Raw genomic sequence first — 51772 nt, 5'->3', positions numbered from 1 at the left:
CGAGCGTCACTTTGGCCCATTCTCACGACAACAATATCGCAGCTCCCTTGGGTGCTCGATTCGGGCTCAGGGCGTTGGGAGATTCGGATAGACCCAGTTTTTCTTGCGACCGAGATAAGCTCGCGCAATGTGGATTGCACTTGTGTCCTTCATGTAACCAATCACTTGAGCAACTGAATATTTCGGTGGAATGGCGATCAATATAGGAATATGATTGAGCTGTAGATGCCCCTCCAAAACCTTGCTCTCTTTTTGACGAGCAAGATCATGGAATACCTTTCTCAAATGTTGCCGAAGTTGGCCATAGAGAACTTTTCCCCGACATTTTGGGATCCAGACAACATGGTACCTGCATTCCCACTTTGAATGACTTAAGCTATTTACGTTGTTCCTTGAAGCCTCCTTCTCGTGACTTTGAGCGGTCCACGAGTTTGGAGGCTTCTTTATTTTTCTGGAACCGTCAAACTGTTGTTGCCCCCGGCAAAGCCGGGGGGTTACCTGAAAGGAATTAAGGCGTTGCGGCCATAACGGGAACTGCTGACCTTATCGCCTCCTTAATAAATCCCCCCTGATTATAGAAGGGCATAACTATACTGACCCGGGGCCAACCATCTCTTTTTTCCCTCCACCTGCCAACCCAATCAGCGATACCCTCCACATTCCACGGCCAATCATTAGTATTCGAAGACGGAAATGGAACCCCATCAGCTTCTTTTTGATTTACAATGCAACTCTTCAAAACGGCCATGTTGTTTTTTTCCATCTATTATATTCTTATATAGGTCATGAAACTTCCTCACCTGAGAGGGTAGATGGAAATCACTCAACGCTTTTGCACGACATGCAGAACGCATTGACTTAGCCCTCCTCGCTCCGTCCTTCACCAACTCTTTGATAGCGTGAGAAAGCTCTTTAATGTCTCCCCTAGGTACAAGCTCACCAGTGCCGCCTGAAGTAACAATATCTGAAATCCCACCAGAATCAAAGCCAACGACGGGTGTACCACAGGCAATTGATTCGATAGCAGTATTAGGCAAATTATCTTGCAGGGAGGGCAAAACAAACAAGTTGGCAGTATTATATACGGCGGTTAATAACAGTTCATTATCTATCTGCCCGAGCCAAATATGCCGCTGATGATTCAATGCTGTTGGCTCGTTATTCCCTACGGACAAGATCCATACCTTGGAATCCAGATTTGCAATGGCTTTAACCAAATAGGAAAAGCCCTTACGTTCGGTATGTGTAGATGTTGCCACAAACAATAACACAGTATCTTCCTCTGCAATCCCCAAACAGGAGCGCAAACCAAATCCTGCAACAGGTTTAAAAATGTCTGTATCGACCCCGTTAGCAATCACGGTAACTGGAAAATGGCCTACGAGCGGACTCATTTTCATTTTCCCAGCCATCCAATTACTTTGTGCAACAAAATGCAGATTACCGACCGAATGCTTCTTAAAAGCCTCTTGTTTTCTCAACCAAATACCAGAGGAGATATCCTCATTCACCTTGCTTCCGAGTTGTGGACAACGATAACATCTCTCCAGATACTTTCCACAGCCGGCATCATAATGACACCCGCCGGTTATAGGATTGAGGTCAGAGAATCGCCACACCACTGAAGTATCACGATTATTTACAAAAAATGTGTTGAAATCAACAAACCCGGCAACCCAGTGCAAATTGACAATATCATAAGACGCAAGCGAAGGGATGCCACAGTCTGTTCGGTCTACAGAAAATGGTCCTGAAGCACCTGGAGGTACCTTGGTCTGAGTTGCTAACTGCCGTTTCAGCCAATATAATCGAAAACACCTTGCAAGCCTTTTCGAAAAGTTATCATTATTAGAGAATGCTGTCACTCTTGCATTCTTACTCCATTTACTCCGGACGAGCATACTCGAATCCAAACCAATTTTGCACATCCCTCTATGGAGTCGATAAGCACTCCTGGCAGCACCACCTCGAATATCGAATGTACTCAAATGCAGAATTTTCAATTTAACACCAAAAAAACCAGAAAAAAATAATCTAATACTGAGGACAAGCAAAAAGCTTATATTTACGAATACACGTTAACGACAAGACCATTATCGACAAGTAACCAATTAAGATATTTACAAAACACACTACAGTATTCAAAAACTTTCAAAACCCCATGAAGCAAAACAGGAGGTACATTCAGTTGTATTCACGATCCGTACTTGCTATGTTTTTGCCATTGGAGAAACATATATACTGTCCATACAGTTTCCGTAAGCCCTGTTTCGCCTTCAAGAAATTTACGATAGATCGTATCTTGAAAATCCTTTCTAACATAACCACTCTTCGCAAGATGCTGCGGAGAAAAAAGATCCATTGCCTCTTCCTTTAATGGCCCACGGAGCCATCGCGCGACTGGTAAAACAAACCCCTGTTTTCGCCTTTCAGTGAATCCATCAGGCAGCCAGTTCTGAAAAGCCTTTTTCAGCATCTGTTTTGGAAGGTCGACATTTAGCCTTTTATATGGATCAGTACCCAACATCAGGGCCACCATTTCTTTATCCAGAAACGGGGTTCGAGCTTCAATGGAATGCGCCATGGAAAAACGATCTGTCATAAATAAGAACTCATTGGGAAGCTGCCCGCTAAAATCAACAGCAACACACCGGTTACGAACCGACTCCCCTTTATATTTATCAAAAATATCTTGTAAGGCCTGCCTGCCTAAAGATAGTTTTCTATAATCGTTCGGTTCAGCGCAGACTCTCTCGGAGAAGCCTGTGCCATGGCCCGTAGGAAATGTAAGCCCAAAAGGATCGGACCAAAACAGGGCCGCATCCTCTCTCCTGTGAACTTCACGCGTCGGCAACGCTTCCCCTGATGCGCCCATCGCCTTTTTCACTTCAGTCAAACATCTTGACAACCTGGACAACCCTCTAGACACTTGTGGGTAATGTGTCCTTAAAAACAGTGCCGAGGAAAAACATGCTCTGCTTTCAAGCCACCTATACTTGTGATAATTAGAGAAAAGTTCATCGCCTCCGGTGCCCGTCAATGCAACCTTTACATCTTGTGCCATATATTTGAATACATACCACGAAGGAAGCCCCCCACCATACGGTTCATCAAGATGTTGAACCATACTGGGTATCTCCAAAAGCAAATCATCTACATCAAGAAATACTTCGTGGTGATCGGTAGAATACATATCGGCAACTTCGCGTGCATAAGATGTCTCATCGATAGCGGAATCAAAAGGACTCCTGAAACCAAGTGTATAGGTTTTAACATTGATACCACTGCGAGCTAAACAAGCAACTATGGCTGCTGAATCGACCCCACCGGACAAAGAACAGGCAATCGGAACATCTGAAAGACTCCATCGGACCACTGCCTCATAAAACCTGTCTCGGATACAAGAAGAGTCAAGCTCAGTATCCAGGCTAGTGCTCGACAGAGGCAGATTATAATATTTCCTGTGCTTAAAATGACCGTTTTCTAGATGATAGGTGAACTGCCACCCCATCTCTATTTTTTCTACATCTTTGTAAATTGTCTTTGCCCCGGGAACATACTGTAGGCCCAGATACTGGCTAACAGCTATCGAATCGACATCACCCATAAAAGATGGCAGAGCAAAGAATGACTTAATTTCAGATGCCCAGGCAATCCCATCGGAATGCCTGAAGACGTGAAGCGGCTTGATACCGAATGGATCACGCGCCCCAAAGAGCACTCGCCTCTGCCTATCATAAATAACAAAAGCAAACATTCCGTTTAAATGAGTAACACAATCCTCACCAACGGTTTCATACAATTTCAAAATCACTTCTGTGTCAGAGTTAGAAGTGACAAATTCAATACCCTTTGATTGAAGTTCCTTTCTTATAGCAGGCGCATTAAATATTTCCCCATTAAAGGTAATGACAATATTTTTACTGCTATTCATCATTGGCTGATGCCCGCTCTCAAGATCGACAATACTTAACCTCCGCATTGCCATCCCTACTCTTGAAGACGGATCCCAGTACTTCCCATGATCGTCAGGCCCACGATGGATTTGAGCCGAATTCATCCCTTCAAGATAAAAATCCGTTTCAAAACCAGAATACCCTACAATACCACACATTTAAAGATTCCTTCTATTTTACAGGGGTCGCAAGAATCATTATTTGTGGAAGGTGCAGAAATCTCTGTCTCCACTGTTTACGATAACGCAATTTGGCAGCAAAACTATCCACCATTCCCCGCCCTAAATCTTTCCTCCCGAAATGGCAAGTAAATATTGAGTGAACATTAAAACCGCATGAAGATACAAACTGCGCGACTTCGTCACACGACCAAGAACGAACATGTTGCCATTTATGATACGTGCAGCCACATTCCGGACAGATCTGCATCTCCCTTTGCAGGTCTTCCCGGTTAGGTGTTGTCATAATGACAAATCCATCTTTTTTTACACTTCGATGTATCAATGAAAAAATTTCCTGAAGTGTATCATCGTCACAGTGTTCCAAAACTTCTATACAAAAAACTCTATCAAAAAAGTCTTTTGATATATCCTGGACCTTATCAACAGATACCCCTTGGACACTTCTTGTTTCGCCTCTAGCTTTTCCTCTTAATTCTTCCAGTGATTTTGATGAGGAATCAATTCCGGTATAAGTATCCCATCCTTCCATTTTGCTTATGTGATCAAACAAATAGCCAGGACCGCACCCGACATCCAGAACATTGCCTCTCATCCCTATTATCTCTGAAACTTCTGACAGAACATTCTGCCCGCTGTGTTGAGCAAAATACGAATTTTTATACGCAGGGTTATCACTGTAGTAGTTCCAAATATTTTCTACCAGCTCTGGAGTCCAATCTACCTTGTGTGGCTGAAAACTCATATACTCTTCACCTTTTTTTAAATAAAGAATGTCTACTAACTACAGACATGTTCTGGATAAAGGCAATATTCTTTCGACCTCAAAAAATTATCCAAGGTCATTAGAATGTTTTTATGTTTATCATCATTATACTGATCTAAAAACTTTTTATAGCTCATCGACCCCAAATGCCCAACACCTCCGCCTAACTCCTCATCAAGCTGAGAAAAACTATTGTAAAGCCAGTTATCAGGTTCATCTATATAATGGCAATAATAGTATTCACACACTTCTTCATAGTCTATCTCCAACTTTATCCCAGGCAAATTGCAGAGAATTTCTCTGTACTCCTGCTCATCCTTTGGGTGCAAATTAAAACTATAACCAACGGTTGGATTCCATGGCGCTGATGTAACCACAGGAACACCAAGTGCAGCATATTCAAATCCGATTGTACCATATACAGTCAAAACGCAACCTATTCCTTCTTCCACTAGTTGCAGGTGCGACACAGTTGAATCAAGGATATTTATAGCATTATACTTTTTGGTAAATTCGAAGATATGCTCCGTTTCCCAATCATACCTGTCTGGATGCAGTTTGATATACCAGTCATACCCTGTTCTTTCAGAAACTCTCCCTAAAAATTCGAGCCACTCATAGAAATCACTGAAAATATTATTACCGTAGACATGATTATCATCAGAAAAACAGTGCGAAGCAATCAAAACCTTAAACTTATCACTTATAGGCAAAATTCTATCCTTGGTTTTAACTGTTGATAGCGTACTTATTAAATGATGCCCTCCAACATCTTTTTCCCCTCTAAACCTTTTCTCTATATTCTTTTTTGCAAGACAGAGAGCTTTCTTTTTTTCTTCAATAGCCAGAGCTGCAAAACGTTTCGGATAATCAATATATTGATTATATGCTCTTGCATTGTGACTATTATCTATATGATATATCCTATTTGGCTGAACGAGAAAGACTGAAACCTGTTGAAAAACAGCTACGCGGGCTACAATACCATTCCATGGATAAACACAATGACTAACCAAGACAGCTTTAACTTTATGGGCAGAAAAATATCTTTGCCAAAAAAGCAGGTAACACACAGCCTCCTTCAATAACTCTCTTAACTTTTCGCTTTTTATATCAACCGTGGTCTCTTCAAACTTTCTTATATACAAATCATAAACAAGATCGCCGATACAAATCCCTGAAATCTCAAGCCCTTCAAGATCTTTCTTGTTTTTTAAATTCAAACATACCTTTCTACAAAGAACTTCAGCTTCTGATTGAACGATTTCAGATGAATAGGTTAATATGCTATCTACAAATGATTCATAAATCTCTCTATTATACCTACTTATGCCTTTAGTGTATGCGACGATTTTAGCTTTGTGTTCTTTCCCTAAAACAGAAGCAAGATAGCTTTGCCCGACAACACATCCACCCATATTGTTTTCTTCAACGAGAATCTCCCCTTGATCTTTCTCCTTTCTAAACTCTTTCCAGACTCTCTTATTATGCGAAATAAAATCTTTTGCATACCTATCAGGTTTTTCTTTTAAATAGGTATGCACGTTACCAACCAATGAGTTAACACTATTTCTAAGTAACTTTATCATCACAGAATTCTGTATTGTTAATCTATAATTTCAAAGCTCAGCGGAGTTCCCTTGCTAACATCTTCCTTGACCTTCTTTCCAATTACTGAGGGCAAAAATCTTGGCGCCAACCCGTAACCAGGCCTTATGGAACGCACATTTTCAGCTGTAATAACGTCACCGGATTGCATGTCTTTCACCACAAACAAAGACCTTGCAAACATACGCTGCTTTTCAACCCTCTGGGTCAAATCATAACTGACACGTCCCAAAGCCTTTTCAACAACTCTTATATTCGCTACCATGCTTGTAAACTCGCCCGGAGTCATAGAGAATAGCGAGTCAGGTCCTCCAATCGATCGATCCAAAATGAAATGTTTTTCAACTACCTTAGCCCCCAACGCAACCGCAGCGACTGCAACGGCATGCCCCATAGTGTGATCAGAAATACCTACCCTGCAACTAAAAGTTTCGGCAAGATTTGGTATCGTTAACAGATTTGCATCCTCAGGGTCAGCAGGATAGCTTGAGGTGCATTTGAGCAAGGTAACATCTGAGTTCCCAGCCCTTTTACAGGCACAAACAGCCTCTTCAATGTCAGCGAGTGTTGCAATTCCTGTTGAAATCAAGACTGGTTTACCTTTGGAAGCAACATACTCTACCAAAGGAATATCAGTAATTTCAAAAGAAGCAATTTTGTAGATTTCAACCCCCATTTCCTCCAAAAAATCAACAGCGGTCACATCAAATGGAGTTGAAAAAAAATCAAGCCCTTGTCTCAAAGCCTCATTACAGATTTCACCATGCCATTCCCATGGGGTGAAGGCTTCTTTATATAACTCATACAAAGTAGAACCATCCCAAATGGTTCCATGTTTTATTCGAAAAAAATCGTTATCACAATTAATAGTTAAAGTATCTGGTGTATACGTTTGCACTTTAATTGCATCTGCTCCGCATTCCCTTGCTGCTTGTACAGACAATATTGCGTTATCAAGGCTTTGTCCATGATTAGCAGAAAGCTCAGCTACAACGTATACACTATTATTATGAATTCGCTGCTTATATAAATTACTCATTAACGTACTCACAATCCATCCCTTCACATATATTCAGCATAACGATAAATGGTATCAATACGGATAAAATCATACAAAATAATATATTTTTTCCGAAGTTTACACTCAATATTAATTTTGAATTATTTTTCCTCTAGAGGCACTAAAGAGTGATCCAAAAAGTAACACCACCAAGGATTAAGTTACAATACAACTCTTTTCCCGCACAAAGCAATCCCTGTACTTCCGGTGGCATTTACATATAAAAATAAAATAACGCCGGTCACAATAAAATTCAAATCACCTGCTAAAGCCTTCCGAAGCACCAAATTCACACAGGAAAACACACTCGCATTTGAGCGCCCTATAGTAACCCGCACTCGACCCTACAATTTCCTAACAAATGAAGATGTACCTGCACCCTCCCTGTTCACCTACCTATACCAGACAAACTCCAAATCCATTTTAGCACCAATCCCACCGGTATTGACACAACACCAGCATACGGGTGCATCCGCCACACCCTGAAGTGACCATCCAAATAGTTCTATTTTTAAATTACAAAACCTGTTCAACACCTCAATGATTATTCTATAATACAAAAATCTTTCAAAACTTAATTTACGGGTCAAGAGTATCAATTACCAGCAAATGAACATCATCTAGAAAAAACAAACGCAATAACCAGCGCATTACCACCCCATAATCATCCTGAATCAAGCATCTTTTCACTAGCAGTAGCACCAATCACCACATCCCTTCCATTATCAGAAAAGAATATAGTATTGTACAGGTAGAAATTTATCGTTTATTTTTTTAAATCATCTCACGAAATTCACATCCTTACAGGTCGTAAAAAAACAATCTATTTTGATTTTTATCAATTAATCGTTTACATATAAGTAACGTTGAACCTTACACCTAATTAAAAAAAAACAGTAGACTTAAATTTACTTATCTTTCCAAGCAATTGTATCAACCAAACATGACAAAGAAGTATCCCACCCATCAGTCAACAAATAATCATACCCTTCAATATCTTTTTTCCTATGCATACTTCCAACTCCATTTTGCTTTTCTCTTTTACATCTCCCCAACTTAATCTCCGACCAATTTTCAATAAATAATTTCTGTATTTCCAGCTGCAACACCCGATAAGAACTGGCTAATGTTTCAATAGAAAAGTCAAAATCGACTTTTTTTTGAACTATCACATCTCCTGTATCAACACCTTCATCAATATAATGTATTGTTACTCCTTTCGGGGTATCATCTACGAAACTCCAAAAATTTGGATCTGCTCCTCTATTCCAAGGAAGATAAGAAATATGTAAATTTACAGCTCGACTAGGCATCATTTCCAAGACTTCTCTTCTCAAAATATAGCGATACCCATAACTAACTATAAAAAAAACATTATTTTTCAATATGAATTTGGGATTAACAACGTCTGAATATTGCAAAACTCTTTCACCGTTGTTCTTTAACCAGACGAGTAGAGGATTTCCTCTTTCTCCTAAAAACAGAACATTTCCCTTTTCAGACGATATCATTTATAACCACATGTAAAACTTGGTAATATTTTTCAAACTAATGCAACTAAAATCAACAAAATGAATCCTCAAGACAGAAACAAATAGATGATCCCTAAAATCCTGGCGCGAGAACACCTATAAGGAGACTACTTACCTTGCAACCTTAAAAATAAAAAAGAATTTTCTTATAACTATCTAACAAATAGAACTGAAAGACATGATGGGTGTCAAAATTTTCAACTACTTCATCAGGTCATTTATTAAATTTCCACACCCCATGCCTGTGTTTAGTTTTTCCATTCTACTAATACAATCCTTTCTAATTCCTTGATCAGCCATATTATGTATTAATCTATCAACCAACTCCACCGGTTTATTGCCAGGTTTCCAGTAGAAAGCATCACATGCTATACCAGTTTTGACAGCATAGTTTGCAATTTGGACCTGATTCTCAGCAATAGCCACCAATAAACAAGGTAGTCTCATTTGGCAAAGTTCCAAAACCGTGCTGCCAGCAGCACTTAATGCGAAGTCTGCCCAAGTCATAGCTTCGATCATTTGTTGATCATCAGCCCCTACAATGATCTCCAACCAAATATTCTCAGCAGCCAGTTCGAATATTTCGTCTGTATATATGTTGTTACTTCCGACAATAACCTTCACAGCCATTCTGCTGCCCCCTGTCCTCTCCTTCAAGGCCCTTAGTACATTCGAGGTGACGTTATCAGGGTCGCTTCCCCCCATAGAAACGAGCAAACGAGTTGCCAAGTGCGGAGAATTTCGTTCAGGAAGATCACACGTGGCAAAACCTCTTCTGAGCAAACAGTAACCAGGCCCCAAAAAAAATTTCAGGGATGAGTTTATCTGTGACTCCTTATACAGATCCAAAGAGGCATGAAAATTCTGATTTAAAAGGTAGTCGGCATAATAGCTATCCCGATCTGCGTTATCGTCTATAATCATGATATCAAAAGACCTGGTCGCCTGGGAATAAATGTACTTCTGGTATTCCGGAAGGAAGTGGTAGCCGTCAATGACAAGCATTTTGGCCTTGAGTTCACTACAGATCTGGTATGTCACTGCAGCATCTTCACGACTTCCAGGTTCACATGCGACATTTTTAATTTTTACCCCCTCATCAATGATACGATTCCCTAAAGGACCTCCATCAGGGGACATGAGATAAGTTACCCTACCACCTCTATCAATCCATGCCTGGGCGAGCGCCAGGCACCGCATGGCATGACCTGTACCGATTTGCGGATTGGCATCCGCACGAATGAGCAAATGAGGATTGGACAAAAACATCATTGAAAAAAGCAGGTCTTTACTCTTCGGGCAACCGACATGCCGATCACGAACGGACAGGTCCATAGGATGAAGAACCTCCCCACAGATTATCCTTCACCCATTGCCCTTTTTCCTGTCTCCATACGCGTTTGTCGCGAAAACTGTCGGCAATTTGCCAGAAATCACTCTCTTTCATCCCTACATAATCCAACCAGTAATACAAATCACTGGAGACGACATGATCATATTTTCGCACCATATCTATACCCTCTTCCCGTGACATGTAACCCGTGCGAATATCTTTAGATGCATGGTCCGAGGCCCTGCCATAGCCAAACTTTATAAACTTCAACAAGTCGTGAACCCCGTTTTCATACCTATCATCAAGGTTGGACATTTTCCTGTAGGTCCTTTCAAAAGGCTTTTCCGCCTGTTTCCAGCCATATTTATCCTGCATCAGCTTAGTGTGAACATTGGGATCCCATTTAAAAAAATTACCGACATACAGACCTCTGACCCCTACACGCAGTATTTCTTCATCACTGGGGTATTTTGCCCAAAGCAGGTCCTTCGGAGAAAGCGGCTCCTCCGGATCATCCAGCAAGTCATACCACTCAAATCCTCTGAGGGCATGTTCATGACGAGCCCTTGCACTAAACTCCACAAAATCATCCGGTTCATACATCCCGGAAATATCCCAAGCCGTTTCCCCCCATATAATCAGCGGTATGTTAAATTTAACCGCTGCAATAATCGGCACAGTCATAATTCCACAGTGAGCATGCCAATTCATATCCCCCATTTTCTTAAAACATAGACGATTTAGCTTCTTCAACACGTCAACACTTGGACCAAAAACCATGTGATCCGCATCAAATTCATGCCGCATTCGATCTCTGTTATAATCCCCCTCCGGCAGATAATTATTCCCATGGTAGGTTACCAACAAAGGCTTTAGGCCATATTCCCTAGCCATTACATGAGCCTGGTAGTAACTGTCTTTTCCTCCGCTCACCGGAATAACACAATCATAATTATCCGGAGCCCCTTCGGACATGATATCTTCGATGACCTCTTCAAAGCGTTCTTTCCTTCGAGCCCAGAATTCATCATTTAACAATTCAAATTTCTCAAATGTCCTGCAGCTTGAGCAGATACCTTCATCATCAACATTGAGATTGACTGAAATCTCTGGGTAAACACATCTATTACAATAACGCATCGAGTATCTCCGATAGACTAAATTGAAATCAGATCAGGGGGTCTTACATTATATTCCTTTTTAAAAAGGAATTTCTTTGCATGGAAAACTGATTGATCCATATAGTGAAATATATTGGCTGCTGCAACGGCATCTACCTGGGTCTGATCAAACGCTTCAGCAAAATGCTCCCACTTTCCGACCCCTCCACAGGCAATTACAGGAATGGAAACCGCTGATGATATTTTCTGTAATAGCTCAATATCATACCCGTTCTGCATACCATCCCTGTCAACCGAATTGATAAAAAGCTCTCCTGCTCCCCGTTCCTGCGCCTCCAGCGCCCAAGCAACAGGATCCTCGTTCATAACTCTGGTCCCGCCATGTGACAATACCTGGTAATTCCCACTGTCCTGTAACACATCAACGGAAACCACCATGCACTGCGAACCAAATTCTTTAGCTGCCTGTCCAATAAATGGCGGATCCTCGAGCGCCTGGGTGTTGATGGTAATCTTGTCAGCTCCCAGTGAAAGCCTCATTTCTATGTCTTTCAAGGTCCTGATACGCCCACCAACAGTAATCGGCATAAAGGTTTCTTTTGATACATCTTCGATAATCTCAAGAAAGGACTGCCTGTTTGGGTGGCCGATATCATCTCGGCGCAAGTCATGCTTGTCATCTGAAGAGATGTCGATATAAATAAGTTCATCTGACGCCCACTCACTCAGGCGCTTAACCGACCACACTGGATTACCCAAATTTTGATATCGCTGAAACCCTTTGCTCTGCACAAGCCATCCGTTCCTTAACAGGAGGACAGGAATCATTCTATTTTTTTTCATTGTGCAACCTCAAGAAAATTCTGGACAAGGCGCAATCCTGCTTTCTGACTCTTCTCAGGGTGAAATTGGACTCCAAAAATATTGCCCCTGTTCACAACACAGTCAAACTCACCACCGTAATCTGCTGTAGCAAAAACCTGACCTCTTTCTTCGGTTTGCATGGCAAAACTGTGCACAAAATAAAAATCCTTTACAGTATCAAGCCCCTTTAAGAGCGGAGTACTTTTCACTATCTTAATATCATTCCACCCCACATGGGGCAACGGATAACCGGAACATTCAAGACGCTGTACCACACCGGGAATCCAACCAAGCCCTCTGTGTTCTCCAAACTCCATGCCCCTATCAGCAAGCACCTGCATCCCCACACATATGCCCAGAATCGGTTTTCCCTTTTCCAACACCTCGGCTTCCAACTCTTCCACGGGAAGAAGGCTGCGGATTTTCTCCATAGCTGCCCCAAACGCCCCCACACCAGGAAGAACGAGGTGAGTAGCCTCCTGTATGTCAGAAACCTCTCGCGAGACCTTTGCCCCTACTGAAATTTTCTGAAACAGATTAAATACCGACCCTGTATTGCCGGATCCGAAATCAAGTATACAAACCTTTTGAGCCATCTTATTTATCGCTTGTTTCTGTTGGATAATGCCAACTCATTTCAAAAACTCAGTAGTTAAATCAAAAAGATACCAAAGACCCCATACACTGCAAACATGCCTTGGGATATTGTTTTTTAAGCAATAACTTCCGCAACCTATCCATCTCCCCCCCATCCCACATTTCTTTCAATGTCATATCGTAAATGGACCCAAGGTTGAATTTGATACCCGGAAAACCGCAGCAGGGCACGACATGCCCATCCGCATAAATGGCCAGTCTCTTCCAAGGCTGGTTACAACTAAAATCAGAAGAAAACGTGTCCTGCTCCCGATAGTCGGAATAGGTTTGAATATCAACCAGGTCAGCGACGGGCGACCACTTTTCGATAAACTGCTGTTCTTCATGCTTGTTACTCTGCTGCCTGACAAAAGTAACGCGCAGCATAGGAAAGTCACTCCCAGCCTCTTCCCTCTGTTTTAAAAACTCCTTCACATTATCAACAACCCCCTGATACATATCTTTCTTACCTCGCACCAAGGCATACGTTTCAGCACTACACGCATCGATACTGATGGATAAAAAATGAACCTGATTGTCAATCAGCCCCTTGGATATCTCCCTGGTCAATCTCGTTCCATTGCTTATGACCCGCAACTCAAGAATGTCACGCTCCATAATGGCTTCACAGATTTTAAGGAAATCAGGGTGCAGCATGCACTCTCCGCTCCCTCCGATATTTACAGAAGGTAATTTATACTCTTTCCCCTCATCCAGAACTTTCACAATCGATGTATAGTCAAGTACCGACCCCTTGCCAAGATAGTCCTTCCACTGAGGAAGGATGTCCGAACTCCTTAAGCACTGCGGGCACGAGAGGGTACATGCATCAATCAAATCAAGTTCCAGGTTGACCGGAAACTCGAGCTCATTCAATTCCTCTGCACGAGCCCACCTCTCTCGATATTCGGTATACTGCTTGCCATACCTGCGAATCATTTTTTCCTTCATCCTCTGGACACCAAAAGAGTCGAGGTAAGGATTATCACAATATTCTTCTGATTTTTTTTCCATTACTCCATCCTTTCCAACAGTAATATCCAATAATAAAAATACATTACCCTCTTACTGTCAGTTCATTTTGACGCAGCCTTTCGGCACTTTCAATTTATATTGTTCAAGCATTACGGAATACTGCTCATCCCGGGCTGAAGCTATTTCAAAACCGCAATGAAGAAAACTTCCCAGAGAAGGCTTGTTCTCTTTTTTCATTCCCGCTCTCATTATCCCAGCACCGAATTCACGACGGACAAACTCGCACATCATCCACACCAAGACAGCTCCCAAATTCTTTCGCCGCCAATCGTCAAAAAGAAAAATGCCGATAGTGGCATCACCACTCTCGGAAAACTGCCCCCCTGATGTGCCAATCAATTCCCCTCCCCTAAAAAGACCGGCCAGGACGTTGCTGCAGCTATCCACTACATTCCCGACATACTCCCTCTGGCCCTCTTGAGTTATTTTGACGGGTTTGGTCTCCAAATATTTTTTTTCATTATTTAGAGCATTTATATACTGTGAAGTAACATCATCCTGTTTCAGACACCTCATCGCGAACGGGACATTGTCAACAAATGCGTATAAAACCGTATCCACATACATTACATCACCTTTGAATAAGGCTTAACTCAACCGTTTGAACCCACCATGACAAACTGGCCCTTTGAGAAGAGACTGTATGTTTCCGTGCTGTTCCGCCTCAACTATGCAGGAAAAAACCTCATCTGCTGCAGTGAGATAGTTATCAACTACACCTTCTGTATGGGCCAGGGACGAGTAACAGGCTGTTGTCGCCAGATAGCCGCGATCAAGCATTTCCTGGGTAAACAACGTCTTACAGGCTAACGGATCGGAAAAACCAGAAAAGGAAAAGTGTGCAAGAGGCGGTATCCCACCGACTTCCAGGTCCACGCCGTTGACTTTACCCATTTGTCTCCACCCATTCTGAACCTTGCGGCCAATTTCCATGAGGTGTTGAGGGACGTTATTCTCTATAATTTTATTAATAGTTGCCAAAGCTGCCACAGGACCTATGCGTTCAGTCCAATAGGTACTGCTGATAAAAGAATCCTGCGCTGCAGCCATGACCGACTGCCTGCCCAGCACAGCGGCCATAGGGAAACCGTTACTGATTCCTTTGGCAAACACAGCAATATCAGGATCAAAATCAAGAAGGAGGTGTGCTCCCCCTATAGTCTGACGAAAGCCTGCCGACACCTCATCAACGATCAGTACGATGCCCAAATCGCTGCAGACCTGCCTTACCTTTTTAAAAAAACCAGGCTCAGGGTCAAAGTTACGGATTGGCTCCATTACCACTGCTGCAACATCACCTTTATAGCTGTCAACAAGTTGTAAGAATCCATTGACATCATTGTAATTAAAGGGATAGGCGCTATCGAGCAGATGTCTGGGCACTCCTGTTGGCGACAACCCCGGTAACAGGTGACCGTCCAGGGCCGAGTCATCGGACAGATTCGCAGCCAAATACCAGTCATGCCATCCATGATAGCCGCAGAATAAAATCTTGCCCCGGCCCGTAGCAGCCCTGGCGATACGCACAGCAACGGCGGCAGCCTCTCCGCCGGTCCGGGTATATCTCACCATATCTGACCAGGGATGAAGCCCTACAAGCAGTTCTGCCAGTTCGTATTCTTCAGGCACGTTAAGGGTTGTCATTGACCCCTTGTCAACAGCATTTTTAACAGCCCTGTTCACATCCGGATCGGCATACCCAAGGATACAGGCCCCGACCCCCATGTAACTCAAATCCTGAAACACATTACCATCGAGGTCTTGGACCTCACACCCCTGCGCACTTGCGTAGTATGCTGGCCACTGTTCTGGCAGGAACATTTCCGGCCTTTTCGAGAGAAGCTGTGTCCCGCCTGGAATCACCTTCTTTGCCTTTCGATATAACTCCTGTCCCGTTTGCTTTTTCTCACCCATAGTATCCTTTTGCAATGACTTGAGGTACCCCTCATTCCGCACGATCGAACCGTTAATTTCCTGCAGCTGGGGCTGTTCAGCCAATAGTTGCAGCACTTCCTTCATTCCGAAAGAATCATCCCCTGACTTCATCAGTTCATTGTACACAAGGGAGATGAAGGTAAAGTCCTCTTCCTGATCAAGTGTCCAGCGCATCCCTTTAAGCGATGGTTCATGGTCGACCACGTCAAGCTTAAACAGGCTTGGGTTATTATATATAAAGGGTGTAACGTGCTCCCTTTCCGACAAAAGATCAGCGGATTTCCAGGCCTTCTCCAAACTCTTAAATGAAAAGACCTCCACATCCAATCCATCCGGCCATGATTCATTGCCGCAATTGTTTACGTAGTCAAAATCGCCTTCGATAAATCTGGTAATGACCAGATCTATGACTTCCGGATCAATGAATGGACAGTCTGCTGTAATACGGACAATAACATCCAAGCCGGCCAGACGCGCTGTATGATAGAACCTGTCGAGGACATCCTCTTCGGAACCACAATAAACCCGCACGGATTGAGCCGCGCACCATCCAACAACTGGAAGGTCCCCAGGTTCTATGGTTGTCGCCACAAGCACCTCATCAACCAATTTGCTTCTGCTCACACGTTTTACCACATGCTGCAGAACAGGTTCTTTTCCAAGCTCCATCAACACCTTTCCCGGCAATCGGGTGGCACCCATACGCGCTTGAACCAGTGCTCCTGTTTTCATCAGATTTTCCATTTTGAAGGGTTTAATATTTCAGGAGAAGTCACTTTCAACTCTTCGGCTTGTTCTAAAATGGCTGCTGCTGACCATGCTTTTTTCTCCACCTCGAGATTTTGCCTGAGGTTATCCAAGCCATCAACGCCGACAACCACCCGCTCAACCTCATTATGGGCAAGACAAAAGGCTACACACAACTCTGCAACAGTGAGCCCAAGTTCCAGCGCTATTTTTTTTAGCCGCAGCAACTGCCCCTTCACCGGATAGAAAAACGGCGGAACCTTCGCAGCCTCCATAAAAACAAGGCCCTGTAAAAATGCGGACCTGCAATGTACTTCCACCCCCCTTTCCGACAGTTCAAAGAGATAGGGCTCAAACCTTCTATCCAGAATACTCAATGGTAACTGCACCAGTTCAAACGGCAGGTCAAGGTCGAAAATTTCCTCAAGGTCTGCCGGCTCATAAATGGAAAATCCGGTTTTACAGACCCGACCCTCTTGCCTCAGCGCCTGCATTTGATCGACAATACCTGTCCGCTGTCTGAAAGAGTGATAATTATGGAGCAGGTAGCCGTATAGCGGAGTTTGCAAGCGCTTAATACTCGTCTGCAGCACCTCCCTTGGCGAAGAATCTCCAACAGGCGGAAATTTTGTAATGACTTTAAAAGGCATTGCCCCCCGCAGAGCCTCCCCAAGCACCTGTTCACTCTCGCCATATGCCGCTGCAGTATCTAAGGTGTCAACACCGTGCCGGTAAGCTTCTTTGAGTATCTGTTGAACCTCCTGCGGAGGAACCTTTCCACGCAGGTTATTGATTCCGTAATCCAGACCGAATTGAACTGTCCCCAGGGAAATTCTGGAATTCATCTAACCGACAACCTCGCGAACAGACTGGATCACAGTGTTGACATCGGTATCCGTCATTTTCGGATAGAGCGGTAGGCTCAAAGCTCTTTCGTAGTACGCCTCGGCTAACGGATAATCCCCCCAGCGGTATCCATACGTTTCCTGGTACCATGGCTGGGAGTGTACCGGAATATAGTGGACCTGTGTTCCGACACCAAGTTGGTTGAGCTCCTCCATAACCTCGGCACGGCTCTTGCCCATTGCCGCAAAATCCATCTGCAGAACATATAAATGGAAGCAAGGGTCACTCCCTGTCGATTGATTGGGAATTTTCACCTTTTCCACTGCGGAGAAAGACTCATTGTACGTGGCAATAATTTCCCGTCGACGACGCTTAAATGCCTCCAATTTTTCCAACTGCCGTATCCCCAGGGTACATTGAAGATCGGTTATCCTATAGTTGAAGCCCAGTGCCTGCTGCTCATAGTACCAGGGCCCCGGATTGTGCCGCAATAAATCCCGATCCTTGGTAATACCGTGAGATCGCAACAGCTGAAGCCTGTTGTAAAGGCTTCTGCTGTTGGTCGTGACAGCACCTCCCTCGCCCGTAGTAATGGTCTTGACCGGATGAAAGGAAAAAACGGTCATATCCGAGTATTTGCAATTCCCGACCCTGGAACCGTCAGGGTAGTTCGAGCCAATAGCATGGGCAGCATCCTCAATCACTGCAATATTTTTCTCGCTCGCCAGGCTGGCAATAGTGCTCATGTCACAAGGTTGCCCTGCAAAATGCACAGGTATCAATACCTTCACAGTAGGGTCGACCACCTTTTTAATCGAAGAAGCCGTCACATTAAAGGTGACCGGATCGATGTCAGCAAACATGGGCCTCAGCCTGTTCATAGCCAGGCAGTTTGCAGACGCCACAAAGGTATTCGTACTTGTTACGCCTGCACCGCCCTCCGCAATCCCAAGCGCCGCCACTGCACAATGGAGGGCGGCTGTAGCGCTTGAAAAAGCAACGCACCATTGTGCATCTACATAATCGGCAATTTTACGCTCAAAAGCAGAAACCTGGGGACCTTGGGTCAAGTAGCCACTTCGTAATACACGCACAACGGCTTCGATGTCGTTCTCATCAATCCACTGTGTCCCGTAGGGGATATACTTGCTCTCAGTAGCCATTATTGAGAAGTTTATCCTTGTTTTTTTCAATCCATCCACCCAACTCTTCTTGCTCCATCCATTCTTTGTTGTTGTCAGAGGTATAACTGAAACCTTCCGGAACCAGAACACCGTCTTTTATCCTGAGCGGGTCTTTGCTCTGCTCATGAATAGAGGGAAGGATTTTAAAATATTTCGGGTACTCATAGGTGTAGTAGGAGTCTTCCGAACTTATCATTTGTTCGTGGAGCTTCTCACCCGGACGAATCCCGATAATATTCTGCTCTGCCTGCGGGGCTACTGTTGAGGCGATATCGGTCACATTCATGGAAGGCGTCTTCCTCACATATATTTCCCCCCCCTCCATATCTTCAAAAGCATGCCACACCAGGTCCACTCCCTGCTCCAAGGTGATCATGAAGCGCGTCATACGAGGATCAGTTATCGGCAACTCACCCTTCTCTCTGATCGAGAGGAAGAATGGAATTACCGACCCCCTTGATCCCATCACATTTCCGTACCTCACTACAGCAAAGCGCGTCTTATAGTCACTGACGTAGGCATTACCGGCAACAAAGACCTTATCGGATGCCAATTTGGTGGCGCCATAAAGGTTGACAGGACTTGATGCTTTATCCGTGCTTAATGCAACAACTCGTTTAACCCCCTGGTCAATGCATGCATCTATCAGGTTCATCGCCCCATTAATATTAGTCTTGATGCACTCAAAAGGATTATACTCGGCTGTTGGAACAATTTTTGAAGCAGCGGCATGCACAACGAAATCAACCCCGTCCAAGGCCCTGTACAGACGATCTTTGTCCCGCACATCACCAATAAAAAAGCGAACTCGGTTATCTCCGGCAAAGAGCTTTGCCATTTCCCACTGCTTCATCTCATCCCGGGAATAGATGATGACCTTTTTGGGATTGTATTTAGCCAGGGTCATGGGTATGAAAGTATGCCCGAATGAACCGGTGCCCCCAGTTACAAGTATGGTTGAATCACTCAGCATTATGTTACACTCCTGTTGCTGTATCTATCTTCTCGGCCTGCCAAGACATTTTGGGCCACAGAAAAAAATCTAAATTATTGCCGCCATATTGAATTTCCGAATTATATCCGTGAAACTCAATTTCAAATTCGAGGATCTTCTTCAACACATGGTGTTCTTTTTTCGGGCTAACCACGTCTATATTAAGATGGTACTTTTTATTGGCAAAAATATTGGCAGGTAACACACACCGCGCGATATAGTCGCCAGGTTCAATTTCGTAAAATTGTTCAGCTGTTGAATTATCATCGGTATTCTGCGAACCATAAATACTTGTCCCCATCTCATCGGCTACGGCAACTAATATTCTTAAATCGTTAACTTTTTGAAAAACCCTGTATTTAACTTGTACAATAACCGGTTCTGTCGACTCAAATTTAGAAGCTGCCATTCCCTGTTCGTTTTCCATGCGAATCTCAAGGATCCGAAAATGTGGGTACTGTTTTTTGATCACACCCTCGATTCTCTTCTCAATTTCACGCTCTGAAACGATAGGTCCCTCCACGAGGTTGCGATCCAGATAACGTGCAACAACACTTTCCGGGTCTGCATCCATGGTCAAGCACCCCTGGTCAATCAGAATCGCCCTGGTACAAAGATTTTTAATAGCATTCATATTGTGACTGACAAACAACACTGTCCGCCCAGCACTTGACACGTCCTTCATTTTTCCAAGACATTTTCGCTGAAAAACAACATCACCAACAGCAAGGACCTCGTCAACCACAATGATTTCGGTCTCCAGATGAGCTGCCACTGCAAAAGCCAGACGAACATACATGCCACTGGAATATCTTTTTACAGGAGTGTCTATAAAGTGATTCAATTCGGCAAATTCAACAATTTCATCAAATTTCTGCTTAATTTCCTCTTTACTCATCCCCAGGATTGCACCATTGAGAAACACATTCTCACGACCCGTCAATTCAGGATGAAAGCCTGTACCTACTTCAAGTAGACTGGCTATTCTTCCTCTAGTCCTTATGCAACCTCTGGTTGGGCTGGTGACTTTTGACAGAATCTTGAGAAGTGTTGATTTCCCTGCCCCATTCCTCCCGATAATTCCAAGGATTTCCCCCTGATTGATTTCCAGGTTAATATCTCGCAACGCATTAACTTTACCAGCGTTAACCCCACAACTCTCAGCCTCATCTATTGTGATCAGGGAGTTGGGATCTTCTATACCCCGAAGTCGCGCCCACCAGGATTGGAAATCTTTTACTAGCGTTCCATGGTTAATAACTCCAAGACGGTATTCTTTCCAAAGGCTGTCAATTTGAATTGCTTTCATACTGTAATCAAATCAATACTGTTTTATTTTTCATTGTTTACTGGATTGAGTTAATCCAACCGCCTTTACCGGCACCTTAGACAGTATCCATAAAAGTCTTTTCAATTCTGTTAAACAGAGCTACGCCAATAAAAACCACCAGGATTGTTACAGTTACACTAGAGATAACATCAGAAAAACACAAAGCGCTTCTTCCAAGAAATGCAAGCCTGAATCCTTCAACCAAAGACACCATTGGATTAAGAACGTAATAGCTTCTCAGCCAATCCGGTATCTGGCTCAAAGGATAAACAATCGGAGTTGCATACATCCACAGCTGAATGATGAACGCCATGGCAAATCGTAGATCTTTGTATTTTGTGGTTAATGACGAAATCAGGATGCCAAAGCCAAAGCTCAACATCGCCATTTGGATCAACAACAATGGCAAAGTCCATATCCATGATGTTACAAAGACCGGAGCACCGTTAACCATAAAATAAAAATAGAAACCCAAAAACAGACAGAACTGGATTCCAAACTGTAAAAAATTGACAATGATAACAGCTAAAGGAACCGTTAACCTAGGAAAGTACACTTTGCCAAAAATAGCGGCATTTTGATTGAAGGTATTCGACGTCGCTGTAAGTGTTGTAGAAAAATACCCCCACATGACATTTCCTGCCAGGTAAAACAGGAAAGGAGGAATAGAGTCTGTTGGTATCTTTGCAACCTTGCCAAAAATCACCGTGAAAACCAGCGTGGTGAAAAGGGGTTGAATAATATACCACAAAGGCCCTAGCACTGTTTGCTTGTACAGTGCAACAAAATCTCTTTTTACAAATAGCCCTACAAGATCCCTGTACCGCCACAACTCACCCAAATCCAGACCGATCCACCCTGCCTGGGGTTTTATCACCATGTCCCAATCGGAATCATCACCGGTTACATTCTTGTCTGTCATCATTGCTTTCCACCTACAGCCCCTGCCAGAAATTTCACCATCGGGTTGCCCAATATTTTGTCGAGTTTACTTTGCAGAGCTTTGGCCCTGCTGACTCGTTGATGCAAAAAATCCGCGTCGCAACTACTGTTCCCACTATCATGAGATTCAATCAGGGAGAGTGTATCGTCCAGTTCCAGGCCAAACAACTGGACCTTTTGCTGGACAAAAGAAAGGAGCCCCTGTTGCAGAGCGGTACCAATATTTTCCGCACTTTTATAATAATTGCGACGGTCGCCGCTTTTCCACACTTTTTTTATCAGCCCAAGGCTGTCGAGCTGCCGGGCAGCTATGCTGACCGAAGCTTTACTTAGCCCGAGATCGCTCGCTATCTGATCAAGGGACTGCTCATGCTCCTGAAGATAAAGGTAAACAAGCACCTGACCAACGATGCGACCGGCCCCAAGATCCTGCGAGGTACGTCCGCCGATTTCAATCAACCTCATTCTTGCTTCACACAATTCAGTATCTGACCTCATAACTTTTTTAACGTTTAAAATTTTCTAAAAGATAAAGAATATATTCGTCATAACTATATTTGTCGAAAATATAAAGGGAAAAATCTGGCTTTGCTTAAATCAACGCCATTAGGAGCCTGACGTACTGCCCTTAATCATTTCTGCTGAGTCTGTACATTATCAGCTGACTATTTGAAAACACCTTATCAAATCTCTCATCAACACTGATTTCATTGACAAACTCCACCGGATATACTCCAAGGTTGGTAATCTGATCATCAACCGGAGCAACAAGATGTTTTTTAATGACCACCATGCTCACATCATAATCTTCAAGCAGTTGGATACGTTTATCGTTGTCAGCTCGCCAAAAATCGCGGAGATGATAGCCAAGATACCACTCGTGCTGAGCCGGAAAAAATCGATAATTGCCCTCTGGATACATAAAAATACGACCCTCTGGAGGGTGCTTCTTCATAAAATCGATACCCTCCTGGATTGCCGTCGAAAGTGCGCGCAACCGATGGGTTTTGGCAAGGACAAATCCACCTTGCAAAAAAGCAAGCGCTGCAATCACAGAAACAATCACCTTGGGCCTGGGCAAACAGACAACCTTTTCAACGATGGGCAGGAGTAAAAACGGCAGACCGGGAAGAAAGAATCTTGCGTCAGGAGATGTTTTAATAAACCATGCTGCCAGGAGCGTGTATGACCCTCCAACAAAGATCATCCATATATTTGACTCCTGGCATCTGAACCGTCCTTTGGCTTGGAATCTAGAGTACAACATGCCGCCTGCGCCCAATAAAACCAGAAGCCACAACACAACTCCACCATAGATCAAGTAGTTTTGCTTTATCCTCAAGTCTCCGGGATGGTTTGCTATGACCGGAGGTCGTGGTTTATTGTCCGGCTTCACCTTGGAAGGCCGCACGGCAAGATCGGTATGCGCCTGTGAAGGTGCTCTTTTCTCCGCTACCACAGACACATTTGAGATGAGAGCTCTATGCGCTTTTTTTACTAATCTCTCCAGTTGCTCTTGTGGGTAAAAACTCGAATTACCGTAGATTAGGACAGCACGACCGATTGACCAGGTACTGGATAGTACAATCAGGAGGGCACAGGCAACTGTAAGAATCCCTCTGAACCACCCTGTTTTTTTTATCGCCCAGCACGAGAGTAACATGAAGAAAGAGGGGTAAAACAGTACTGCGGTAACTTTAAGACCAATAGCCAATGCCAAAAAAAGTGCAGCCAGATACCATCGCCCCCTACGCAGGAAATAAAAGGCGGTGAGAATCTGGGCTGTCAGCGGTACATCCTGATAAAAGGCTACCGAAAAGATCAGGGAAAGTGGCAGTGACGCCAAGGCGAGGACATACAAGAGGGCTGATCGTGTGGCTACACCTTGCCGGTCACGGGCAATTAAATAGCCAATCGTGAGAAACTGAATCAGAAAAAATGCCTGGTAAAACTGGATCCAGGCAAAAGAGCCGCCGCTAAGGCGGTGGATGATGGCCCCAGCGTAGTGCCAAAAGAACGAATGAGGATACCGCCTCTTTTCTATCTCTCCAGTGGCGACTGGAATTTCTGCATAAAAATTCGGCTTTGACAGATCCTCTGCCTGGTGGGTGAGGATATAATAATGAGTAACCTCATCGCCAACCATTACCTGCGGTGCTGAAAGCCCTGTAGCGAGGACTGCAAGGACACTGAGAATGATAACAAGAGGGGCCCCTATTTTTGTCCCCCTGATTACGCGCCCTGCTGTTTTTTCCGAAAAAATCGTACTCTTGAGACTTTCTCCCAATAATTTTGCCTTAGCATTTGTTTTCATCTCCCTGATCGAAGAATAAACCAAACCTGAAAGCGTAAAAAAAAATAATGCGGAGACAACCATGTTTTGCTCAACCTCAAACAGTTTTTGGCAAAGGCTGGTTGTTAGCTGGTAAAACGTTAAGGCGATAGCGCAGAGCCCTAAAGAAATAAACTCAGAGAGTCGTAGCCTGCGATCCCAAAAGGCATTAATCAAGACGATACAAAAAAAAATACCGCTCAACGAAATGAGAACACCGGCCAGTCCTCCGAGCCACCGCTCAATAAAGCTCAAAATAAATTGCATATACTATACTGTCTGTCTCGGATCCACTGAACCCGGCATTCCAACTTCTTTGTTCTTTTGGATATCTGCAGCAACCATCATCCGAACAACATCCTCAAGCCCGTATTTTGCTTTCCACCCCAAGCTACGAAGCGCCTTGACCGGATTAGCGGAACCTTCCAAAATATCGGAAGGTCGCAGGAGTGAAGGATCCGTTTCCACGTGATCCTGCCAGTTAAGCTGAAGCGTTTCAAAGGCCAGGGCAATAAACTCTTCAAGCTTTCTTGAGGTGCCGGTTGCCACGACAAAATCGTCTGGTTCTTTAAGCTGAAGCATTCGCCACATTGCCTCGACATACTCCGCAGCCCATCCCCAGTCGCGAGCTATGGAAATATTACCCAGTTTAAGGGTTTCACCACTTCCTGCTGCTATTCTGCAGGCGGTAGAGACAATTTTCCGGGTAACAAAACGAGTCGGTCTCAAGGGTGATTCATGGTTAAAAAGGATCCCTGTACAGGCAAATATGCCATATGCATCACGATAATTGGCGACAATCCAATGGGCAGAGGCCTTTGCGACCGCATACGGGCTCTGTGGATGAAAGGCTGTCTCTTCCGTTGCGGCTACACCATGCGTGTCGCCAAAGACTTCACTTGAACCGGCATTATAAAATTTAATATCTCTTTTCGAAAAACGGATTGCCTCAAGCAGATTCAATACACCAATACTGATACTCTCCAGGGTCTCTACCGGCTGTTCAAATGAGAGACCAACGGAACTCTGGCCGGCGAGGTTATAAATCTCATCAGGTTGTATCTGCTGAATTGCCTGCAGCACGGATCTAAAATCATTTATCGCGAGGGATACCTTTTTAACCTTGTCATTTATCCCCAGGAATTTCAGGTTAGCAAAAGAAGACATCTGGGCATCTCTTGAAGCTCCAAACACTTCGTATCCTTTACTCAACAAGAGTTGGGCAAGATATGCTCCATCCTGCCCGGATACACCACAGATTAACGCTCTCATGATCTTACTTCCCCGATATTATGATGCATCAGTTGAACAAAGTCTCCCCTGAAACACCTCAAACATCCTTTGTACAGATTTTTCCCAGCTGAAAGTCGCAGCCCAACTCTTCGCATCTTCAATCACTCTCTTTCTTTCCTGCGGGGACAACGAAGCGACCAGTACAATTTGCTCGGCAAGGCTCTTACGACTGATAGTTTCGACTTGAAATGCCTTATTTCCTGCCACCTCTTTCAGCGACGCTTCCTGGGTGGTAACAACAGGCACCCCTGCCATCATTGCCTCTACGACTGGCAAGCCAAACCCTTCATAGGCCGACGGCAAGACGAACATATCTGCCGACTGGTAAAGCAGCTGCAGGGTGCGATACGGCAACCCGTCCATAAATCGTATAACTCTGGAAGGATCTTTACATGATGATACAGCCTTAACGACAAGTTCTTCACCCCTTCTGGCCCTGCCGACTATTACTAAGTTATGGGGTAGGCTATCCATAACATCACTAAAGGCATCTATGAGAAGATCTACTTTTTTATGGGGATAGGTATGGGCCACACAAAGAATATAGGGTGTGTCCAAATCTATCAACGGAGTGAGAGTGATACATTTTTCCTCGTCCGAATAGTCTTCAGCAAAGGTCTCGTCGACACCGAGTAAGACGGTATGCACCTTTTCCGGTGCGGCAAATCTATATCGAATTATCTCCTGACGTGAAAATTCAGAAATAGCCAGGACCAGATCACACCTGCGACATGCCCCGCGGACCAGCAGATCAAGGGTGCACCGCTCCAGCCAGCTCATATCTTCAGGATAGCTTTTGTATTGCAGGTCGCAGATCGTTACGGCCTGGGGATAAAAAGAGAGGAAGGGTGCCGTGTACCCCGGTGACCACAACAGGTCCAACTGATATTTTTTTGCCACAAAGGGAAGCTTAAGCTGCTCCAAGAGTATCCGGAGCGGTCGGTTTGAGGCATTGAAATTCAGATTTACAAAATGCACGGCTGCAAAGTCAATACAGATCTGCCTAAAGAGTTCATCGTTTTCCCTGTTGGTGAAGAGGATGAACTCGACCTCAGGAAAGGTCTTTAAGGCCGCAACTAATGTCTCTCGCAAATAGGTCTCGGTCCCACCAACATCTCCAGGGACCATAAACAGGGTATTTATACCAAGACGCATTGAGTTATCCCTTTGCTACCGTTCTGCTTCGCTTCATTTGCATAGCACTATACACGCCAACAATCCCCCAACGGACACAGGCATGGATAATAGACTGCAGAGAACCTCTCCCGGCATCTTCAACCGCAGCATCAAATTCTTCTTTGAACTGGAGTGCAAAGTGCTGCCCGCTGATTGACTGCTCGTGCCACCTGAATGCGGCAAGGGGATCACCTTGGATAGAAACCCCCTTTCCTTGACGCCAAAGCCGGAGAATAAACTCATAGTCCCATGCAGCCACCATATCCATACGAAGAGCTCCGATACGCTCAAGGGCTGATTTCCTGAAAAACATAGCTGGTTGAGAGATATAATTGATGCATTGATAGGTAAATCGTGACGAGAAAGGAAAGAAAAACTCCTTAAAGGCGGTAATCCCCTGACGGATCTCCTCTCCATGTCCATTGATCATTCGACACCGTCCAAAACAAAATCCGATAGATTGATGTTCTGAAAATACAGCCAAGACCCGATGTAATGCACAGGAGGTGTAAAGATCATCGGCATTCAGCCAGGATATAATATCACCCTGCGCCAACTGCAGGCCTTTATTGATAGCATGGGCAGGACCGTCATCCTCTTCAACAATCAGTTGATCGATCTGTCCGGCGTACTGCTCAAGAATCCGGCTGGTCTTATCTCGGCTGTTGCCGTCGACAACGATCAACTCAAGGTCAATCCCTTCCTGACGTTGCACCAATATACTCTTCAAGCTCTCTTCCAGATAGCGCGCGGAGTTGAAACTTGGAACGATAACGCTGAATTTCATGGAGATAGAACCAATCCTTTCCTGTTGGACCGCAGTCTTGCCAGATCCCAAAAAATGAAGGGGAGAAGAAAATATCCCCCCAGAAAAACAAAATAGTAATATCGCCAGTTTAATATATTTATAAAAAAAAGCAGACAAAACACCTGCGTCAACACGAAACTACTGAAAATCGCTGTCCTTGGCGTGATCCTGAAGGTAACAATGGACCCAAGATAGATACCAAGCATGACCACAGGGTTCCAGCTTAAATAGACCCAAGGCAGCTGATAGGAGTGCCAGTAAAGATCCATGGCCGCATTGCGCAGGGAAATCAGGGGCGCTGCAGGTGGAGCAAGGTAGGGATAGATATCGTTCCAGCCCGCATGCTGCAAAAAGCTATAGGCAACCCTGTCCCGAAGAAAATAGTGCCACAGATCCCACTTACTCACGGTCTGGTTAATATCAAGAATGCCCCAGTAGTGGTGCCAGGTACGCATGATCGCTGACCCCAGTGGTTCCTGAAAGAAAGAGACCATAAAACGGCTCCCCTGGCGTAGCAGGTAACCGGCATCACCAATCTTCAAGGCATAGGAGATGGTCGTAATCGTTACGGCGACGACCAGGATCCCGCCCAGGGCCAAAGTAAGAAAGGTACGGACAGGCACCAAACGCAGTACCAAAAAATAGACAGGAACAACAACGAGATAAGCCGCGCCGTTGTGCCGGACGAGGGCAAGGGCAAGATAGAGGAGAAAGTAGGCCATCCCGCTCTCCAAGGTGAAGCGCAGGGTTCCCAGGCAGCGCTTCTGGTAGAATAGGGCTAGGGTAAAGCCCCAAAAGACAATCAGCAGGGCAAAGGGGATATCTTTCCACAGGGTGAGATTATACAGTGCCACCGGCAGGGAACCAAGCAAAAAAACAAAGCAGGGGATAAGCCAGCCAAGCCCCACCCCCTCTTTGTGGAGGGTATAAAAAACCGAGGAGCTTAAGAGCGAAAGAAGCACGATATGACAGACCGGAACCACCGCCACATTGTTCCAAATCTGTGCCAAAAACATGTATAACAGCACATTGAGCAAGGGATGATCATTCAAAAAAACTTCCGGTAGACTGGCGGCTCTCCACACCTTTAAGGAATCCACCGACATCACTCCTGGCCAGAAAATAAACAGCCAGGAAGTATAGATCACCCCAGAGGCAAGGCAACAGGACCAAAAAAAACGACGTTTACCCCGGAACAGCTCCCGGCAGCCACCGACAGCTTTTACCTTAGCCGCCACCGCTGCGATCATCCAGCTAAGCAAGAGAGAAAAAAGAACCTGAAGCAAAAACTGATGCTTTGCAAAATAAACCCTAAACCTGTCGGTTGGCCGGGAGTAGATAAGGGGCACCCCTGAGGATAGATTCGCTTCATCCGCAAGAAGGGGGTATTCTGAGGCCTCAGTCCTAAGCAAAACACCTTCAACCACAACCGATTGGTGTTCGTCCAGGTTACTGACCTTTAAGGCCTCAAGCCCATAGCGCGGCAAGGGCGCAATCACCCTAAACTGATTCTCTCCATCAACCAGCCAATATTTGAGCTGGATACTTTTTGCCTCGATGTTGGCGACATAGAGATCAAATTCATGCACCTTATTATCGACTTGCACCTCAACCCGTCCTGAATGATTGTTGGTTTGCAGTTCGATAAAGACATGCTCCGAGGCCATGGCTTCCAATGCAAAAATACCCGCTGGATGAGTGAGGTACAGCCCAGGACCACTATCGGGATGATCGGCAAACAGTGGGTGTTTTTCTAATTCAAGATCCTTGTCATCGATGGTTACCCGGGAGCACACCACCTGAGAGCTCAACGATGCCGAATTTTTCCTCTCGGTAGAGCGTATTTCTATGGCATGTCGCCCGTCCTCCCTGACAGATCGCGTATCAAGGGAAAAAACGAGCCGTTCATATTTATTATATCCCGCCCCCCCGTCCCAGGCCACCTCAAGCTGTCCCTTTCCCGAAGGGACCCGTCCCTGAATGACCAATTCGGTCGGTAGATACCAGCCATTACTGAAGACAAAAAAGGCAAGTATAGATAGGGGAAGCAACAACCAGCTAAGCCGACGCATGGCCATGATCTTACAATTTCCCTTTGGTTATGCCCAGATTATCACCTATCATTAGAGTTTCGACCTGGGTCGCCAGGACCTCAGGGGGGACCTCCAGAGTCACGTAACTCTGTTTACGCCCCCGCAGTGGTTCCCAGAAATTGGTCCCATCGGCCATAACCCGATTTCCCCCCTCACTGACAAAAGAAAAAAAATCCTGCCCAAACAATTTCTTTCTGACTTCCGCATCAAGCCCCAGAAGTACCGTAACCTGGTCCCAACTGGGCCGATTACTTTTTCTGTTATACAACTGATAGGCTCTTGCCAGGGGCGCCTCTGGGTTCGCCTGCCGAAGCCCGCTGCCGGTAAGCACGGATCTGCCGATCTCAAAACCGCAGAAGACCAAGGGAGTAGGCCAATGCTCAATCACCAACTGGGTGGCTGGGGTATCCTGGTAAAAATTCCATTCTCTTCCCCGAGGGTATTGGCCACCCATGCAAACCAAGCGTTGTACCTTGCTCTTAACCAAGGCAATACCATGCAATGGACTGTGACGATCAGGCTGAGATAACAGCAAATTTCTTAAATTCGTGAGATAGCCAACACTAATCAAGGTGACACTCTCATCGGGTTGCGCGGCGAGTGTTTTTCGATACAATTCTACCGCGCCAGGCGTGGCAGCATCCACCGGCACCCCCTGACCAAACTCTGTGGCAATGGCTTGGGTATATTTTGAGACATGCCTCACCGCCCTCCTCTCCACCATACCTACAGGAATTTCTGCTCTGCCATACCAAGTGTTGAGGGCCTCCAGACAGGGAGCACTCCATGGGTCTCCGGAGGAAACCATCATGGCCAAAATCTTAACCTCTCCCCGACTGGCCAATCCATGAAGAACGGCTACGGCCCCGACATCATCGACATCTGAAGATATATCGGTGTCAAGAATAACTGTGGGTATATCAGCTGCCGCCCAGAGTGACACCCAGGAAGTTAACCCCAAAAAAAAGGAGAAGAGTACTATTCGCAGCCACCGTATCATATCGACACCCTTAACCGAGTTTCCCTGTCCGGATTTTCTGGCTCACTCGGCACAATAAATGGCGGAGACGAGTAAAAGCAAAACCGTTACCACTCCCCTCCTGTTCCCTGTAGGCATGATTGACAAAAGTCTGTACGCTCATCTCCTTGAGAGAAATCACCACCACAAGTTCGTCACCTAGCTCGCCCCTGTTGATTGGAGGAAGAATCAACTGCGGGTCATCCCCATACGAAAAAAAGGCTGCATTGGACGCACTGGATAATCGTCGCAAGGTACCGCCGACAGATAGTTGGCTGAATGCCTCTGGAGTATCAATCGATAACAAAGCTTCATCTGTTCGGCTAGCTTTCACAACAATCGATGTCATTTCAATCACCCCTATCCTGACCGAGGGGTCTAGGCGCAGCCTAAAAGGAAAGCCGGTGAGAGGAATCTGAAGAGAGACTTCTACCTGACCGCCACTTTTATAATGAGCCCAACTAAACTTACTTCCATCAAGCCCCTCCTGCTCTGCCCAGTAATAGAGTTGCACGAAATTATCGACGACCAGTTTCCCCTCTGCCTCTTCCCGTCGTTGAAACAGTTCGACTTCTTTATCCCTGAGCTTTGCCGTATTTGCCTGGTTACACTCGGTGGTCCATCGCTGCAAATACGCTCGACTGACAGAGGGCATGCGGAGTATCTCGTTCACTGCCCCGTTAAAAAGGTGTGCCGCCGCCTGCCAATCCGGCCATGAAGCTGCAGTTTTTTCAGCCCCCCTCTTTAATCGCTGCAATTCTGAAGGGTTTTTCTTGAGCGACACAAGATAGTCAACCACCCTTTGCTCATCATCTCGGGCTGCGACATAACTGTTTTCATCATGGACAATATATTCATCATGGCCGGTCACATCATAGACGATGGCAGTGCCTCCGCAGTGAAACATCTCAAGCGGAGGGCCGAACATTCCTTCAATATAACTCAGCTTGACAAGCAGATCACAGGAACGATAGATAGCCGGAGTCTCATGGATCGGGACTCGTGAAAAGACCCTGTCCACCCCCTCAACCTCAGCTACTTCCGAGGAGGTCAGCAGCCAGACCTCATCTACCTCTGCCTTCCGACATAACTCTATAGATTTGGGCACATTTTTATAATGCACATCAACCGGTCCTTCGACAAGTACTCGAAGTTTACCGGGTTTTCGCTGGGCAACAAGATCACCCGAGTCTAGGTACACATCCTTTCTGATACCGTTAGGAACGAGAAAGGCTTGATGATTATATCGGTCAAACAGATAATCTTTAATCCAACGAGCTTCGGTAATAATTGGAATATTAATCGAATAGGTCATCTCGCAATACCCTGACCAGACATCAAGATTGTATTTATCATGATGGGCTGGATCGGTGTTTTCAAAAAAACGAGATTCAATGGACTGGACAAAGTAGGCATAGTGGGATGCTGAAAGCTCCGCCAACATAAAGGGGCTCTGCCACCAGGTGGCCAAGACAAGATCAAACTGTTTTGATCGTGCCTCATCGAATGTCAGCCACTCAAGTGTCTTTGCACCTGGATGCCAGGCATACCGGTCCGGGGTGACGGCCTCCTGGGTAACAATGGTCACCTCATGCCCCAAGGCATGCAATCGTGAACCATGCTCATATATCACATAGGTACCACCATTGATGTCGGGCGACCCCAACAGAAAACAGATGCGATGCGTCTTAGCCTCCATCACCTACCAAACTCCCTTTTGTAACGCCTGCGGCCGTCAAGATGTCGGTAAAAGCCTATGCCCATTCGATTGAGGATAATCGGCGGCCAGATCCCACTCTCAAGCAGTGCACCATCCCTTGTCACATCGCGCAGGTTCCTGAGCCGTTGTTTTATAGAGAGCCCCTGCCCTGCCTTAAAATCCGTATATTCAAAAACACCAAAATTTTCGAGGTGGTACAGTCGTTCAAAGAAATCCACCTCCCCCTGGGTCGGTTTAAAGACCATCCTTGCATGTTGCCTGGCAAACCACTCAGCTCCTGGTGTTTTATAGCCGGATTGACGATAGGCAGCGGTAAAGGCAATGCATGCCTTATGCAGCTCCTCCTGGACAGGGCGCATCACCGCGTTGAACAACTCACGTTCTTCCGGAAAATCAAGGGTTGTTACCAACAAGGCCTCTTCACCATCCGGCAATCGAGTGTGAACACAGCGCTGATGATCGGCTGCAAGTTGTCCATATTCAGACGCCCTGAAATAGCCGTCTGCGCTGCCATGGGAAGCTCCCAGCACCATCTCATAGAGAGAACGATTATTGTTATACACCTGAAAGAAGGGCGTAGGAGCAGGTGCGTCATCAAAGAGCAACCCCTTCTTTTGGTTCTTCTCCAGCTTCTCGGTAGCTATGAGTGAGCCTGCAAAATACCCCTGCAGCTCAACCTCACCGCCGAGAATATGATAGACATTATCCTGGATACTGCCCTTCCAGCCGACGTCGACAATCGTGAGCCCTTGATCCTGATAGTTGACACCGAATGAATCAAGATAAGCGATGAAATTCCGCTGCTGTTGTTGACGTCTGCTCTCATACAGTTCCTGAAAACTCTCAGCCTGGATCAGGGCGGTAAACTGCGGACTGTTCCCAAGGTCCGCAACCCGCTGTTCATAATCAAGCTCCAGGTCGGCACAGAGAGCCTGTGCAGTTGATTCTTCAAGGTTCAGGCTCAACAAAAAATCACGCAGTGCTATATCCCGGTAATGATGAAAGAGCCGGGCAAAATCTTCCTGCTCAAGGGGCCTGAGCGAGGCAAGAAAGGTGGCCTTTCTCGATACCAGGATGTAATGGCTTCGTATAATCGGGCGGCCGAACACATCCCCTTGGAACTGATCGAAGAGTCGCTTGAGGAACTCACCTTCCTTGGAAAAGAAAAAGACATCCTCGGTGCCCCGGCGGATCAACTCTCCAAAAAGTTGGCCAATAAAAAACCAAAGGCTGGAGGCCATCTCCCTGAAGGGACAATCAATCTGTCCCATGACCCTGTCAAATTTTTCGGTTATTTCAGCTATCCCCGGCACCTGTTCTCTTTGCCGAAGGGTGTAGAACTCCCGCTGTTGCGGATTATGCAGGTGAACGGCGTTGATCCCGCGCTCCCTGGCCATGGCAACATCGGCATGCGGGTTATCACCGATCATAACCATCTGCTCGGGCCTGCAGTTGAGGTCCGTGGCAATCTTTTCATACAAGCGCCCCGAGCCTTTGGCCAGCTTATGGTCTGCGGAGATATAGACATGATCAAGCAGCGGAGTCAGTTCAAAGGCATCGAGTAATTGAGAAAAATGTGAAGAGGGGAGATAAAAATCGGAAATCAGAACGGTCTTCTGCCCTTTGCTTTTCAGAGACTGGAGGACCGCCACCACTTCTGTGCATCTGGATTGTACCGACAATTCGACCGTCAGTTCCAGGTCGAGGAGCAGTTGGGTGAATCGTTGGCTCTCCCATTGTTGCAGTGCAGCTGCATCCCGGAGCCTAAGCCGCTCCAGATAATGGGGTCCAAATTCCGGCAAATAAAATTCCAGCTCTCCTCCCCCAGCCGCATTTGTTGCACATAACTCTTTTTCCAAGTCACGGCGCACCTCATACAAGGTATCCGCTGGAACCGCAAAATCGAGGAATTGACTCAACAGGTTGGCGGCAAGCTGTTTCGTCTGCTCTGGGTAGACGCTGCGGACCACCAGGGTATCGAAGTAATCAAAACAATATATCGGCTCGTGAAGGGATACGGCCTTATCGTTCAAGTACTCGACGACTTCTTCCGGGGTATGCTCTCCTATTACCCAACGTTCCATCGTTCACTCCACCGTTCTCATCGGCGACACTTCCAGGTGGTCCAATTTATTATTAAACATTCCATGAACAGCCACCCCCGGCGTCACCGCGGCAAGGGAGACGATATTATGTGCCCAGCACTGTATCCTGTGGGTTAGGGGGTGGGTCCCTTCACCCACTCCAAGGGTCAGGGTATATGAGTCTGGATAAACCTCCGGCCAGACAAAGGAATATTCGACAATGCTATAACCGCGGTCCAATGTTTGCCCCTCTTCCTGCAGACAGAGGCTGTTTTCACCAAAGACGGCATTGCCGATCCGGTCTTTCACGGTGTAGCCGAAGATCAGGTCTTTCTTATCTTCAATCGCCTCCACCAATAAGCGGACAACAACACGGTCACCCTGTTGCACGGTTTTAGCCGGCAACTGACCTTTCATGACCGCCACCCGAACTATTTTCACCTCACCAGCCCCGCCTCTATCATCTTCACTCACGGCTAACCAGCTTTCAAAATCATCACAGAGACTGGCGGCAAGATCAGCCACCCGAGGCGACAGGGGACGCTGTTGCGTAAGACGCCTGTTGCCGCTGGCCTGCTCATTATGGATAAGTTTGGTGTACTTGGCAACGCCCTCCACCGGGTTACCCGTATAAACGACCCTTCCTTCATCCAATACCACGACCCGGTTGCACAGATTGGTAATCGAATGCATATCGTGGCTCACCAGGAGGATAGAGCACGATTGCATGACCTTCTTCATATGATCTACGCATTTCTGCTGAAAGAAGATATCTCCGACAGCCAGGGCTTCATCAATGATAAGAATTTCAGGATCGACACTTATGGCCGTGGCAAAGGCCAGGCGGACATACATGCCGCTGGAGTAGGTTTTAACAGGCCTGTCGATAAAATCTCCGATATCGGCAAAGTCTTCAATCTGTGGAAACCTTCTCTCCGTCTCCAGCCTGCTCATGCCGAGTATGGCCGTGTTCAGGTACACATTCTCCCTACCGGTAAACTCGGGATTAAAACCAGAGCCCAGTTCAAGCAGGGCAGATATGCGACCACGGACATCGACCGTCCCCTCTGTCGGCTGCAAGTTGCCGCAAATCAACTGCAGGAGGGTAGATTTACCGGAACCGTTACGCCCGATTATCCCTACAGACTCCCCCTGCCCGACTTCAAAACCAACGTTTTTCAGCGCCGCAAAGGAAGTATGGTACTTCTTCTTAAAAGGACTTAGCGCCTCAAGAACCCTATGAATAGGTCTTCGATAGAGATAGTATTTCTTTGAAACATCGCGTACGGCGATTGCGTAATTTGACATGGAGAATTAAAGGACATCGGAAAATTGAGGCTTAAGCCGTTTAAAAACCATGGCTCCAAGCAGAAGATTGGCCAGGGCAACACCCCAAAAGTAAAGGGTGTATTGAGGGTAGTTCCAAAATGCGGCACCGGTGATAAATGAATCCCTATACCCCTGGATGATATAAAAGACAGGATTAAGTTTTAAATATCCCTGAACCTTAGCCGGCATCATGGAGATGTCCCAAAAGATGGGCGTCACCCAAAATCCAACCTGGAGAACCACCCCAACCAAGTGACTGATATCACGAACAAAGACATTGAGAGCCGACGTCACCCAGGCCGTACCCAGGGCCAATACAACTAAACAGATCCCGTAGTACATGACCTGCAGGAAGGAAAAGAGAAAAGGCTGCTGCTGGGAGATTATCAACACAAATAACACCCCCAAAAAAACAAGGTGGCTCACCAGGGCGGACAGAACTTTTACAATGGGGAGAATATGGGGGTGAAAGATGGTCTTCTTCACCAGATGGGCATGGCCGACCACCAAGCCGGTGGAGCCGCTGATGATATCGGCAAAGAAGTACCAGGGTGCCAGGCCGGCGGTCAGCCAGACCACGAAAGGAACATCGTTCATGGGCCGGGCCTTAAAGCCGATGCTGAACACAAACCAGAACACCGTGATCATCACCACCGGTTGGATAATGGTCCAGAGAAAGCCCAGGGAAGAACCGACATACTGGGTCTTGACCTCGCGGGAGGCCATGGAGAAGATCAGTCGCCGTTGATGCCAGAGCAGAGCAAGAAAGCTGTGGATAGTACGGATCATATCTGGGCTGAAGCTACATCCTTATCTGTGCTGAATTATTCAAAAACCAGGCATAGGTCATGGCGATCCCATCTTGGAGGGCTATGCGGGGTGCAAAGCCGAGTTCCTTGAGCCTGGAGACATCCAGAAGCTTGCGCGGGGTGCCATCGGGCATCTCGGTATTGAAGTATAACTCTCCTCCATACCCCACCACAGCGGCAACCGTGGCAGCCAGCTCACCAATGGTCACATCTTCGCCCGTGCCGACATTAACAATGGCTTCATCGCTGTAGCGATCCATCAGCAAGAGGGCAGCTGCTGCCAGGTCATCGACGTGGAGAAACTCCCGCCTGGGCGTACCCGTACCCCAGATCTCCACCCTCTCCAGATCTTCGCGCTTGGCATCATGGAATTTTCTGATCAATGCCGGCAGGACATGGGAATTTTCCAGGTCAAAGTTATCGCCCGGGCCATAGAGGTTGGTCGGCATCAGGCTGATGGCATCAAATCCGTACTGCCTGCGGTAGGCCTGGCACATCTTGATCCCGGCAATCTTGGCGATGGCATACCACTCATTGGTGGGCTCCAAGGGCCCGGTCAAGAGATACTCCTCCTTGATGGGCTGGGGGGAGAGCTTGGGATAGATGCAGGATGAGCCGAGAAAGAGGAGTTTTTTCACCCCTGCCTTATGGGCGGCATCGATGACATTGGTCTGGATCTGGAGGTTATCCCGAATAAAGTCTGCAGGATAAGAATCGTTGGCATGGATGCCGCCGACCCGGGCTGCCGCTAAAAACACATACCCGGGCTGTTCCTCCTGAAAAAACTCAAGCACTGCCTGCTGACTGGTCAGATCCAGTTCCGCATGGGTCCTGGTCAGGATATTGGTACAGCCTGCCGCCTCAAGGGCCCTGCAGATTGCAGAACCGACCAGTCCACGGTGACCGGCAAGGTAAATCCGGGCATCTTTATCCATAGCAAAATTGTCCCCGCAGGAATTTCCTGATTATTCGTAATAATTAAAAGCCCTAAAGCCCTTCTGACTGACGATCTGATCCCGTTCGGCCAGTTTCAGATCTTCAACCACCATCTCCCTGACCAGATCCTGGAAGGGGATCAAGGGTTCCCAGCCAAGCTCTGACTTGGCCTTGGTCGGATCACCGAGCAGGGTCTCCACCTCGGTGGGCCTGAAATAGCGGGGATCAACGGCGACCAGGGTCTTACCGGTGCGCTCATCGATCCCGACCTCCTCCAGCCCCTGGCCCTGCCAGCGAATCACCATCCCCAACTCTGCGGCGGCAATCTCGACAAACTCGCGCACCGAATGCTGCACCCCGGTGGCGATCACATAGTCGTCGGGCTGTTCCTGCTGGAGCATCAGCCACTGCATCCGGACATAATCCCTGGCATGCCCCCAGTCACGCTTGGCACTGAGGTTCCCCAGGTACATCTTTTCCTGGAGTCCCAGCTTTATCCTGGCCAGGGCCCGGGTGATCTTGCGGGTGACAAAGGTCTCGCCCCGAATGGGAGATTCATGGTTGAAGAGGATCCCGTTACAGCAGTAGATATTATAGGCCTCACGGTAGTTGACCGTGATCCAGTAGGAGTAGAGCTTGGCCACGGCATAGGGTGAGCGGGGGTAGAAGGGGGTCTTTTCCGTCTGGGGCACCTCCTGCACCTGGCCGTAGAGTTCCGAGGTAGAGGCCTGGTAAAACCGGGTCTTATCCTCAAGCTGGAGAATCCGGATAGCCTCCAGGATCCGCAGGGTCCCCAGTCCATCGGCGTTGGCGGTGTACTCCGGGGTTTCAAAGGAGACCGCAACATGACTCTGGGCAGCGAGATTATAGATCTCATCGGGCTGCACTTCCTGGATGATCCGAATCAGGTTGGTCGAATCGGTCAGATCACCATAGTGGAGCCGAAAACGGATATCCTCTTCATGGAGATCCTGGTAGAGATGATCGATACGATCGGTGTTAAACGAGGAGGCCCGTCGCTTGACCCCATGGACCATATAGCCTTTTTCCAAGAGCAGTTCCGCCAGATAGGCGCCGTCCTGACCGGTAATACCGGTAATTAATGCCGTTTTCATTGCTACCCAATGAGAAATTTTCAGATTATAGAAACAAGTGATAAATAGAGACGTGGCTACGGATACATGAAATACAGGCGTACTGCAAGGGATTTTCCCTGAGGTAAGACTGAAGGAGCTTGGCCGGCCCTGGTTACCGTTTCAGCTGCCAGGAGCCGTCGACCAGCAGCTCGTGGGGACGGAAATGTTTCTTGTAATCCATCCCGCCAAGATCCTTGATCCAGTAGCCCAAGTATAAGAGATCGATCTGCTGATTCCTACAAAAATTTAACAGGTAGAGGATGTTCATGGTGCCGGGGCTGCGCCAGCTCTGCTCCGGATCAAAGTAAAAGTAGACCGCATTGAGCCAGCCAGGCGCACCATCCACCACCGCCACCCCGATCAGCTGCTCCCCGACCCGGTAGCGGATCTCGAAACAGCGGGTGATACTGGTGATAAAAAAACCGGTATAGTAGCCCTCGGCATGGTTGTTACTCTCCGGGAAACGGGTGGTCAGGAAGGATTCCAGCAGGTTGAGGTTTTCCCGGGACATGGTCAGGGGGGCGACCCCGGCCACCACATCCCGGTTCTTCTTCAGGACCCTCCGCTGGTTGCGGTTGGCCGTAAACTGCTCCGGCCGGATCCGGATGGGCACACAGAGGGAACAGCCGGGACAGCGCATGTTGTACATGGCGTTGCCGTTGCGGCGGTAGCCCTGGGCCAGGAAGCTCCCCATGGTCCGGTCATCCAGCCGGCCGCACATCCCCTGGTGATAGATCGCCTGCTGATCCATCCCATAGGGACAGCGGGAGGTCACATCGACGAAGTACTGTTCAATGGCTGCCTCCAGGGCCTGGTTTTCCGGCAGCTGTTGTCGCTGATCGCGCTCATGGTTTTTCAACAAAACGTACCTTGAAACAAAAGATATCCTGAATCGACCACCTAGACCAGCCCCTGATCGAGCATGGCATTGACCACGTTGACAAAGCCGGCAATGTTGGCACCCGCCACATAGTTGCCCTCCATCCCATACTCTGCCGAGGCATCGACACAGGTCTTATGGATACACTTCATGATCTGCTGGAGCCGTTCATCCACCTCTGCCCTGGGCCAGTTCAGGCGCATGGAGTTCTGGGCCATCTCCAGGCCTGAGACCGCCACCCCTCCGGCATTGGCCGCCTTGCCGGGCCCGTAGAGGATCTTCTGCTCCACAAAGACCTCGACCGCGCTGGGGGCCGAGGGCATGTTGGCGCCCTCACAGACCAGAAACACCCCGTTCTCCACCATGGTCTGGGCGTCCCTGGCATTGATCTCATTCTGGGTGGCGCTGGGAAAGGCACAATCCGCCCGGTGGGTCCAGAGGGGATTGTACTCCAGGTCCGGATCTGCCTCCACATAGACCGCAGCCGGATAGCGCTGACAGTACTCCCGGATCCGACCCCGGCGGATATTTTTAATCTCTTTGACATGATTCAGCTTCTCGTGGTCAATCCCCTCTTCATCGAAGATGTAGCCCGAAGAGTCGGAAAGGGTCAGGACCCTGCCTCCCATCTCCAGGATCTTCTCGGTGGTGAACTGGGCCACATTGCCGGAGCCGGAGACCAGGCAGTTCTTGCCCTCCAACCGATCACCTCGGGTGGCCAGCATCTCGGCGGCAAAGTAGACCACCCCATAGCCGGTGGCCTCGGGCCGGATCAGACTGCCGCCCCAGGCCAGGCTCTTGCCGGTGAGCACCCCGGTAAACTCGTTGCGCAGTTTTTTATACATCCCAAAGAGATAACCGATCTCCCGGCCGCCCACCCCGATATCGCCGGCCGGGACATCGGTGTTGGGCCCGATATGGCGAAACAGTTCCGCCATAAAGGCCTGACAGAAGCGCATCACCTCTGCATCGGAACGTCCCTTGGGATCAAAATCAGAGCCGCCCTTGCCCCCGCCCATATGGAGGGTGGTCAAAGAATTCTTGAAGACCTGCTCAAAGGCGAGAAACTTGATGATGGAGAGGCTGACCGAGGGGTGAAAACGCAGCCCCCCCTTGTAGGGGCCGATGGCCGAGTTCATCTCCACCCGAAATCCACGGTTGACATGGACCTGCCCCTGGTCATCCATCCAGGGTACCCGGAACATCAGGACCCGCTCCGGCTCCACCACCCGTTCCAGTACCGCCTGCTTCCTGAACTCGGGATTTCGTTCCAAGACCGGTCGAACGGTCTCCAAGACCTCGTGGACAGCCTGGTGAAACTCTTTCTGCTCCGGGTCCCGCTGTACAATCCTGCTGACAATCTGTTCCATGCGCTGCTCCGTTTTCTCCGTATATAAAGGACTAGCTCTCCAGGAAACCAATGGCCTCCGAACAGGTCCCGTCGACTTTCAAGGTAAAGGGGGTCTGAAAGCGGACGTGGCGGATATAGCGCCCTTCACTGATCCGCTCCTGCTGCTCCAGCACCTCCCAGTTGATCCACTCCTCAGGCGGGGTGTCTCCCGCCCCGGACTCCCGGCTGCTGCCGCCTGCCTGGTTCAGGATCATCAGGTAGGGAATATCCAGCGAGGTGATATTCTGAAAAAAATGGGACCCCTGGGAGGGCTCGGCGTTGAGGCTTGGGTCCTGAAGTTCAACCATGGCGGTCACCCCGGAGATATCGTTCCACTGCACCGGGATGCCCAACCAGGGATCAGCCGTTCCCCAGCGGCCCTGACCGATCAGGAGGTAGGGTCGCTCTTGCCTATGGAGCCGGCCATTGATCCGGCCGATCTCCTGGGCAATATCCCTGGTTGCGGCATGATCAAAGCAGTCCGGCTTCACATAGAGCACGTCGCTGATCGATTGATAGACCCCGTGTCCCAGGGCCCGGGTGGAGCGGACAAAGGCCTCATCGCGTTCATCGGGATGGATATTGGTCTCCTTCTCCTCTTTGCCCGTGGCAATGGGCCTGATCTGGAGGAAATAGAGCTCACTCTTCTCCTGCTGCTCGTGCAGATGGAGGGCAAACTCCAACTCCACCTCACAGCCCATGCCGTCCCTGCCGATGACCAACAGCTCGGCGAGCAGCTGGGGCAGGGGATAGACATCGTATTTCAAGATAGGGGCAAAGGTCAAGACCTTATAGCCCGGCAGATCGGCATCCCTGATCCGATCCTCCTGAGTGTTGTAGGTGGAACAGAGAAAGCGGACCGGGTACTCGCAGGCCGCCTCACTGATCTCCCGGCTGACCAGGTTGCTGTTGTCCTGACTCAGGCGGCTGTTTTCCCGGCAGTCCAGGGCATAGAAGCGACGCTGACTGTTCTTGAGGATATCCTCCACCGTGGAAAACTGGGGCAGGTATTCGGGATAGCGGGGTGAAAAACGGAGGCTGGACTCCCCCTCAACCACGGTCTTGCCAAAGCCCAGGGCGACATGGGCGATCCCCTCTTCGGCCTCCATCTTGCCCAGCGGATAGTAGTTGTAGGACTGGACCACCCCGCTAACGGCGGGATAAAAATAATCGCCCTGACGCTGCCCCACCAGCTGCTGGATGATCACCCCCATGGAATCTTCCTGGGTCTGGCCGGTGGAACGGGAAAAGGCCCGGGGGGCCTCGAACCAGGTAGAGGCATAGACCAGCTTGACCGCTTTGAACAGCTGGGACAGCCGGACCTCAAAGGAGGGATGGGTGTTGGCCAGCATAAAGGTGTTGTAGAGCCCGGCATAGGGACGAAACTGGGCATCCTCCAGCATACTGGAGGAGCGCACCGATACCGGATAGCTGATCTTGGCCAGATAGGCCCGCAGATCCTGCTCCAGCCAACCCGGCAGCCTGGCCCGGAGGAAACGGCTGACCACGGAGGCATCGGACTCGCCCTGCCGCTGCTTCAACTCGTTGAGGCTGATAAAGTCATCAAAACCCACCTCCGAGACCACGCAGGTCTGGGGGATCTTGACCTGATAGTGCGCCAGGAGCGGATTGTTCTTGGCCACCTGGTGGAGCACCGAGGCCATGAAGGCGATCCCCCTGGCCTTGCCGCCCATGGAGCCGCCGCCGATACGGATAAAGTCGGTAATCAGGGGGTCAAAGCGGTCCCGGTTGAACTGGGTCACCACCCCCTGCTGTCTGAGTTTCCGCAAAGCATGCACCTTGGAAAGGATATCTTCCCGCAGCTGGTCATCGTCGTCAATCTGCGAGAAGTGATGTTTGTGGAGTCGGGCCGCCAGGGCCACCTCGGCCCGGGCCATGACCCAGTTGAAGAAATGGTTGTGTTCGGCATGGTAACGGATCGAGGCCGTGGGGATCAGCTGCAGCTCTTGTTCAAACTCATAGAGGCTGGAGACCCTGCCCACCTGGGTCTGATCAGGCAGGCGGAAGACAAAGTCGCCAAAGCCCAGGTAGCGGAGAAAGAAGTCATGGATCTGTTCTTCGATATCTGCTGAATTTTTGTCGACAAAGGTGACCGGGATCTCCTCGGCCTTGTCCCGGTTGTCCGGGTCGGTACTGAGCATCAACAGGGGCAGATCCTTCTTATCCTGACGGATCGTGTCCAGCAGCTGCACCCCGGCATCATCACACAACTGACCGCCCCGGGGAAAACGGACATCCGACATCACCGCAAAGATATAAGGCTTGTAGCGTTGAAAAAGCTCCATCGCCTCCTCGTAGGTGGCTGCGGTCAAAATCTTGGGCCGGGCCCGCATCTTGAGGAGACGGTGCTGCTCGTTGAGCCCCTCACCGAGTACCGACTGGGTCTGCTTGACCAGTTCCCCATAGAGCAAGGGCAAGAGCCGGGAACGATAGACCGCCGAATCCTCCACCAGCAGGATCACCCGGACCATGGCCTTCCTGGTGTCAAAATCCACATTCTGCTGATCCTCCACATTCTTGACAATGGCCAGGAGAATGTCGGAATCGCAGCACCAGACATAGCTGTTATCGATACAGGTGAAGAGATCCACGGCCGGATCGATGATCAGATCCCGGTTGGTGTGCGACATCAGCACCACCGGGGTCAGCGGGTTCTGCCTCTTGACCTCGGAGCTGAAGCTGCAGCCATCCATCCCCCCTAAGTGGGGCATGGTGACCACCAGGTCAAACTCCCGCTCCGCCAACATGGCCAGGGCCTCCTCGCCGGTGGCCACCCGGGTAATCCGCGGCGGCTGACTGAGGTTGAGGCCGAAATATTCGTTGATCACCCGAGAGGCCAGACTGCCGTCCTCTTCCATGATATAGGCATCGTAGGGGCTGGAAACCAGCAGAATCTCACGGACCTTATAGCGCATCAGCTCGTGAAAGATCTTGAAATGGGGATCGTGACCAAAGATCCGCGAATAGGGTTGGATACCTGTCATGGAGCACCTGGGAGAGGGAGAATCAGCATGCTGGGGCCATGGCTCTATTCTACCCCATTCCCCTGGCTGTGCACAATTTTTTCTTCCCCTCCCTTCCCCGGGGCCAAGAGGATCCGCCCTCCCCTTCCAGCCGGATCCTGACTTCAGGGTGGATCCGGCCTGCCCCACATTTTTCTTTACTTTTCCACGACCCTGCAGGATACTGACTGCAACAGGAAGCGCACTATTTCAATCACTTTCCACCCAAGGAGGTAGCGAGCCACAGTTTATCCCCTGACTCATTCCAGCTGCCATCATCCGGGTCAAGGCCAAGCAGCGCTGAGGAAACATCCCGAATCACTGCCTGCCGGCACCACCTGGAGAGCAACACTACCCAAGTACAGGAGGGACCATGCATCCAGCCCTTGTCCGCAAGAAGAACCTGCTCATCGCCCTGCTTATTCTCTTCGCCTGCTCCATCGCTCAGGCCAGAGAGGCGAAAACCCTTGCTGAACTGGTCGCCATGTTTGACGATAAGCAGTGCGCCGAGTGCCATGGGGAGATCTACAGCCAGTGGCAGGGATCCTGGCATGCCAAGGCGGTCAACTCCTCCCTCAAGGGGATGCGCAACTTCATTGCCGTGGGGTTGGCCAAGGAGTGGCAGACCCCGCTGACCAAGGCCCAGCTCCTCAAGTGCCTCGACTGCCACGCCCCGGCGGTGAACTTTGCCTCGGAAGAACTGGCTGTGGAGATCGGTGAGCTGATCGTCACCGCCTTTGAAGAGAAGGGCTCTGCTCAGGGAGTCCGGGCGGCCGAGACCCTGGCCAAACTCAATGTGGGCTGCTACTCCTGCCACAACATCAAGGCCAACGGGGTGGCGCCGGGCTTGCGGGGTGCGCCTGCGGAAAAGGTCATCTACGGCCCCAACGGTGACGACGGTGACGACTTTCACCAATCTGTGGCCAGCAGCGACCTGCAGACCTCGGCCTTCTGCATGCAGTGCCACGGGGTCTACCATGCCCCGGACGGTGAAACCATCCAGTGCAACACCCTCTCCGGCAGCTATCGCCATGGCTACCTGGCCGCAGGCGGCTCCAAGTCCTGTCAGGACTGTCACCTCAACAAGGGGCACCTCTTCCCCGGCGGCCATGACCTGGAGACCGTCAAAGAGGGGCTGGGCCTCAGGCTGGAGGTCGCCCCATACCAGCACCTCCCGGGTCAAATCACCGGGGTGAAGAACCCTGCCGACTGGGTGCCCAGCGCCGTGATCACCGCCTTTGTGGACAACAGGGCCGGTCATCGCATCCCGGACGGCTGACTGTGGTCCGGAAAAGTGGTCCTGGAAGTGACCGCAAAAGATTCTGACGGCAAGGAACTGTTTAAAAGCGAAAAAAAGTGGTTTGAAATCGGGGTGGATCCGGACAGGGACATGCGCTACGGCGCCTGGCAGATCAAGGGAATCATCGACCTGACCCTGCCGCCGCTGACGACCCAGCGCGAGCAGTACCTGGTCCACTTTGATACCGATATCGATGAGGTGACAGTTGAGGCCAAGCTCTGGTACTACCTCAGCGGCGGCAGGGGCGAACTGGTCTACGAAGAGGAGCGGACCCTGGATTTCTGAGCCTGGCCCCTGCTGCAACCCCATAGCCAGAACAGGGTCTCCCCTGGGGAGCAAGGCCGCCGCCGCTGCTCCTCAGGGCTTGTTGGCCAGCTCCTCGGGGGTGTTGACATTGCGCCAACTCCGGCGCAACTCCGCCGGCGGCTGGGGGGTGATGATCCCTGGGGCCGACTTGAGGCGGTTGATCCGCAGGGAGCCGCCTGCCACGATGGCCTCCACCGCGCTGCGGGCCCGGAAATCATAGTAGGCCAGCAGCGGCTCCACCATGCCGTTGCCGTTCAGATCCGGCAGCACCCCGTGCACCCCGGGTCCCCTGGCTGCAAGCAGCCACTGGAGGGCCCGCTCATCCATCTCAGGCAGGTCACAGGCCACCACCAGCCAGGAGACCTCGGGCCGGTGGCGCATGACCGCCAGGATACCGGCAATCGGTCCCCCCAGACCGGCCACATCCTCCACCCGTTCCAGCGATCTCAGCGAGTCGGGCAGTTCACCCGTTCCAGAGACCACCACCTGCTCCACCTGCCGGCTCAGGACCTGGACTCCACGCTCCACCCAGGTGTGTCCCTGCCGGCTGATCAGGTGTTTGGCCCGTCCCATCCGCCGACTCTTACCGCCGATCAACACGCAGCCCCAGAGTGGCGTCTGCTGCCACTGCTGCCCTAACCAGGCGCGGACCCGCTCAACCAGCTGTGCACTGTTCCAGACCAGGGCTCGGCCGGAACTGGTCTGGGCAGCGCCATGGACCCCGCTCACCAGGCCGCCCCCCTCAAGCCACAGATACGGCAAGGGCAAGCTAGCCGCGCTCTCCACCAGGACCAGATCAAAGCGCTGGCAGAGTCCGTGAAGCCGCCCTTCCAGCCGGGACTGCTCAGCCATCTCCGCAGCCTCTGCCTGGACAGAGCTCCAGGGACGGCTGAGGCCCTGCCTGGCCACCTCCAAGCCCTCTGCCTGGAGCCGATCCCGGAGCAGGCTGAGGCAGCGCTCCCGCTCCCCGGCCGTGGCGCCGCAGACGGCGAGCAGCGGCAGGCTCGCCAGGGGCTGGAGGCGCTCCTGCCGATCGGCTCCGCCGGCTCCAGAGCTCAGCACGAGCGAAACAGCTCCCGGCCCTGGATCTTTTCCCGGGCAAAGACTCCGGCCTCCATGCCCCGCTGGAGCAGTTCCTCCACCGCCGCGACCCCGGCTCTTCCCAGGTCCAGGGAAAACTCGTTCACATAGAGCCGGATATGGCTCCGGACCACCTCCTCCTCCAGCTCCTGGGCATGGGCCCGGATATAGTCTCCGCACTGCTCGGGGTGGGCCATGGCCCAACGCAGGCTGGCCTGGATCGCCCCATCAATGGCAGCGACCTCCTGCACGGGCAGGTCCCGCTTGGCGGCGATACAGCCCAGGGGGATGGGGTGGCCGGTGGCCTCCTCCCACCACTGCCCCAGGTCCTGGACACACTCCAGCCCCTGCTGCTGATAGGTGAAGCGGCTCTCATGGATGATCACCCCCGCATCGACCCGACCAGTGGCCACGGCCGCCATGATCTGTTCAAAACGCATCACCTCTATCCGGCTGCAGCCCGGCTGGTAGAGCCGGAGCAACAGGGCTGCGGTGGTCCAGTTGCCGGGAACGGCGATCTTCCACTCCTTAAGCTGGGCCGGCTTATCGTGATTTCCGGTAACCAGGAGCGGCCCGCAGCCCCGGCCCAGGGCGGCACCGGCATGGAGCAGGGAGTAGTGTTCCAGGACATGGCCCAGGGCATGGAAGGAGAGTTTGGTCACATCGAGGCGCCCCTCTTTAGCCCAGCGGTTAAGGGTCTCCACATCATCGAGTACCGGCGGACCTAACCGCAGACCGGAGAGCGGTACCTGGCCATGGATCAGGCCATAGAAGATATAGGTATCGTTGGGACAGGGGGAATAGCCGATGGACCGCTGCGGTTCCTGCTTCATTGCGCACACTCTCTCAATCAATCGCTGTTAGCTGCTCTCAAGAGCAGTTACTATGATGGCCGCCGCCTCGCCGGATCGGCTGGCAGCCTCCTTGATCTTCCAGCTGCTCCGGTCCCGATCCTCCACCAGGTTGGAGACCGCCCGCAACTCCAGCAGGGGCAGGGAAAACTCCGCACAGACCCTGGCTGCGGCCGCACCCTCCATGTTTTCGCAGAGACCGTCGTGGCAGTCAGCCAGCAGACGGCCCCGTTGCTCGCTGCCGCTGACACACTGGACCGTGACAAAGGTGCCCACCCGGCAGGGAATATTCCGCTCCAACAGCACCTTCCTGGCCCGGGCCAGCAGCTCCCCATCCAGGGCAAACTGATCCTGAAAGAGCAGTCCCTCGCCCATGAGCGGTTCTATGGAGTCGCCCAGACAGACCCCTAAATCTCCCAGGACCTCCCTCTGTGCCAGACAGATATCCAGCAGCTCGGCCCTGGGACCGTGGCCATCGATATAAGCGCCGCCAATACCGATATTGACCACCCCCTGATAACAGTTCTCTGTGGAGGCCAGAAAACGGGTCAGGCGGGTGGCTGTCTCCACTACCCCTACGCCGGTAACCAGGGGCGTCACCTTATCCAGGCTGCCTGCCCGGGCAAGGAAGCACTCCATCTCCAGGGCCGTTGCCGCAGTTAGCAGATACATAAAAACCTCTTGTTCACCAATCCGGGCAAACGGCCCGAGACTTTCCGACTCATCTATAGTAGAGTAGGCTCCTTTGCAGACGATCCCAAGGATCATCCCATTTTGACAAGGCCGCGTATCCTCGCGGGCCATCAGCAATCCCTTACCCTGACGTTTCCATGGCAGCTTATTCCCATCAACTCACAGACTACGACTTCCATCTCCCCCCAGGGCAGATCGCCCAGCAACCTGCCGGCCAGCGCGACCAGAGTCGCCTCCTGGTCCTCAGCAGCAAGGAGCAACTCCAGCATCAACGCTTCTCCGACCTGCTCGACCACTTCTCCCCGGGCGACCTCCTGGTGGTCAACAACACCAAGGTCTTCCCGGCCCGCCTGCTTGGCCGCAAGGCCACGGGCGGCAAGGCGGAACTCTTCCTGCTGGAGTTTCCCACCCTCCTGGCTCCGGGTGCGGAGGGCACGGCAGGACAACAGGCATCGGCCCTGGGCCTGATCAAGAGTTCCAAACGGCCGAAACCGGGGAGCGTCCTCCACTTCAGCGAACGGCTGAGCGCCAGAATCGAGGCATACCAGGAGGACGGCAAGGCCCGGGTCGTGCTGGAGTATCACCCGGAACAGGGAGAAGACCTGGAAGCCCTCATCCAGAGCCATGGCCAGGTGCCCCTGCCTCCCTATATCCAACGCAGCAACGGTACCACCGAGGAGGACCAGCGGCGCTATCAGACCAAGTATGCCCACCACCCCGGCTCCGTGGCAGCGCCCACCGCAGGGCTGCACTTCAGCGAGGAGCTGCTCGAGGCCATCAGCCGCAAGGGGGTTGAGTTGGTCTCCCTCACGCTCCATGTGGGCTACGGCACCTTTGCCCCGGTACGAAGCGCAGATATCCGCAACCATCAGATCCACAGGGAACACCTCAGCCTCTCCCCAGAGGCAGCAGGGACCATCAATGCGGTAAAAGAGCGGGGGGGAAGGATCTGGGCCGTGGGAACGACCTCGGTGCGTTCTCTGGAATTTGCCACCGACAGCCAGGGGGTGGTCCGGCCCATGGAGGGGTCCTGCGATCTCTTTATCTACCCAGGCTACCGATTCCGAACCGTGGACAACCTGATCACCAACTTCCACCTGCCGCAGTCATCACTGCTCTTTCTGGTTTCGGCGCTGGCCGGCAGGGAGAAGATCCTGGGCGCCTACAAGGAGGCGGTTGCCAGGGGCTACCGTTTCTTCTCCTATGGCGATGCCATGGCCATCATCACCAGGGAGGCCGGACGCTGAGCCCTGCCCGAATCAGCCGGCGGCATGCAGAGGAGAGCGCTGGTCTCGTCGCTGCAGCCCGGCAAGGGGTGTTCAGCCCTGATGGAGTTGGGAGATAAACTGATCAGCCTCACGAATGGAGGCCTCCATCTCTGCCAGGAGTTGGGCCACCTCACGTTCCAGGCCAAGCATCTCCCCCTGCAGGGCGGCGATGGCCCGGGCATTGAGATTATGTTTGAGGTAGAGGACCTGGTCGTGGAAGACCACCAGCACAGGCTGAATCTTATCTTCGGCCCGACGCATGGCCGCCATCAACTGGTGATACTGTTTACGGGTCTGGCTCAACTTCTGTTTGCTGTCGCGGCGCAGGCTGGCGCTGGAATACTGATCCAGCTCCGACTCCCACTCCTCAAAGAGTGCCTGGGCAACGGACTCCACCGCACCGATCCGGTCATGGACTTCTGCTGCCCTGGCCTCACTCTTCTCATAGGCGCTGTTTAAGACCTTGTACTGCTCTTCAAGATCGCCGCCATCCACCTGGACCACGCTGGCAAACTGCTCATAGGCACTCTGAAACTGCTCCTTGGCCTCCTCCTGGGCATCACGGGCCTCACTGACCCGATCCACCATCACATCCCGTTTATGTACGCCGAATTTCTCCAGAGTCGAATAGTAGGTGGAAGAGCAGCCGGCAAGGGTGAGCAGGAGCAGGGCTCCAACCAGGGGGGCAACAGCGAGGCGAGGCATGAGGTTCTCCGGAAAGATGAGACGTTGCAATAACAGACAGCTGGGCCATGGTCCTCGGTCAGGCCGGGGACAGGAATTTCAGATCGCCTTAGTTGGCGGCAGGACAACTCTTACAGGCTTCGCTGCCCGACTGACAGGGCGGTGAAGATGGAGCCGGGCTGGAGGGGGAGGACGAGGGGCTTTTTTTGCCGTTCCCACCTGAGGTGGTGCTGTAGCCATCGGCATACCAGCCGCCGCCCTTCAACTGAAAGGAACTCATGGAGATGAGTTTTTTCACTGGGCCGCCACATTCGGGGCAGATCTCCAAGGGACCATCAGCCATCCGTTGCTGGACTTCAAAAACTTTTTCACATCCCGCACACTCATATTCATACACAGGCATCGTACTTCCTCAAAAATAAAGAGATTTTAGGTATATGGCCTTGACAGCGCTTGTAAACCACACAGATAATAATGTCTCCATACTACCCTGTCAACCTGATCTTCCCGGATTCAAGTCTTCCTCCAGGCAGATGGGGCTACAATCCAACGCTTCAGCAGGGCCTCTGCCAGTCTGGGAAAAGGAAAAAGAGCTCCCTTCTCCAGAGTAGCTTGAAAAATGAGACTTTTCCGTCAAGGTCACGGCGCGCCATACATTGTGGCGCAGACATACCTTTGCTCTTCCGAAGAGGTCATCTTGAGGGCAGGCCCGAAGTTGGCAGAACAGGCGATTTTCTAGCTGGCCTACAGGACGACCGAGCCTACTCAAGTCAACCTGGACAGCAGATGCACCTCCCAAAAAAAGCAAAGTCCCCTGTGTACTGATCAATACTGGAGCAAGGCGGTGTACCCGGGAAAGCTCCATTACTTCTCCTATAAGAACCAGTGAGAACCAGTGCATCAGACCGCAGCTCCCTCTATCCAGGCCTGGACCGCGCCCCCTCTCCTCGCCTGCGAGCAGGCAGCCCGAAGTCCGTGCGCCCGTGCCCCCCTCGGGCTCAAGCCCCTCTGCCCGCAGATCTTCTCCTGCAGCCTCCTCAAAAAACACTCTCCGGGCAGGCGAACGGCAGCAGCAAGCTGTTTTTTGGTTTCAGGAGGGACTCCAACACCCCAAGGAGCTATTCCGGCGACGTTTTTCCCTGGTCAAAGGGACAGAAAAACAGACGCACCGTCCCGGAAGCTAAACCATCAGACAGTTTGCCCGGCCTTTTCAAAAGAGTGCTGGCTCTCCAATGATTTTTCCAGAAGCCCTGTCCTCTTTGCACTGAATTCCATAGAGTTATCTCCAAACAACTCGCCTAAGCGGGACATCAGGAAAAATATTTTCCCCAATATTACAGAAAAAAATTGCATCATGGCCAGACCTGTCCTATTGTTGTGCCTATTAAATCGCATCTACTATTCTTTACCAACCAATATTTATCAAATAGGAGCAAGCAATGAGCAAGTCACTTGTTGAGATGACTGCTGAAATCATACAGTCCCAGATCAGTAG

The 51772-nt window shown here is 49.6% G+C and carries 42 protein-coding genes and 1 pseudogene (1 of these 43 running past the window's edge); 3 read left to right on the top strand and 40 right to left on the bottom strand.

Going from position 1 to position 51772, the window contains the following annotated elements:
• Positions 1-90: 90 nt before the first annotated feature.
• The 35 genes and pseudogenes from tnpA to G494_RS23080 all read right to left on the bottom strand — a co-directional run.
• A pseudogene (tnpA, locus tag G494_RS27655) lies at positions 91-447 on the bottom strand (IS200/IS605 family transposase); the annotation flags it as partial.
• 257 nt (positions 448-704) lie between these two features.
• Entirely contained in the window at positions 705-1865 is a 1161-nt protein-coding gene (locus tag G494_RS25475) for a glycosyltransferase (protein ID WP_161629978.1), read from the bottom strand.
• A 329-nt stretch (positions 1866-2194) separates the two neighbouring features.
• Positions 2195-4114 carry an asparagine synthase (glutamine-hydrolyzing) gene (gene asnB / locus G494_RS0111560; protein WP_084456716.1) on the bottom strand — a complete coding sequence of 640 codons (1920 nt, stop codon included), beginning with the start codon at positions 4112-4114 and terminating at the stop codon, positions 2195-2197.
• Between the two features lie 13 nt (positions 4115-4127).
• Complete coding sequence (locus G494_RS26155; RefSeq protein ID WP_084456714.1) at positions 4128-4880, bottom strand: class I SAM-dependent methyltransferase; 753 nt, start codon at positions 4878-4880, stop codon at positions 4128-4130.
• Between the two features lie 35 nt (positions 4881-4915).
• Positions 4916-6490, bottom strand: coding sequence for a hypothetical protein (locus tag G494_RS0111555; RefSeq protein ID WP_028584669.1), 1575 nt, complete (start codon positions 6488-6490; stop codon positions 4916-4918).
• A gap of 17 nt (positions 6491-6507) precedes the next feature.
• A complete protein-coding gene (gene pseI, locus G494_RS0111550; protein ID WP_051305628.1) occupies positions 6508-7548 on the bottom strand; it encodes a pseudaminic acid synthase in 1041 nt (346 codons plus the stop codon).
• Between the two features lie 929 nt (positions 7549-8477).
• Entirely contained in the window at positions 8478-9080 is a 603-nt protein-coding gene (locus tag G494_RS26150) for a formyltransferase family protein (RefSeq protein ID WP_028584667.1), read from the bottom strand.
• A gap of 222 nt (positions 9081-9302) precedes the next feature.
• Positions 9303-10436 (bottom strand): UDP-2,4-diacetamido-2,4,6-trideoxy-beta-L-altropyranose hydrolase, encoded by a 1134-nt coding sequence (gene pseG / locus G494_RS23115; protein ID WP_051305626.1) that lies wholly within the window; start codon positions 10434-10436, stop codon positions 9303-9305.
• Positions 10417-11574 carry an N-acetyl sugar amidotransferase gene (locus G494_RS23110; protein WP_035246281.1) on the bottom strand — a complete coding sequence of 386 codons (1158 nt, stop codon included), beginning with the start codon at positions 11572-11574 and terminating at the stop codon, positions 10417-10419. The genes pseG and G494_RS23110 overlap by 20 nt, the downstream gene beginning before the upstream one ends.
• 17 nt (positions 11575-11591) lie before the next feature.
• The gene (hisF, locus tag G494_RS0111530) at positions 11592-12398 is read right to left on the bottom strand and encodes an imidazole glycerol phosphate synthase subunit HisF (protein WP_028584666.1); all 807 of its coding nucleotides are present in this window, start codon (positions 12396-12398) and stop codon (positions 11592-11594) included.
• Positions 12395-13015 (bottom strand): imidazole glycerol phosphate synthase subunit HisH, encoded by a 621-nt coding sequence (hisH, locus tag G494_RS0111525; protein WP_028584665.1) that lies wholly within the window; start codon positions 13013-13015, stop codon positions 12395-12397. The genes hisF and hisH overlap by 4 nt, the downstream gene beginning before the upstream one ends.
• Positions 13016-13076: 61 nt before the next feature.
• Complete coding sequence (locus G494_RS0111520) at positions 13077-14069, bottom strand: radical SAM/SPASM domain-containing protein (RefSeq protein WP_028584664.1); 993 nt, start codon at positions 14067-14069, stop codon at positions 13077-13079.
• Positions 14070-14126: 57 nt separating this feature from the next.
• The gene (locus tag G494_RS0111515; protein WP_028584663.1) at positions 14127-14657 is read right to left on the bottom strand and encodes a GNAT family N-acetyltransferase; all 531 of its coding nucleotides are present in this window, start codon (positions 14655-14657) and stop codon (positions 14127-14129) included.
• Positions 14658-14678: 21 nt separating this feature from the next.
• A complete protein-coding gene (locus tag G494_RS0111510; RefSeq protein WP_028584662.1) occupies positions 14679-16757 on the bottom strand; it encodes an aminotransferase class III-fold pyridoxal phosphate-dependent enzyme in 2079 nt (692 codons plus the stop codon).
• The gene (locus tag G494_RS23105) at positions 16757-17617 is read right to left on the bottom strand and encodes an aldo/keto reductase (RefSeq protein WP_051305625.1); all 861 of its coding nucleotides are present in this window, start codon (positions 17615-17617) and stop codon (positions 16757-16759) included. The genes G494_RS0111510 and G494_RS23105 overlap by 1 nt, the downstream gene beginning before the upstream one ends.
• Entirely contained in the window at positions 17618-18820 is a 1203-nt protein-coding gene (gene pseC / locus G494_RS0111500) for a UDP-4-amino-4,6-dideoxy-N-acetyl-beta-L-altrosamine transaminase (protein ID WP_208597667.1), read from the bottom strand.
• Positions 18771-19775, bottom strand: coding sequence for a UDP-N-acetylglucosamine 4,6-dehydratase (inverting) (gene pseB, locus G494_RS0111495; RefSeq protein ID WP_028584660.1), 1005 nt, complete (start codon positions 19773-19775; stop codon positions 18771-18773). Before pseB ends, pseC begins: the two co-directional genes overlap by 50 nt.
• Positions 19776-19779: 4 nt before the next feature.
• On the bottom strand, positions 19780-21105 hold the full coding sequence (locus G494_RS26745) for an ABC transporter ATP-binding protein (protein ID WP_028584659.1): 1326 nt from the start codon (positions 21103-21105) through the stop codon (positions 19780-19782).
• A 76-nt stretch (positions 21106-21181) separates the two neighbouring features.
• Positions 21182-22051 (bottom strand): ABC transporter permease, encoded by an 870-nt coding sequence (locus G494_RS0111485; protein ID WP_153305851.1) that lies wholly within the window; start codon positions 22049-22051, stop codon positions 21182-21184.
• Positions 22048-22527: a GbsR/MarR family transcriptional regulator gene (locus tag G494_RS0111480; RefSeq protein WP_153305850.1), complete on the bottom strand. Its 480-nt coding sequence runs from the start codon at positions 22525-22527 to the stop codon at positions 22048-22050. The genes G494_RS0111485 and G494_RS0111480 overlap by 4 nt, the downstream gene beginning before the upstream one ends.
• Positions 22528-22696: 169 nt before the next feature.
• Positions 22697-24667: a glycosyltransferase 87 family protein gene (locus G494_RS0111475; protein ID WP_028584656.1), complete on the bottom strand. Its 1971-nt coding sequence runs from the start codon at positions 24665-24667 to the stop codon at positions 22697-22699.
• Between the two features lie 3 nt (positions 24668-24670).
• Entirely contained in the window at positions 24671-25675 is a 1005-nt protein-coding gene (locus G494_RS23100) for a GDP-mannose 4,6-dehydratase (RefSeq protein WP_084456710.1), read from the bottom strand.
• A gap of 15 nt (positions 25676-25690) precedes the next feature.
• A complete protein-coding gene (locus G494_RS0111465; protein ID WP_028584655.1) occupies positions 25691-26848 on the bottom strand; it encodes a glycosyltransferase family 4 protein in 1158 nt (385 codons plus the stop codon).
• A gap of 4 nt (positions 26849-26852) precedes the next feature.
• Positions 26853-27656 (bottom strand): glycosyltransferase family 2 protein, encoded by an 804-nt coding sequence (locus G494_RS23095; protein WP_051305623.1) that lies wholly within the window; start codon positions 27654-27656, stop codon positions 26853-26855.
• Positions 27653-29755, bottom strand: coding sequence for a hypothetical protein (locus tag G494_RS0111455; protein WP_028584654.1), 2103 nt, complete (start codon positions 29753-29755; stop codon positions 27653-27655). Before G494_RS0111455 ends, G494_RS23095 begins: the two co-directional genes overlap by 4 nt.
• A gap of 4 nt (positions 29756-29759) precedes the next feature.
• On the bottom strand, positions 29760-30770 hold the full coding sequence (locus G494_RS23090; RefSeq protein ID WP_051305622.1) for a nucleoside hydrolase: 1011 nt from the start codon (positions 30768-30770) through the stop codon (positions 29760-29762).
• A 10-nt stretch (positions 30771-30780) separates the two neighbouring features.
• On the bottom strand, positions 30781-32487 hold the full coding sequence (locus G494_RS25465; RefSeq protein ID WP_051305621.1) for a glycosyltransferase family 4 protein: 1707 nt from the start codon (positions 32485-32487) through the stop codon (positions 30781-30783).
• Positions 32487-34592, bottom strand: a complete 2106-nt coding sequence (locus G494_RS0111440) for an HAD family hydrolase (protein WP_028584653.1) — start codon at positions 34590-34592, stop codon at positions 32487-32489. The genes G494_RS25465 and G494_RS0111440 overlap by 1 nt, the downstream gene beginning before the upstream one ends.
• Positions 34593-34595: 3 nt before the next feature.
• Positions 34596-35900 carry an ABC transporter ATP-binding protein gene (locus G494_RS0111435; RefSeq protein WP_028584652.1) on the bottom strand — a complete coding sequence of 435 codons (1305 nt, stop codon included), beginning with the start codon at positions 35898-35900 and terminating at the stop codon, positions 34596-34598.
• A gap of 6 nt (positions 35901-35906) precedes the next feature.
• On the bottom strand, positions 35907-36710 hold the full coding sequence (locus tag G494_RS0111430; RefSeq protein ID WP_028584651.1) for an ABC transporter permease: 804 nt from the start codon (positions 36708-36710) through the stop codon (positions 35907-35909).
• Positions 36711-36723: 13 nt separating this feature from the next.
• Positions 36724-37665, bottom strand: a complete 942-nt coding sequence (gene fcl / locus G494_RS0111425) for a GDP-L-fucose synthase (protein WP_028584650.1) — start codon at positions 37663-37665, stop codon at positions 36724-36726.
• A 30-nt stretch (positions 37666-37695) separates the two neighbouring features.
• Positions 37696-38781 carry a GDP-mannose 4,6-dehydratase gene (gmd, locus tag G494_RS0111420; RefSeq protein ID WP_028584649.1) on the bottom strand — a complete coding sequence of 362 codons (1086 nt, stop codon included), beginning with the start codon at positions 38779-38781 and terminating at the stop codon, positions 37696-37698.
• 133 nt (positions 38782-38914) lie between these two features.
• Positions 38915-39661, bottom strand: a complete 747-nt coding sequence (locus tag G494_RS0111415; protein ID WP_035246276.1) for an arginyltransferase — start codon at positions 39659-39661, stop codon at positions 38915-38917.
• A gap of 41 nt (positions 39662-39702) precedes the next feature.
• Positions 39703-41052: an NADP-specific glutamate dehydrogenase gene (gdhA, locus tag G494_RS0111410; RefSeq protein ID WP_028584647.1), complete on the bottom strand. Its 1350-nt coding sequence runs from the start codon at positions 41050-41052 to the stop codon at positions 39703-39705.
• Positions 41053-41083: 31 nt separating this feature from the next.
• Positions 41084-44077 (bottom strand): PEP/pyruvate-binding domain-containing protein, encoded by a 2994-nt coding sequence (locus G494_RS23080; RefSeq protein WP_051305620.1) that lies wholly within the window; start codon positions 44075-44077, stop codon positions 41084-41086.
• A gap of 391 nt (positions 44078-44468) precedes the next feature.
• On the opposite strand from G494_RS23080, the gene extKL reads away from it, so the two are divergent.
• Positions 44469-45680 carry a multiheme c-type cytochrome (seleno)protein ExtKL gene (gene extKL, locus G494_RS25460; RefSeq protein ID WP_269746577.1) on the top strand — a complete coding sequence of 404 codons (1212 nt, stop codon included), beginning with the start codon at positions 44469-44471 and terminating at the stop codon, positions 45678-45680.
• Positions 45681-45752: 72 nt separating this feature from the next.
• Here the strand turns inward: extKL and mobA are convergent, their stop codons facing one another.
• Genes mobA through mqnB form a run of 3 tightly spaced genes read right to left on the bottom strand, consistent with a single transcriptional unit; the run spans position 45753 to position 48304 of the window.
• On the bottom strand, positions 45753-46763 hold the full coding sequence (gene mobA, locus G494_RS25455; protein ID WP_028584645.1) for a molybdenum cofactor guanylyltransferase: 1011 nt from the start codon (positions 46761-46763) through the stop codon (positions 45753-45755).
• Entirely contained in the window at positions 46757-47614 is an 858-nt protein-coding gene (locus G494_RS0111385; RefSeq protein WP_028584644.1) for a 1,4-dihydroxy-6-naphthoate synthase, read from the bottom strand. The genes mobA and G494_RS0111385 overlap by 7 nt, the downstream gene beginning before the upstream one ends.
• A 27-nt stretch (positions 47615-47641) precedes the next feature.
• Positions 47642-48304 (bottom strand): futalosine hydrolase, encoded by a 663-nt coding sequence (gene mqnB, locus G494_RS25450; protein ID WP_028584643.1) that lies wholly within the window; start codon positions 48302-48304, stop codon positions 47642-47644.
• 158 nt (positions 48305-48462) lie between these two features.
• Between mqnB and queA the strand changes: the two genes are divergently transcribed.
• The gene (queA, locus tag G494_RS0111375; RefSeq protein WP_028584642.1) at positions 48463-49572 is read left to right on the top strand and encodes a tRNA preQ1(34) S-adenosylmethionine ribosyltransferase-isomerase QueA; all 1110 of its coding nucleotides are present in this window, start codon (positions 48463-48465) and stop codon (positions 49570-49572) included.
• Between the two features lie 72 nt (positions 49573-49644).
• Here queA and G494_RS0111370 read toward each other — a convergent pair whose 3' ends face one another.
• On the bottom strand, positions 49645-50298 hold the full coding sequence (locus G494_RS0111370; protein ID WP_028584641.1) for a DUF2959 domain-containing protein: 654 nt from the start codon (positions 50296-50298) through the stop codon (positions 49645-49647).
• 88 nt (positions 50299-50386) lie between these two features.
• Entirely contained in the window at positions 50387-50680 is a 294-nt protein-coding gene (locus G494_RS0111365; protein WP_028584640.1) for an FmdB family zinc ribbon protein, read from the bottom strand.
• Positions 50681-51716: 1036 nt separating this feature from the next.
• Here G494_RS0111365 and G494_RS23060 point away from each other — a divergent pair.
• Positions 51717-51772, top strand: the 5' end (the start) of a protein-coding gene (locus tag G494_RS23060) for a MucR family transcriptional regulator (protein WP_035246272.1). 382 nt of this gene lie beyond the right edge of the window; only the first 56 of its 438 coding nucleotides appear in the window; it begins with the start codon at positions 51717-51719; its stop codon lies off the right edge, out of view.

The organism is Desulfogranum mediterraneum DSM 13871, assembly GCF_000429965.1.
In the GTDB taxonomy this organism is placed as follows: Bacteria; Desulfobacterota; Desulfobulbia; order Desulfobulbales; family Desulfobulbaceae; genus Desulfogranum; species Desulfogranum mediterraneum.
Note: the sequence above shows the minus strand (reverse complement) of the source record. Positions and strands in the feature narration are given on the sequence as shown.

Bases quoted from the DNA above. Each gene is read 5' to 3' on its own strand.
- asnB (WP_084456716.1), bottom strand. From the start codon at position 4,114: ATGTGTGGTATTGTAGGGTATTCTGGTTTTGAAACGGATTTTTATCTT.
- G494_RS26155 (WP_084456714.1), bottom strand. From the start codon at position 4,880: ATGAGTTTTCAGCCACACAAGGTAGATTGGACTCCAGAGCTGGTAGAA.
- G494_RS0111555 (WP_028584669.1), bottom strand. From the start codon at position 6,490: ATGATAAAGTTACTTAGAAATAGTGTTAACTCATTGGTTGGTAACGTG.
- pseI (WP_051305628.1), bottom strand. From the start codon at position 7,548: ATGAGTAATTTATATAAGCAGCGAATTCATAATAATAGTGTATACGTT.
- G494_RS26150 (WP_028584667.1), bottom strand. From the start codon at position 9,080: ATGATATCGTCTGAAAAGGGAAATGTTCTGTTTTTAGGAGAAAGAGGA.
- pseG (WP_051305626.1), bottom strand. From the start codon at position 10,436: ATGGACCTGTCCGTTCGTGATCGGCATGTCGGTTGCCCGAAGAGTAAA.
- G494_RS23110 (WP_035246281.1), bottom strand. From the start codon at position 11,574: ATGCGTTATTGTAATAGATGTGTTTACCCAGAGATTTCAGTCAATCTC.
- hisF (WP_028584666.1), bottom strand. From the start codon at position 12,398: ATGAAAAAAAATAGAATGATTCCTGTCCTCCTGTTAAGGAACGGATGG.
- hisH (WP_028584665.1), bottom strand. From the start codon at position 13,015: ATGGCTCAAAAGGTTTGTATACTTGATTTCGGATCCGGCAATACAGGG.
- G494_RS0111520 (WP_028584664.1), bottom strand. From the start codon at position 14,069: ATGGAAAAAAAATCAGAAGAATATTGTGATAATCCTTACCTCGACTCT.
- G494_RS0111515 (WP_028584663.1), bottom strand. From the start codon at position 14,657: ATGTATGTGGATACGGTTTTATACGCATTTGTTGACAATGTCCCGTTC.
- G494_RS0111510 (WP_028584662.1), bottom strand. From the start codon at position 16,757: ATGAAAACAGGAGCACTGGTTCAAGCGCGTATGGGTGCCACCCGATTG.
- G494_RS23105 (WP_051305625.1), bottom strand. From the start codon at position 17,617: ATGAATTCCAGAATTTCCCTGGGGACAGTTCAATTCGGTCTGGATTAC.
- pseB (WP_028584660.1), bottom strand. From the start codon at position 19,775: ATGCTGAGTGATTCAACCATACTTGTAACTGGGGGCACCGGTTCATTC.
- G494_RS26745 (WP_028584659.1), bottom strand. From the start codon at position 21,105: ATGAAAGCAATTCAAATTGACAGCCTTTGGAAAGAATACCGTCTTGGA.
- G494_RS0111485 (WP_153305851.1), bottom strand. From the start codon at position 22,051: ATGATGACAGACAAGAATGTAACCGGTGATGATTCCGATTGGGACATG.
- G494_RS0111475 (WP_028584656.1), bottom strand. From the start codon at position 24,667: ATGCAATTTATTTTGAGCTTTATTGAGCGGTGGCTCGGAGGACTGGCC.
- G494_RS0111465 (WP_028584655.1), bottom strand. From the start codon at position 26,848: ATGCGTCTTGGTATAAATACCCTGTTTATGGTCCCTGGAGATGTTGGT.
- G494_RS23095 (WP_051305623.1), bottom strand. From the start codon at position 27,656: ATGAAATTCAGCGTTATCGTTCCAAGTTTCAACTCCGCGCGCTATCTG.
- G494_RS0111455 (WP_028584654.1), bottom strand. From the start codon at position 29,755: ATGGCCATGCGTCGGCTTAGCTGGTTGTTGCTTCCCCTATCTATACTT.
- G494_RS23090 (WP_051305622.1), bottom strand. From the start codon at position 30,770: ATGATACGGTGGCTGCGAATAGTACTCTTCTCCTTTTTTTTGGGGTTA.
- G494_RS25465 (WP_051305621.1), bottom strand. From the start codon at position 32,487: ATGGAGGCTAAGACGCATCGCATCTGTTTTCTGTTGGGGTCGCCCGAC.
- G494_RS0111440 (WP_028584653.1), bottom strand. From the start codon at position 34,592: ATGGAACGTTGGGTAATAGGAGAGCATACCCCGGAAGAAGTCGTCGAG.
- G494_RS0111435 (WP_028584652.1), bottom strand. From the start codon at position 35,900: ATGTCAAATTACGCAATCGCCGTACGCGATGTTTCAAAGAAATACTAT.
- G494_RS0111430 (WP_028584651.1), bottom strand. From the start codon at position 36,710: ATGATCCGTACTATCCACAGCTTTCTTGCTCTGCTCTGGCATCAACGG.
- fcl (WP_028584650.1), bottom strand. From the start codon at position 37,665: ATGGATAAAGATGCCCGGATTTACCTTGCCGGTCACCGTGGACTGGTC.
- gmd (WP_028584649.1), bottom strand. From the start codon at position 38,781: ATGAAAACGGCATTAATTACCGGTATTACCGGTCAGGACGGCGCCTAT.
- gdhA (WP_028584647.1), bottom strand. From the start codon at position 41,052: ATGGAACAGATTGTCAGCAGGATTGTACAGCGGGACCCGGAGCAGAAA.
- G494_RS23080 (WP_051305620.1), bottom strand. From the start codon at position 44,077: ATGACAGGTATCCAACCCTATTCGCGGATCTTTGGTCACGATCCCCAT.
- G494_RS0111385 (WP_028584644.1), bottom strand. From the start codon at position 47,614: ATGAAGCAGGAACCGCAGCGGTCCATCGGCTATTCCCCCTGTCCCAAC.
- mqnB (WP_028584643.1), bottom strand. From the start codon at position 48,304: ATGTATCTGCTAACTGCGGCAACGGCCCTGGAGATGGAGTGCTTCCTT.
- queA (WP_028584642.1), top strand. From the start codon at position 48,463: ATGGCAGCTTATTCCCATCAACTCACAGACTACGACTTCCATCTCCCC.
- G494_RS0111370 (WP_028584641.1), bottom strand. From the start codon at position 50,298: ATGCCTCGCCTCGCTGTTGCCCCCCTGGTTGGAGCCCTGCTCCTGCTC.
- G494_RS0111365 (WP_028584640.1), bottom strand. From the start codon at position 50,680: ATGCCTGTGTATGAATATGAGTGTGCGGGATGTGAAAAAGTTTTTGAA.